This window comes from Actinomadura sp. NPDC049382 (assembly GCF_040677125.1).
GTDB lineage: Bacteria > Actinomycetota > Actinomycetes > Streptosporangiales > Streptosporangiaceae > Spirillospora > Spirillospora geliboluensis.
Genome location: NZ_JBFARO010000034.1, coordinates 1 through 57,671 on the forward strand (window position 1 = coordinate 1; position 57,671 = coordinate 57,671).

Genomic DNA, 57,671 nt, shown 5'->3' on the forward strand with positions numbered 1-57,671 from the left:
CTTCGCGAAGGCGTGCAGGGTCGGTAGTGCCGAGGGCGCGCGCCGCCTCCCCGGGGGCGGCGGGCACGTCGGGCAGCGGTAGCTACTCCCAGAGGCCGACGCCGCGCTGCCCGCCGGACGGCGTGCCCGCGGAGCCGGGGCGGGGGGAGCCCCTCCGGCCGGCGTTCTCTCCGTGGTCCGGTCCGTATCGGCTTGGGTTACTCACGCGGCCTCATCAACTGGGGGACGGCTATGCGTCGTCCGAGCGTACTGTGCACCCGCGGCTGCGGTGGCCGGTGAGGCGAGGCTGCCCTTCCTCCGGCCTGCCGGGCGCGCGGGATCGGGGCCGCTGGCGTGCGGCAATTCGCGATCATGCTTCATGTCACACCCCCACGTTTCCAGTGGACGGTTCGGGTGCGGACGGCCGGCCGGTTCATTCCGGCGGCCGTCCCAGTGGGACCAGTGGCGCCAGGAGCGCGATGCGCTCCGACTCCCCGGTGCTGAAGGCGCGGCCTCCGCCGCGGCGGCAGGCCGGATCGCCGCGGTGGATCTGGCACCACCAGCGCGGCGGGGGGTTGCTCGGCGGCTTGTTCGGGTCGCAGTTGCCGTTGGAGAACGGCGACTGGCACGGCGGAAGGTCCCCGCCGGGGTCGTCGCCGCCGTCGCCCTGGCAGCGCGGATCGTGCCGGCCGATCGGGTTGTCGCACCACGGCGGGCGGCGGTCCTTCTTCTTCTTCTCCGGCGGCTTCGCCCACTTCTGCACGATCCCGCCCCACGCGGGCGGCGGGAACGCCTCGGCCTGCATGCCGCGCACCGCGTTCGACATGTAGGACCGCCAGATGCGGGCGGGGATCGTGCCGCCCTCGACCTCGCCGATTCCCGGCAGGATCACCGACTTCTTCTTGCCGTCGGGGCCGACCGCGTCGTTGTAGATCGTCACGGCGGTGGAGATCTGCGGGACGTACCCGACGAACCACGACGAGACGTTCCGGTCGGTGGTCCCGGTCTTGCCGGCCGCCTGCCGTCCGTCCGGTAGCGCCGCCGCCGTCGCGGTACCGCTCTTGATGACCTGCTGCATCGCGTACGTGGCGTCCGCCGCGACCTTCGCGCTGAAGACCCGGTGCTTCTCGACCTTCGGCTTCAGCCGGACCCGCTTGTTGTCGCTGTAGCGGACGACGCGGATCACGTGCGGCTGGTAGTACACGCCGCCGTTGGCGAACACCGCGTACCCGGCGGCCTGCTCGATCGGCCGGATGTTGTTGACGCCGAGCGCCAGGTTCAGGCAGCACTTGTGCGGCGTCAGCAGGTCGGACGCGATGCCGGCGTCGGTCTCGGTCTTGATCGCCTCTTCGATGCCGACCTTGCCCATCAGCTGGATGAAGGCGGTGTTCACCGAGTCCTTCGTCGCGGTGATCAGGTCGATCGCCGGGCCGACGTCATGGCTGTTCGGGACGATCACGGCGTTCGGGTCGCCCTTGGAGACCACGCTGCCGTCCGGGCCGATCGGCGTCTTCGACCGCCCCTCGACCAGGCTCTTCAGGCTGTAGTTCTGCTTCAGGGCGGTCGCCAGCACGTACGGCTTCATCGCCGACCCGGCCTGCGCCGAGCCCTGCCACACGTTGTTGAACGACTGGTCCAGGTAGTCGGGGCCGCCGTAGAAGGCGACCACCTCGCCGTTGGCGGAGTTCACCGACACCAGCCCGACGCGGATCTTCTTCTTCGCGAGCTTCTTCGGGTCGACCTGCGGGACGGTCTGCTCGGCCGCCTTCTTGGCCATCGCCATCCGCTTGCGGTCGAACGTCGTGTAGACGCGCAGGCCCTCGGTCGTGAGCTCCTTGCGGTCGATGCCCTGCCGGCGCAGCTCCTCCATCGCGCGCGTCAGCATGTAGCCGCGCTGGCCGCCGTACAGCTGCTTGTCGCTGCCCGGCTTGCTGATCTTCGGCAGCCGCTGCATGTACTTCGCGGCGTCGGCCTCGCTCAGCTTGCCCATCGAGACCATGCCCTTGAGCGTGTACTGGTAGCGCGCGGTCACCCACGCCTTGTTCTTCGTGTCCCCCGCGTCCCGGTTCGGGTTCTGGATGATGCCGCCGAGGACGGCCGCCTGGTCGGGCGTCAGCTCCCAGACGTTCTTGCCGAAGTACTCGCGCGAGGCGGCCTGGATCCCGTAGGTGTCGCGGCCGAGGTAGATCGTGTTCAGGTAGAGCTTGAGGATCTCGTCCTTGGTGTACTTGTCCTCGAGCTTCACCGAGATGAACAGCTCTTTGAACTTGCGGTTGACCGTCCGGTTGTTCGGGTCGGAGTAGTAGTTCTTCGCGAGCTGCTGCGTGATCGTGGAACCGCCGCCGGAACCGCCGGTCAGGTTGTCCCAGACCGCGCGGGTCGTGCCCTTGACCGAGAAGCCGGGGTCGGTGCGGAAGCTGCGGTTCTCGGCGGCGAGGACCGCGTCCTGGACGAAGGTCGGGACCTGCTTCAGCTCGACGCTCTGCCGCTTCTTGCCGATCCGTCCGATCTCGGTGCCGTCGGTGTAGTAGAAGATGGACGCCTGGTCCTCGACGCCCGCGACCGTCGGCTCGGCGGGCGTGGGCGTGTTCGTGTAGGCGACCCAGATCAGCGTGATGAACGCGGCGAAGCCGAGCCCGCAGACGCCGGCCACGATCTTCCAGGACGGGATGAAGCGCCGCCAGCCGGTCTCCCGGGACCGCAGGTGGCCGAGGAACCCCTTCTTTCCCGGGGGCGGCGGCGTCCCATGCCGCCCGGGCCCGCCCGGACCGCCGGGTCCTCCGGGACCGCCGGGTCCTCCCGGCCCTCCGGGGCCGCCGGGACCAGCGGGGCCGACCGGCCCGCCGGACCGGTTCGCCGCGCGGACGCCCTTCCCCTGGAACTTCGCGGTGAGCTTCGCCCCGAGCTCCTGCCCGGCCTTCCCGAGCTCGCCGAGCTTGTCCTTGACGCCGGGCTTCGGCGCGGCACCGGCCGCGCCCGCCATGCCCATCCCGGCCGCGGCGCCCATCCCGGGGGGACCGCCCATTCCGGGCGGCCCGTTCATCGGCCCCGGCCCGCCGGGCCCGAAGGGCCGTCCCGGCGCACCGCCGTTGGGCCCGGACGGCCCACCCGGCTGCATCGGTCCACCCTGCGGCGACTGCATCGGCCCGGCCTGTGGAGGCTGCATCGGTCCACCCTGCGGGGGCTGCGCACCGCCCATGGGGAACCCGCCCTGCTGCCCCGCCCCGCGCTGTGCGGGAAGACCGCCGGGCCCTGAGGGGCCACCGGACGCTCCGAACCCGCCGGGCGCACCCGGCCCGGAGGCCCCGCCCTGGCCGAGGGGACCGCCCGTCCCGTACTGCGGGCCCGAACTGGGGAACCCGCCCTGCCCGGGAGATCCGCTGGGCACGCCTCCACCGGGACCGGACGGACCGCCGGACGCGGGGAACGCACCGGAGCCCGCCGGCCCGCCCGGCATGGGCTGGCCCGTCGCGGGCTGGCCGAGCGCGGCCGGCCCTGAGGGCGGGGAGGCGTGGCGGCCCGCGGCGGGAGGCGCCGGCGGGATCGCGGGAGTCGGCGCGGTCGGCGCGGCACCGCCGAGCGGCGCGGGGGCTCCTCCGCCGGGGGCGGCGTGGCCGCCCGGAAAGCCCGGACCGTCCGCGGAGCCGGGGCTCTGCGGCGCGCCGGGGGCGTCATCGGTACCCGGACGCCCGGGATCGCCGGGACGGGGGTTCTGCTGCCCGCCCGGCCACTGCGACCCGGGTTCCGGTCGGGGCTGGCTTGGATTACTCACGCGACCTCATCGACAGGGGACAACGGTTGTTGCCAGTGGCCCGGGGCGGCCTCCGGCCCTTGTTGCGACTCGTGCGCCGTCCGAAGAGTACTGTGCGGGCTGGTGAGCGGGGGGAGCGCATGCATGGTGAAGTTCCATCCCGGCTGGTCAACGCCCCTTCCGACGAAGGCGGCCGGGTTCTCCTTCCGTGCTGTCCGCCGCCCGGGACCGTGTGACGGACCAGGTGGATCCTGGCGCAACTTTGACATATTTCCGCCGCATACACCCTGAATTCGGCGTATTCGGCGTCCGACCTCGGCGGCCGCGCCGGTCCGCCTCCCGGAAGATCACCTTCGCGGTCGGACGCCCCGACGGCGGACGGGCGGCGAGCGGGCGGGACGGACGGTCATGCCGTGCAGTACGCCTCCCGCATCCCCACGGCTCGATGCGGCCCAAGCTGAGCCAGGGGCGGATCCAAGGCATCGCCAACGCGGCCCCAACGGCCACCCCGATCACACCGGCCGAAGACTTCCACTTGCCAGGACGGGACCTCGTACGTATCTTGTCGATGTATCGAGCCGATACATTCGCTCGATACATCGGATCGAGACATCGGTCTCTGCGAGAGAGGGAACCGGATGGCGGCCAGGAAGGGCGCGGGCGTGCTGGAGCTCGCCGTGCTCGGCCTGCTGCACGAGGCCCCCATGCACGGCTACGAGCTGCGCAAGCGGCTCAACGCCCTGCTGGGGATGTTCCGGGCGTTCTCCTACGGATCCCTCTATCCATGCCTGAAGCAGCTTCTCACGGACGGGATGATCGTCGAGGACCGTCCCGACGAGGCGAACGCTCCGCTGGCACTGCAGAGCCGCCGGTCGAAGATCGTTTACAAGCTCACCGCCGACGGCAAGGAGCGCCTCCAGCAGCTCCTGACCGAGGCCGGTCCGGCGTCGTGGGAGGACGAGGGGTTCGGCGTTCACTTCGCCTTCTTCTCGCACACCCGCGCCGACGTCCGGCTGCGGATCCTCGAAGGCCGGCGCAGCCGGCTGGAGGAGCGCCTGGAGAGCGTCCGCGCCGCCCTGGCGCGGACCCGCGAGCGCGTCGACTCCTACACCCTGGAGCTGCAGAACCACGGGCTGGAGTCGGTCGAGCGCGAGGTCAGGTGGCTCAACGAGCTCATCGGACGCGAGCGGGCCGAGCAGGAGCAGCAAGCACAGTCAGCCAAGCGAATTGATCAGGACATGCCTCGGGACGAGGGCCGCTGATCCGCGGCCCGCCGCCTTCGGGGGCGGGTGAAACACCACATGTTCCGCTAGAGAGAAGGAGCAACCGGATGGGTTCGGTGCGCGTAGCCATCGTGGGTGTGGGCAACTGCGCCTCTTCACTCGTCCAAGGTGTCGAGTTCTACAAGGACGCGGCCCCCGAGACGCGAGTCCCCGGCTTGATGCACGTCCAGTTCGGCGAGTACCACGTGGGCGACGTCGAGTTCGTCGCGGCGTTCGACGTGGACGCCAAGAAGGTCGGGATGGACCTGTCCGAGGCCATCCACGCCAGCGAGAACAACACGATCAAGTTCGCCGACGTCCCGCCGACCGGCGTGACCGTCCAGCGCGGCCCCACCTTCGACGGCCTCGGCGAGTACTACCTCGACATGGTCGAGGAGTCGGACGCCGAGCCGGTCGACGTGGTCCAGGCGCTGAAGGACGCCGAGGTCGACGTCCTGGTGTCGTACCTGCCGGTGGGCTCGGAGGAGGCCGACCGCTTCTACGCCCAGTGCGCGATCGACGCCAAGGTCGCGTTCGTGAACGCGCTGCCGGTGTTCATCGCGAGCGACCCCGAGTGGGCCCAGAAGTTCACCGACGCGGGCGTCCCGATCGTCGGCGACGACATCAAGTCGCAGGTCGGCGCCACCATCACGCACCGCGTCATGGCCCGCCTCTTCGAGGACCGCGGCGTTGAGCTGCTGCGCACCTACCAGCTCAACTTCGGCGGCAACATGGACTTCATGAACATGCTGGAGCGCAAGCGGCTCCAGTCCAAGAAGATCTCCAAGACGCAGTCGGTCACCTCGCAGATCCCGCACGAGATGGCGAAGGCCGACGTGCACATCGGCCCGTCCGACCACGTGCCGTGGCTCGACGACCGCAAGTGGGCCTACGTCCGGCTGGAGGGCAAGTCGTTCGGCGACACGCCCCTCAACCTGGAGTACAAGCTGGAGGTCTGGGACTCCCCGAACTCCGCCGGCGTGATCATCGACGCGGTGCGCGCCGCGAAGATCGCCAAGGACCGCGGCATCGGCGGCCCGATCCTGTCCGCCAGCTCCTACTTCATGAAGTCGCCGCCGGAGCAGTACAACGACGACCAGGCGCACGACGCGGTGGAGAAGTTCATCCGCGGCGAGGTCGAGCGCTGAGCCGAGCCGGGAGACCGGCCGCCGAGCAGGCCCGACGGCCCGCCGAGGCGCTGATCGCGACTCCCTGAGAGTCCGATCACAAAATCCCCAAGGGACGCCCTGAGAGTGGACACTCCACTGTCAGGGCGTCCTTACTTCTAGAGAGAAAACGGTGATGTACCGGCCCTTTGTCACTCTGTGGCCCTACTGTGACACCGCCGGTGACTGCGCGCCAGGTTCCGAGTGTCCGAGGTGAGAACGTGACGGCACGCCAGATGTACAAGGTGACAGTGGGGCTGACGGGGCTGATGGTGGGCCTCGCCGGATGCGCCGGGGGAGGTGACGACGCGTCCGCCGCGGGGCAGGGCCGCGAGGGCGGGACGCTGCGGATCATCGGGTCGTCCGATGTCGAGCACCTCGACCCGGCGTCCGTGGCCAGCGTCGGCGCGTACGGGCTCGCCCGCACCTTCGCCCGCACGCTGTTCGGCACGCGGGCGTCCAACGACTTCCAGGAGACGGTGCCCGTCCGGCCGGACGTGGCCGAGCGCCTCCCGACCCGCGAGAACGGCGACATCGCCAAGGACCGCCGCACCTACACGGTGCGGCTGCGCACGGGCGTGCTGTGGAACACCGAGCCGCCGCGCCCGGTGACCGCGCAGGACTTCGTCCGCGGGTTCGAGCGGCTCTGCAACCCGGCGGCGCCGTCGTCCGGCAAGGGCTACTTCACCTCGACGATCAAGGGGATGGACGAGTTCTGCCGCGGCTTCGCCGACGTCGACCCCAAGGATCCGGCGGCGATGGCGGCCTACCAGCGCGACCACGCGATAGCGGGCGTGCGCGCCAAGGACGACCGGACGCTCGTGTTCGAGCTGCGGCGCCCCGCCAGCGACTTCCTCAACCTGCTGGCGCTGCCGTACACCGCCGCAGCGCCGAAGGAGTACGACGCCTACGTCCCGGACGGCCCGCAGCTCCGGCAGCACACGATCTCCAACGGCCCGTACCAGATCACCGAGTACCGGCCGGGCCTGTCGTACCTGCTCTCCCGCAACCCGGCGTGGCGGGCGGCGGCCGACCCGCTGCGCGAGCGGCACGTCGCCAAGATCCGGATCACGCTCGGGCAGGACTCCCCGGAGGCCGTCCAGCAGCAGCTGGAGCAGGGCACCGCCGACCTCGCCTGGGACCAGCCCGTCCCGACGTCCGCGATCCCCCGGCTCCGCGACGACCCCCGCTTCGCGATCAGGGAGACGCCGAACAACAGCCCGTACCTGGTGTTCAACACGCGCAGCCCCAACAACGGCGGCGCGCTCGGCAAGCGGGAGGTCAGGCAGGCGCTGGAGTACGCGGTCGACCGCAGCGCCCTCATCAAGATCGTCGGCGGGCCGTCGGTGGCGCGGCCCCTGCACACGGTGATCCCGCCGGGGAACTCCGGCTACGCCGCGATCGAGCACTACGCGACGCCGGGCGAGTCCGGCGATGCCGCCAAGTGCCGGGAGCTGCTCGGCCGGACGGGCCACGCCGAGCTCAAGCTGAAGTTCCCGTACCGGACGAACAGCGTCCACAAGCTCATCGCCCAGTCGATCGCGCAGAACCTCGACGCCTGCGGGGTCGAGGCCGAGCTCATCGCCGACTCCGGCGGCTCCTTCTACGCCGGCACCCTCGGCACGCCCGCGCGCGGCCGGGCGGGCGACTGGGACATCGCCGCCCCCGGCTGGGTGCCGGACTGGTACGGCAACAACGGCCGCTCGATCATCCAGCCGCTGTTCGACGGCCGCACCTACGGGCAGAACTCCACCAACTACGGCGGTTACGACAACCCGCAGGTCAACGCCCTCATCGACGCGGCGCTGACCGCTCCCGACGCTAGCCGCGCGGCGGGGTACTGGCAGCAGGCCGACCAGAAGATCATGGAGGACGCGGCGATCGTCCCGCTGCTCGACCGGTCCCAGACGCTGTTCCACTCGTCCCGCGTCCACGGCGCCCTCTACCTGCCCACCACGGCCGGCTACGACTACACCCGCCTCTGGCTCAACTGATCCCGCCCGGTAGAGGCCGGGCGAGGGAGACGGCGGTCACTTGAACGATGTGCAAGTGGTATCTACGGTGGAGTCCATGCCTCGCGACACCCTCACCCGCGACCAGATCGTCCGCACGGCCGTCGCTCTGCTGGACGACGAAGGGCTCGAAGGCCTCAACATGCGCGCCCTGGGCAAGCGGCTCGACTCCGCCGCCACCGCCGTGTACTGGCACGTCAAGAGCAAGGACAACCTGGTCCTGCTGGCCACCGATCGGGTCTGGGGCGAGCTCACCCTGCCCGACCCGGACACCGTCGGCTGGCGCGCCGCCGCCACCGCAATGGCCGCCGACCTGTACCGGATGTTCACCCGGCACCCCTGGCTCGTGCAGGTCTTCGCCGCGCACCTCGTCTACGGCGAGAGCAAGGCGCGCCACGACGAGCACCAGCTCGCCGTGTACGAGGCCGGGGGATTCACCGGCGCGGACGCCGACCGGGCCGCCGCCGCGGTGTTCACCTACGTCCTCGGCAACGCGGCCGGCGTCGCCGCGACCGCCTCGCTCACCCGCGGCCTCGACCGGAACGGCGGCGGCGCCCGCGAGCACGTCGACGCGGCCATGGCGCAGGCCAGGGAGATCGCCGAACGCTTCCCACGCCTGCGCGCCCGCCTGGACACCGCGGCGGCGACGGGCTACGCCGCGTCCCCCGACCAGACCTTCGAGTTCGGCCTCCAGGCACTCCTGGACGGCCTGGAACGCAGCACCTCCCACCCCGAATGACCGACGCCGCGCCCCGATCGAGGACGGTGGCGGCGTCCAGCGCCAGTCCGCCGACTCGCTCAGGGGTGGAGCGCCCGGAGCCGAGGACGTCGCGAGGGCCGGGAGTGGGGGCGTGGCGGGTGTGGCAGCGCATACCCTGATCAGATGCGTGCGGGCGAGTTGCGGGGGATCCTGCGTGGACGGGATTTCCAGCGGCTGTACGCGACGCGGCTGGCCTCGCAGCTCACCGACGGCGTGTTCCAGGTGGCCCTCGCCGGCTACGTGTTCTTCTCCCCCGAACGGCAGACGACGGCCGGCAAGGCCGCGGCCGCGTTCGCGGTGACGCTGCTGCCGTACTCGGTGCTCGGGCCGTTCGCCGGGGTGTTCATCGACCGGTGGCGGCGCCGGCAGATCCTCGTCTGGACGCCGGTGCTGCGGGCCGTGCTGGTGCTGCTCGTCGCGGGCCTGGTCGCGGCCGGGCAGGACGGCCTCGGCTTCTTCCTCGGCGTCCTCGTCGTGCTGGGCGTCAACCGGTTCTTCCTCGCGGCGCTGTCGGCGGCGCTGCCGCACGTGGTGCGGCGCGAGCAGCTGGTGACGGCGAACGCGTTCTCGGTCACGTCCGGGACGATCATCTCGTTCGCCGGCGCGGGGATCGGCTACCTGCTGCGCCGCCTGTTCGGGGCGGGGCACGAGGGCACCGCGCTGATCCTGGTCGCCGCGGCGGCGTTGTTCCTGCTGGCCGGGCTGATCGCGACGACGCTGCCGAAGGGCCTGCTCGGGCCGCACACGGCGGCTGGCGAGCGGGCGGAGGCGGCACCGGGCGTCCGGGACGCGCTCGGCGGCGTCCTGCACGGCCTGGTGGCCGGGGGCAGGCACATCGCGCGGCGCCCGCAGGCCGCGCTCGCGCTCGGCGCGATCTCCTTCCACCGGTTCCTGTACGGCGTCATCCTGATCATGACGCTGCTGCTGTGCCGCAACCACTTCGCCGACGACCCCGACCGGGGCCTGGAGGTGTTCGCGCTCATGCTCGGGGTGTCCGGCGCCGGATACTTCGCGGCGGCGCTGATCACCCCGGCGGTGGTGCGGCGGATCAGCAAGCAGGCGTGGACGGCGTGGCTGCTCGCCGGGGCGGCGCTCAGCCTCCTCCTGCTCGGGACGCCGTTCACGGAGCGCCCGTGGGCGGCCGGTGCGTTCCTGCTGGGCGTCGTTTCGCAGGGCGTCAAGCTGTGCGTCGACACGACGCTGCAGGAGCTGATCGACGACGAGTACCGGGGCCGGGTGTTCGCCGTCTACGACATGCTGTTCAACGCGACGTTCGCCGCCGCTGCGGCGGCCGCAGCCGCCTGGCTCCCGTCCGATGGCCGTGCCGTACCGACGCTGCTCATGGTGATCGCCGCGTATGCCGCAGGGGCGGTCGCCTACCGGACGGCGGCGTCCCGCATCCGCCGGCCCGCGCACGCCCTCCGCTGACCGGAGCCGACGCCGGTCAGAGGGACTCCGCGATGGCGTGCATCGCGGCGGCGATGTGCAGCACCTCGTCCTCCGTGCAGACGTACGGCGGCATCGTGTAGACGAGCTTGCCGAACGGGCGCAGCCACACACCGTGCGCCATCGCGATCTCCTGCACGGCGGCGACGTCCACCGGCTCCCGCGCCTCCACGACGCCGATCGCGCCGAGGACGCGGACGTCCGCGACGCCCGGGAAGTCGGCGGCGTCGTGCAGCTCGCTGGTCAGGACCGCCTCGATGGTGTCGACCTCGTCCCGCCAGTCGCGGGACAGCAGCAGGTCGATGGACGCGGACGCGACGGCCGCGGCCAGCGGGTTCGCCATGTAGGTGGGGCCGTGCATCAGCACGCCCGCCTCCCCGGACGAGATGCCCTCCGCGACGCCGTCGGTGCACAGGGTGGCGGCCATCGTCATGTATCCGCCGGTCAGGGCCTTGCCGACGCACATGATGTCGGGGGCGACCTCCGCGTGGTCGCAGCCCCACAGCTCGCCGGTCCGGCCGAACCCGGTGGCGATCTCGTCCAGAATCAGCAGCAGTCCGTGCTCGTCGGCGATGTCGCGCAGCGCCCGCAGGTACTCCGGCGCGTAGAAGCGCATGCCGCCCGCGCCCTGCACGATCGGCTCGACGATGATCCCGGCCAGCTCGCCCGCGTGCTCCTCGGCGAGCCGGGACAGCTCGTCCAGGTACGCCTCGTCGGGCTCGGCGGAGTAGCCGAGCGGAGGCGGAGCCGCGAACACGTGCTTCGCCAGGACGTCGCTGAACAGGTGGTGCATCCCGGTGACCGGGTCGCAGACGGCCATGTCGCCGAACGTGTCGCCGTGGTAGCCGCCCCGGACGGTGAGCAGCCGGTGCCGCTCCGGGCGCCCCTGCGACCGCCAGTACTGCAGCGCCATCTTGATCGCGACCTCGACCGCGACCGACCCGGAGTCGGCGAAGAACACCTTCGTCAGCGGCTCCGGCGTGAGCTCGACCAGGCGCTCCGCGAGCCGCACGGCCGGCGGGTGCGTGAGCCCGCCGAACATCACGTGCGCCATCTTGCCGAGCTGCCCGGTCACGGCCGCGTTCAGCTTCGGGTGGTTGTACCCGTGCACGGCCGCCCACCACGACGACATCCCGTCGATCAGCTCCGTGCCGTCGGCGAGCGTCAGCCGCACCCCGTCCGCCGACACGACCGGCAGCGCGGGCGCCGGCGCGGGCATCGGCGCGTACGGGTGCCAGATGTGCTCCCGGTCGAACGCCAGCATCCGCTCGGTCTCCCGCGGGCTCATCCGCCCGAGCTGCAGCGGAATCACGCCTCGCCCTCCCCGTCCGCGTCGCCCTTCACGGCCGAGTCGGAGGACGGGGCCGCCCCGTCGGCATCGGACGCCACGCCATCGTCGGCGTCGGCACCGGCGTCCGGGAGGAGGCCCTCGGCAGCGGCCCAGCGGCGGAGTTCCGCCGCGGCGGCGTCCTTGCCGATCATGCCGCGGTCGAGGCGGAGTTCGAGGAGGAACTTGTACGCCCGGCCCACGAGCGGGCCCGGCCCGATGCCGAGGATCTCCTGGATCTCGTTGCCGTCGATCTCCGGCCGGATCGCGGCGAGCTCCTCCTCCTCCGCGAGCCGGTCGATCCGCTGCTCCAGGTCGTCGTAGGTGCGGCGGAGCCGGTCGGCCTTGCGCTTGTTGCGGGTGGTGCAGTCGGCGCGGGTCAGCTTGTGCAGCCGGGACAGCAGCGGCCCGGCGTCGCGGACGTAGCGGCGGACGGCGGAGTCGGTCCACTCGCCGGTGCCGTAGCCGTGGAAGCGCAGGTGCAGCTCCACCAGCCGGGACACCTCGTTGATGACGTCCTTCGGGTAGCGCAGCGCGGTCAGCCGCTTGCGGGTCATCTTCGCGCCGACGACCTCGTGGTGGTGGAACGACACCCGGCCGCCGGCCTCGAACCGGCGTGTCTTCGGCTTGCCGATGTCGTGCAGCAGCGCGGCGAGGCGCAGCACGAGGTCGGGCCCGTCCTGCTCCTGCGCGATCGCCTGCTCCAGGACGATCAGCGAGTGCTCGTAGACGTCCTTGTGCCGGTGGTGCTCGTCGATCTCCAGGCGCAGCATCGGCAGCTCCGGCAGGACGTGCGCGGCGAGGCCCGTCTCGACCAGCAGCGCCAGGCCCTGCCGCGGGTAGCGGCCGCAGATCAGCTTGGACAGCTCGTCCCGGATCCGCTCGGCGGAGACGATCTCGATGCGGCCCGCCATGTCCTTCATCGCGCGGACGACGTCGGGCGCGACGGTGAAGCCGAGCTGCGAGGCGAAGCGGGCGGCGCGCAGCATCCGCAGCGGGTCGTCGCTGAAGGAGTCCTCGGGCCTGCCGGGCGTCCGCAGGACCTTGCGCTGCAGGTCGGTGAGTCCGCCGAACGGGTCGACGAACTCGTGGCCGGGCAGCCGCGCGGCCATCGCGTTGACGGCGAAGTCGCGGCGGCGGAGGTCCTCGACGAGGGACGTCCCGTAGGAGACGTCCGGCTTGCGGGACTTCGGGTCGTAGGACTCGCTGCGGTAGGTGGTGATCTCCAGCTCGACGCCGCTCTTGCGGAGGCCGACCGTGCCGAACTCGATGCCGATCGTCCAGTGCGCGTCCGCCCAGTCGCGGATGATCTCCAGGGTGCGCTCGGGCGGCGCGTCGGTGGTGAGGTCGACGTCCTTGGTCGGACGGCGCAGCAGCGCGTCCCGGACCGGCCCGCCGACCAGCGCCAGTTCGTGACCGGCCGCCGCGAACAGGGCGCCGAGGTCGTCGGCGACGGGCGCGATGCCGCGCAGCAGCTCGGCGATCGCGATGCGCCGCGAGGACTCTGGGGTCACGTTCTGGTTGGGCACGGCCATCGAGCGTATTTCCTTGATTGACGGGCTGACAAAGGACTTTATGGCGATCGGCGGGGGTCCGCGCGAGAGCCTTTGCGGGGCCGGAGCCGGACGCGCCCCTTCACATGCCGCGATCTCCGGGTTACGTTCTGGGCACCCCGATGACGCCAGCGCGACCGCCGGTGAACCTCCCGCACGACAACGGTAGCGGGATCCCAAGGGCCCCGGTCCGCCGCACGTGCGGCAGAGGCGCATCACAAGGGTTTACGTGACGTATGACGCGAGTTAGGCCACTCGTTCCGGGTATGTGGGGATATCCCCCACAGAGTGCGAAGCACGGGGACACAGCGAAACCAGTTCCGGGGGTGAGCGGGGAGACCCCCGCGGGATGGAGCCCAACATGAAGGACGCTCTCGCCATCCACCGCGCGCTGCTCGAATGGGAGATCCTGCACGAGATCGTGCGGCTGCCCGTCGCGATGACCACCGCCGACGAACTCCCGAAGGCCCTCGGGCTCCCGGCGGAGCGGTGCCTGGTGACGCGCGTCTACGCGTGCGAGGGCGGCAGGGCGGGCGAGAGTGTCCACGCATATGAGGGCGGCCGCGCGGGCGACGGCGTCCTCGGGCGCGACGGCGTCCTCGGGCGCGACGGCGGCCGGCGAGGCCGCCGCTTCCTGGCGGGAGTGATAGTCCCGGCGGGCCGGCGGCTCCCGGCCGAGGCGGTCCGCCGCGCGGTCGGCGCCCGCACCGTCCGGCCCGCGCACCCCGACCTCGTGAACGCCGTCACCGAATACGCGGCCGGGCTCGTCTGCCCGCTGCTGCTGCCCGACTCGATGCCGCTGCTCATCGACCCGCTGCTGGCCGGCGGCCTGGACACCGACGACGTCGTCTACACCGCGACCGGGGAGGCGTCGACCGCCCTCGGCATCCGGGGCGGCTCCCTGTACGCCCTGTGCCACGCGAAGCCGATGGACCTGCTGCCCGCCGCGTCCCTCCCGTCCCCCGCGGTCCCGCCCGCCCCCGCTCCCGCGGCGCCGTCCGCCGGCGAACCCGAGACCGCCCGCTCCGGCGCCTGAGCACGACGACATCCGGTGCCGAGAGCGGAGAAACCGAACACGGCGACGGACTACCATCGAGCCGTGGTGCGGGAAATGTTCGCCCGCCGTCCTGAGGCGGCCGGTAAGGCGTGAGGACGGTCAAACGCGCGGTGGCGCTGGCCGCTCTGCTGCCCTGTATGGCCATGGCGGCGCCGACGACGCTGGCGTCCCCGGCCCTCGCCCGGCACGCCCCTGCGCAGGCGCGCGCACAGGCGCCCGCGCAGGGCAAGGCGCGCGCGCAGGTGGCCATGGCGCTGAGCAAGGTCGACCCCAAGAGCGTCAACGAGAAGTCGCGGATCGAGATCTCCGGGCTGGCGAAGAACCGCACCGACCACCAGCTGCCCGGGCTCAGCCTGCGGCTCCGGTACAGCGCGCAGCCCGTCACCAGCCGCAGCCAGCTCGACCAGTACGCCGCCGCGACACCGAACGCGCTGCCGAACGTCGGCCCGGTCCAGCAACTCCCCGGCGCCGCCGCGCCCGGCGTGAAGCAGAGCTGGACGTTCAAGACCACGGTCAAGCAGCTGGGCCTCCGCCCCCCGACGGGTACGCCCGGCGTCTACCCGGTCGGCGTCGAGGTGCTGAACTCCGCGCAGCAGGTCGTCGGCGGCATCACGACCTTCCTGACGTTCATGCCGAAGGACCGCCGGTTCAACCCGGTGTCGGTCGGCTGGGTGCTGCCGCTCGCCGACCAGATGCACCGCACCAACGACCGGACGTTCCTCGACGACGACCTCGCCGCGGACGTGGCGGCCGGCGGGCGGCTGAACAGGCTCGTCGACGCGGCGGCCGCCACCGACACGTCCGTCACCTGGGCGATCGACCCGGCGCTGCTGGACGACGTCCGGCAGATGGCAGTCGGCGACTACACGGTCCGGGCGCCCGGCGCGAAGAAGGGCGTCCAGAAGGACAAGAGCGCCGCCGCAGCGGCCTGGCTGACCGCGCTGAAGAACGCCAGCAAGAAGGACCCGTACTTCGTCCTCCCCTACGCCGACCCGGACGTCGTGGCCCTCGTCCGCCGCAAGACGCCCCGCGACATCGCCGACGCGTTCGCCGAGCGGAACACCGGCGTCGCGACGCAGGTGCTCGGACGCGCCGCGAACGCCCGTGTCGCCTGGCCGCCGGCCGGCGCCGCCGGTCCCGGCACGGTCGACCAGCTCGCCAAGAACGCCCTGAAGAACGGCGGCTCGTTCCTGATGAGCAGCTCCCAGTTCCAGGACCCGGCGGCCGGCGCGCTGCCGAACGCGACGACGACCCTCCCGACCCACTACGGCGACCGCAAGGCGCTCCTCTACGACGAGAAGATCAACCAGATCGTCAGCGAGGGGTCCCAGACGGCCTCCGGGGGGCTGCTCGGCGAGCAGCGCTTCCTGGCCGAGACCGCGATGATCGCGGCGGAGGCGCCGAACCGGCAGCGCACCCTCGTCGTCGCCCCCGACCGGTACTGGAACCCCGCCGGCGGGGTCGCGAAGAACCTGCTCAGGTACACCAAGAAGGCCGGCTGGCTGCGCGCGGTGCCGCTCAGCAAGATCGAGTCGGTCGCGCCGCAGGGCCGCGTCTTCAACGGCTACTCCGACGACTACCAGCAGTACGAGATCGGCGACGCGCACCTGCGGCAGGTGCAGGAGATCGCCGAGGAGGCCGCGACGTTCCAGGCCGTGATGACCGGCCCGGCCAAGATCTCCTACGAGCGGTCGGTGCTGCGCCTGGAGTCGGCGGCGTGGCGGGCGTCGGCCCGGCACGCGCGGGCGGCCCGCAACCAGCTGAAGGACGAGCTCGCGGCGGACATGAACCAGGTCCGCATCGTCACCGCCAAGAGCAAGCGGGTGCTGATGGGCGGCAGTTCGGGCCGCCTGCCCGTGCTCATCGAGAACAGGCTGCCCGACCAGGCCGTCAAGGTCCACCTCGTCGCCACCTCGGAGAACAGCGCCAAGCTCAGGCTCGGCCGGCTGGAGCCCGAGGACGCGATCATCGAGCTGCAGCCCGGCCAGAAGGCCCAGCGGTGGATCCCCGCGCAGGCGGCCGGCAACGGCAACTTCCACGTCCAGCTGGAGCTGCGTACCCCGGGCTCGCCCCGCCGGACGTACGGGACCGGCGAGTCCATCACCGTGAACGTCACCGGCTATGGGCGGCTCGCACTGCTCATCACCGGCGGCGGACTTGCCGTACTCTTCGGGGGCGTCGGAGTGCGGGCCATCAGAGCGAGGCGCCGCCGGAAAGCGGAGGCAGCCGGTGACGGGTCGACCGGAATGGGATCGGCGGGACCAGGGGAGCGGGGGACAGGGTTCCCAGGTCCCGGGTTCCCAGGGGCCGGGGTACCCGCCGCCGAGTTCCCCGGGATATCCGGGGCAGGGCCGGCCGCCGCAGGGTCCGCCACCCCAGAGTCCCCCGCCTCAGGGCCCGCCGCCGGGCCAGGGATATCCACAGGGTCCGCCGCAAGCGCCCCGCCAGGGTCCGCCCCAGCGGCCCCCGGGTCCGCCGCCGCACGGCCCCCAGGGGCCGGGGCCGCAGGGTCCGCCGCCGAGGCCGCCGGGCCCGCCGCCGCGGACCGCGCCGAACCCGGCGGGATACCCGAGCCCGCCGCCGACGGGCAGACCGCCCGGCGCGGGGAACGTCGCCGCCGAGACGGCGATTGACCTTCCCGTCCCCGGCGGCGCGCCCGTCGCGGAGACGGTCGTCGACACACCCGTCCCCCCGCCCGGTGAGGGCGACGGGGACGGCGGCGGGAAGGGCACGTCCGGCGGCATCCTGCGCTCCGGCGCGATCATGGCGATCGGCACGCTCGCGTCCCGCATCACCGGGTTCCTGCGCACCGCCGTCATCGTCGCCGCGCTCGGCACCGGGCTGCTGGCGAACGCCTACAACACCGCCAACACGATCCCCAACCAGATCTACGACCTGCTGCTCGGCGGCATCCTGACGAGCGTCATCGTCCCGCTGCTGGTGCGCGCCAAGCAGCGCGACCGCACCTACGGCGAGCAGTACGAGCAGCGCGTGTTCACCCTCGCGGTGATCGGCCTCGGCGTCCTCACCGTCGTCTCGGTGCTGTGCGCGCCGCTGTTCATCGACGTCCTGGCGGGCAGCTACGACGGCGACTCGCGCAAGGTCGCCGTCCTGTTCGCGCGGTTCTTCCTGCCGCAACTGTTCTTCTACGGCGTCGGCGCGTTCGCCGGAGCCATCCTGAACACGCGCGGCAGCTTCGGCGCCCCGATGTGGGCGCCGGTGCTGAACAACATCGTGGTGATCGCGGTCGGCGGCGCGTTCCTGGCGATCACCACCGGCCGCGTCGACCCGTCCAACATCACCGACTCCCAGCTCATGCTGCTGTCGATCGGCACCACCGGCGGCATCGTCCTGCAGACGATCGCGCTGTGGCCGTCGCTGCGCCGCGTCGGGTTCCGCTGGCGGCCCCGGCTGGACTTCAAGCGCGGCGAGATCGGCGAGGTCGGCCGCATGGCCGGCTGGACGCTGCTGTACGTCATCGCCACCCAGGCCGCGCTCGCCGTCGTCACCGCGCTGACGAACGCCGCCGGGAAGAACGCCGCGAACGCCGGGTTCGGCGAGGGCTACGGCTACACCCCGTACTTCAACGCCTACCAGCTCTTCCAGCTGCCGTACGCGATCGTCGGCGTCTCGGTGATCACCGCGCTGCTGCCGCGGATGAGCCGGTTCGCCGCCGAGGGCAAGACCGCCGACGTGCGCGCCGCGTTCTCCAGCGGGCTGCGGCTCTCCTCGGTGATCATCATGCCGGCGGCGGCGCTGATGCTGGTGCTCGGCCCGGAGATCACCACCGTGCTGTTCGCGCACGGCAACACCTCGCCCGACGACGCCCTCGTCATCGCGCGGGTCATGCAGATGTTCGCGATCGCGCTCGTGCCGTTCTCGATCTACCAGCTGATGCTGCGGGTCTTCTACTCGCACGGCGACACCCGGACGCCCGCGCTCATCGGCCTCGTCGTCACCACGTGCAACATCACGCTGGCGTTCACCGCCTACAACGTCCTGGGCGTCAAGTGGATCGTGGTCGGCATCGCCGGCGGGTTCGCGCTCACCAACGTGGTCGGCACCATCACCTGCTGGCTGGTGCTGCGCCGCAAGCTCGGCGGCATCGACGGCCGGCGGATCGCCACCGGCCACCTGAAGCTGCTCGTCGCGGTCTGGCCGCTGATCGGGTTCGGCTACGCCGCGCACACCGTCGCGGACGCCGCCGCCGGCGGCACGTCGTCGCTGCTCCCCGCGCTGGTCACCCTGGTCGTCGGCTCCGTCGGCGGCGGGCTGCTGTACGTGCTGTTCGCCAAGCTGATGCGGGTGGAGGAGATCCAGACGACGATCGCGACGTTCGCGCGGCGGCTGCCCGGCCGCTGACCACGGTAGAACGCCGTCCTCCGGTGCGGCAGTAGCCGGACGGGAAGACGAACACCTCCCAAAGTAAAAAAGGACGCGCGGCGATAAGGCGGCCACTCAGGCGAGTAAGCACTACCATGTGGGGGACTACGGCTTGCGGGGCGACACCCTGGGGAACGCAAAGAGGAGGGTCGGAGGCGTAAGCTGCCACGCCACGAACATGGGATCTGACCACCTGTGCAGGACGTTGCCGTGAGCACGTCAGTCATCGAGCCCGGCACGCGTCTCGCCGGCCGCTACCGCCTCGAAGAGCGCATCAGCGATTCCGGTGGATCGTCGCTCTGGAAGGCCATCGACGAGATCCTCGCGCGGGCGGTCGCCGTCCGCACCTTCGATCCCGAGTTCCCCCGGATCGCCGAGGCCGTCACGTCCGCGCGGTCGGCCAGCCGGCTGACCGACCCCCGCTGCACCCAGGTGTTCGATGCCGACGACTCGGGCGAGAGCGCCTACGTCGTCAGCGAATGGGTGGCCGGCGAGACCCTGGAGGGCATGCTCGGCAAGGCCCCGCTGGAGCCCGGCCGCGCCGCGACCCTGCTGTACGAGGCGGCCGAGGCGGTCGCCGCCGCCCACGCCGCGGGGCTGTCGCACCTGTGCCTCACCCCCCGCGACCTCGTGTGGACGACCGGCGGCACCGTCAAGATCCTCGGCATCGCGACCGACGCCGTGCTGCACGACCGCACCGCCGCCGACCCCGCCGCCGAGGACGTCCGCGGCCTCGGCCGGATGCTGTACGCGGCGCTCACCGCGCACTGGCCCGGCGACCCCGACCTCTCCGACCTGCCCGCCGCGCCCGCGACCGACGGGGTTCCGCACGCGCCCCGGCAGGTGCAGGCCGGCATCTCGCACGCCGTCGACGCCATCGTCTGCCGCTGCCTCGGCATCGGCCCCGGGATGCAGGCCGACCCGATCGCCTCGCCCGGCGACCTCGCGAAGGCGCTGCGCGGCGTCCCGCGCACCCCGCTGCCGCTGTTCGCCGGGCTCGGCAACGCCGCGCCGCCGTCCCCGCGTCCCGCCCCGGCCCGCCGCCCCTCGAACCCGCCGCCCGCCGCGACGCAGCCCCACCGGCCCCCCGAGCCGGCCTCGCACGTCCCGCCGCCGCGCACCCAGCACGCCCCGCCGCCTCCGCCGCCCGCGTCCACCTCCACCCGCACGGCGCCGGCGCACGGGCACGGCGCGTCCAAGCGCCCCGCGAACCGCGCGCTGCTCGGCGTCGCCGCGGCCGCGCTGACCGTCATCGTCGGCATCGGCGCCTGGGCGCTGACCGGCACCGGCGGCGGCGAGCCCGAGGGCGGCGGCCCCACCGACAACGGCAAGACGAGCGCCCCGCCCGCGCCGACCACGGTGAAACTGCAGGCCGTGGGCGCCGAGGCCCTCCAGGACTCCAAGCCCGGCCACCCCGACACCTCCATCGGCAAGGGCGTCGAATCCGTCATCGACGGCAAGCCGAGCGGCTCGTGGGAGACGCAGAGCTACAACGACGCCAAGTTCGGCAACTACTCCAAGGGCATGGGCGTCCTGCTCGACATGGGCAAGCCGGTCAAGGTCGCCAAGGTCAAGATCTACTCGTCCGAGAGCGGCGGGATGCTGCAGGTCAGGGTCGGAGACTCCAAGTCCCCCGGCGACCTCAAGCGCATCGGCCAGCAGCCCGCCACCGGCGGCGAGCTGACCATCACCGCGTCCCCCGAGGCCACCGGGCAGTACGTGCTCGTCTGGTTCACCACCCTGCCCACGTCCCTCAAGGGCAGGCTCGGGGAGGTCACCGTCTACGGCGCCGCCGGCTGACCGTCGTCCGCACTGTGCACAAGGGCTGTGACGTGGAGTTGCTCTTGTCTGTATCGTGCCTGTGAGCAGAATGTCCCCTCGCCCCCAGGAATCTGTGGTGCCAACCCCAGCAGCCGGTCGCGGACGTCCGGCACCGAGCGGGCGTCCCGAACGAGAAAGCGGTCGCTCATGACCTCGGTGAGCATGCATCGGGTCGGCGAGGTGCCCGACAAGGAGCTCCTCGCCCGCCACGCCCAGGGGGACCCGCACGCGTTCGCCGAACTCGTCCACCGGCACCGCGACCGCATGTGGGCCGTCGCCGTCCGCACCCTCGGCGACCCGGAGGAGGCGGCGGACGCGCTGCAGGACGCGTGCCTGTCGGCGTTCCGCGCGGCCGGGCGGTTCCGCGGGGACGCCGCCGTCACGACCTGGCTGCACCGCATCGTGGTGAACGCCTGCCTGGACCGCATCAGGCGCAAGTCCGTCCGGCCGGCGACGCCGATGGGCGACGACGCGACGTTCGACGCCGTCGCGCCGAAGATGCCCGACCCGACCGACGCGCACGGGGTGTCCCTCGACGTCCGCACCGCCCTGGAGCAGCTGCCGTACGAGCAGCGCGCCGCCCTCGTCCTCGTCGACATGATGGGCTACTCCGTCGACGACGCGGCCCAGGTCATGGAGGTTCCGCCCGGAACGATCAAGAGCCGGTGCGCGCGCGGGCGCGCCCGCCTCGCGCCCCTTCTCACCCACCACCGGAACCGACGGGACGGCAAAAACGTCGGAGGTGTGGAAGGAGGTGGCATGCCCAAGTGAACCCCGCACACTATGACTACGAGGTCCTCGCCGACCTGGCCGAGGGATTGCTCGAAGACGACGAAGCCGCCTCCGTCAACGCGCACCTCGACACCTGCGCCGAATGCCGTGAGCTGTCCGCCGACCTTGCGGACGTCTCCCGGATCCTGGCGGAGGCACCCGTACCGTCCATGCCCGCCGAACTGGCCGAGCGCATCGACACCGCCATCGCCGCGGAGTCCATGCACAGCGCCACCGTGGTGAGCATGGAGCAGCGGCGCGGAAGGCGGCATTGGCGGATACTGTCCGCGGCCGCGGCGGCGGTGATCGTCGTCGGCGGCGGCGCGATGGTCGGCACGATGGCATTGGACGACGTGAGCGGCGACCACGGTCAGGCGTCGACGCCCGCGCAGGATAATCCCGACCAATCAGGTGCGGCACACGGGGTCGCCCCGAACGCCGCCCCGGCCGGGGCCTTCACGGTCGCCCGCAGCGGCACCGACTACCGCGCCGGCACCCTCGGCGCCCAGGTCGACCGGCTGCTCGCCGACGGGCAGCGGCTCAAGAGCGCGTCGGACGCACCGTCCGCGCAGCTCAAGGGATGCGTCACCGGCGTCACCCGCGGTCTGACGCCCGTCCTCGTCGACAACGCCCAGTACGAGGGCGCCCCGGCGATCGTCATCGCCGTCCACGGCGTCGGCACCGGCAAATGGAACATCTGGGTGGTCGGCCCGACCTGCTCCGCCCAGAACCAGCACGTCCTGAAGAAGCTGGAGAACGCCTGACGGGCGCCACACCCGCCGTTCTCGGACCCACCCCCGAGAACGGCCGGTCCCCCCACGTCCCTACAACCCACTGACCACGCCACCCGCAACGGTCACGCACACTCACGACGTTCCGGATACCCGCGACGTCTCTGACACCTTTGACACCTGCGTGATCCCCAGTTCGCGCGAGGCTGCGGGTACTCAACGCTGGAGCCGGGGTACTGGCGGCATCGCTGGCACCTTTGCCAGTACGCGCGACACTCTTCTCAGTGCCCGCGACGCTCTCGGCTCAGCGCACCCTTGCCGTTCGCCACGCTCCGGGTGGAGCGCACTCTCGCTGCTCGCCATGATTCCGGTGCCAGGCGCATCGCGGCGCTCGTGTCGTGGGGCGGGGCGAGGTCAGAGGGAGTCGAGGAAGGCGAGGGCGATCGTCCAGGCGCGTTCCGCCGAGTCGGCGTCGTAGTCGGGGAGGTCGGGGTCGGTGAACAGGTGGCCGGCGCCCCGGTAGCGGAAGACCTCGACGTCCGCGCCCGCCTTGCGCATCCGCAGGTACCAGGCGTTCAGCCAGTCGACGGGCTCCCAGGTGTCCGGGTCGGCGACGTGCAGCTGCGCCGGGACCTCGGTCGACGCGTCCTCCGCGATGTCGGACGTGCCGTGCATCAGCAGCAGCCCGCCGGCCCTCTCGTCGGCGAACGCGAGGTTCTGGGCGATGGACCCGCCGAGCGAGAAGCCCGCGTAGACCAGGCCGCCGTCGCCGATCAGCGGGGCCGCCGCGTGCACGGCGCGGCGCAGCAGCTCGTCCCGGCCGATCTCCTCCTTGATCGCGAACCCCTCCTCGGCCGTGTCGACGACGCGGCCGTCGTACAGGTCGGGGACGTGGACCTCGTGCCCGGCCGCGCGGAGCCGGTCCGCCGCCTGGTGCACCGCCGGGCGCAGCCCGTACATCGAGTGGAGGAGCAGGATGCGTGCCATGCACCACACCCTAGAGGGCACACCACCTGGTAGGACGGCCGGTCATGGTGTCCCGGGAATCCCCGGGGCCTAGGATCGGTTGACGCGACTGGCAGGCCGGTACGTGCGGCACCGACGGCCAACGAGGAGAGGCGCAGAACAGTGAGCGACGTCCGTAACGTCATCATCATCGGGTCCGGGCCCGCGGGTTACACGGCCGCCGTCTACGCGGCTCGCGGCGACCTGAAGCCGCTGGTGTTCGAGGGGTCGGTGACGGCCGGCGGCGCGCTGATGAACACCACCGACGTGGAGAACTTCCCCGGCTTCCCCGACGGGATCATGGGGCCGGACCTCATGGACAACCTGCGCAAGCAGGCCGAGCGGTTCGGCGCCGAGCTGATCACCGACGATGTCACCGAGGTCGACCTGACCGCCGACCCCAAGGTCGTCAAGGTCGGCGACGAGACCTACCTGGCCAGGACCGTCATCGTGGCGACCGGGTCGGGGTACCGGGAGCTCGGCCTGCCCGACGAGAAGCGGCTGTCGGGGCGCGGCGTGTCGTGGTGTGCGACCTGTGACGGTTTCTTCTTCCGCGAGCAGGACATCGCGGTCGTCGGCGGCGGCGACACCGCGATGGAGGAGGCGATCTTCCTGACGAAGTTCGCCCGGACGGTCACCGTCATCCACCGCCGGGACGAGCTGCGCGCCTCCAAGATCATGCAGGACCGGGCGTTCGCCAACGACAAGATCCGCTTCCTGTGGGACAGCGAGGTCGTGTCGATCCAGGGCGACGACCGGGTCACCGGCGTCACGGTGCGCAACACCAAGAACGGGACCGAGTCGCCGCTGGAGATCACCGGGCTGTTCATCGCGATCGGGCACGACCCGCGCAGCGAGCTGTTCGACGGCCAGCTGGAGACCGACACCGACGGGTACCTGCTGGTCGACTCGCCGACCACGCGGACGAAGATCCCGGGCGTGTTCGCCTGCGGCGACGTCGTCGACCACATCTACCGGCAGGCGATCACGGCGGCCGGCAGCGGCTGCTCGGCGGCGATCGACGCCGAGCGCTGGCTCCAGGACCAGGACGCCGCCGAGACCGTCGCGCAAGCCTGACCCGTTTCGCGAACCCGACCGGCCCGGCCGCCAAGGCCGAGGCCGGTCGGATTCCCGAGCCGGTCGCGTCCCACCGCCGCCGACCGGTCCGAGCGACCGGCGCGGCGGCATCGGGCTCTTGTACACGCTGACCCGCTCCCCGGGCGGGTCTTGATTCCGCAGGCACGGGCGGCATCGGGTCGGGGACCCGTCCGTCGCGCGAAACAGAAGGAGAACCATGAAAGCCGTGACCGACGCCGACTTCGGGACCGAGGTCCTGAAGAACGACAAGCCCGTGCTCGTCGACTTCTGGGCCGAGTGGTGCGGCCCGTGCCGGATGGTGTCGCCGATCCTGGAGGAGATCTCCAAGGAGCACGGCGACAAGATCGAGATCGTGAAGATGAACATCGACGAGAACCCGACGGTGCCGCAGCAGTACGGCATCATGCAGATCCCGACGATGAACGTCTACAAGGACGGCGAGGTCGTCAAGCAGATCATGGGCGCCAAGCCGAAGGCCGCCCTGCTCCGCGACCTCGCCGAGTTCATCTGAGCTTCCCGAGCCGCCTCCCCGTCTCCCGCGGCGAGCGCGAAAGCGTGTGGCCCGCACTCCGCGATGGAATGCGGGCCACACGTGCAAACCGGCTCAGATCGCCTCAGACGGGTCGTAGCGCCCCCTCCGGTGTCATGGAGCCCAGCAGCCGTTCCAGGGCCACCTCGACGTCCTCACGCCACGACAGGGCCGACTTCAGCTCCAGCCGCAGCCGCGGATACCGGTGGTGCGGCCGGACCGTCTTGAACCCGACCGACAGCAGGTAGTCGGCGGGCACCATGCACCCGCCCTCCTCGCCCTTCAGGTCGCCGAACGCCTCGATCGCCTTCACCGCGCGCCGGGTCAGGTCCTTCGCGACGCCCTGGACGAGCATCCGGCCGAGCCCGCCGCCCGCGAACTCCGGCAGGATGTGCGCGGTCATCAGCAGCACGGCGTCCGCGCTGACCGGGCTCGTCGGGAACGCCACCGAGCGCGGCACGTACAGCGGCGGCGCGTACATCACGAACCCCGCCGGGACGTTGTCCACGTACGCGATCTTGCCGCAGCTGCCCCACTCCAGCAGCGTCGAGGAGATCCACGCCTCCTTCTCCAAGCCCGAGTCGCCGCTCTCCAGCGCACGGTCCCGGCTGACCGGATCAAGCTCCCAGAACACGCAACCGCGACAGCGATGCGGCAGATCGTCGAGATTGTCCAGCGTGATGTTGACGAGACGACGCGACACCGGGTCGGCACCCCCTGCCTCGAACCTCGCCCGCCGGGCCTGGAACCCGTGACGGCGGAACTACCCGGCAACCAACCGGGACCCGCGGGCATCGTATCGGACAGGAGTTTCCCCAACCCGGCGGCACGCCACACCCGAAGCGGTCCGGCGCGGCCGCCATGGCGTAGTTTGCAGGGAAGTCATCACACCCGGAGGTGCCTCGTGGAACAGCATTCGCGTACGGACGTCTACGCCGATCGCTACGCCGCCCGCGCCGCCGGCATGGTGCCATCCGAGATCCGGGCCCTGTTCGCGATGGTCGCGCGGCCGGAGATCGTCTCCCTCGCGGGCGGGGCGCCCTACGTGTCCGCGCTCCCCCTCGACGCCGTCGGGGAGATGATCGGCGAGCTCGTCGCCGGCAAGGGCGCCGAGGTGCTGCAGTACGGGTCCGCGCAGGGCGACGAGAAGCTCCGCGAGCACATCTGCGAGGTCATGTCCCTGGAGGGCGTCCACGCGTCCCCGGACGACGTGGTCGTCACCGTCGGCGCGCAGCAGGCGCTCGACCTCATCACCAAGATCTTCGTGGACCCGGGCGACGTCGTCCTCGCCGAGGCCCCGTCCTATGTCGGCGCGCTCGGCACGTTCGCGTCCTACCAGGCCGACGTCGTGCACGTCCCGCTGGACGAGGCCGGACTCATCCCGTCCGCGCTCCGCGAGACGCTCGCCTCCCTCCGCGCCCAGGGGCGCAGCGTCAAGTTCCTCTACACCGTCCCGACGTTCCAGAACCCGGCCGGCGTCACCCTCACCACCGCCCGCCGCGCGCAGATCCTGGAGATCTGCGCCGAGTACGACATCCTGGTCGTCGAGGACAACCCGTACGGGCTCCTCGGCTTCGACGGCGACCCCATGCGCGCGCTGCGCGCGGACGACTCCGAGCGCGTCATCTACCTCGGCTCGTTCTCCAAGACGATCGCGTCCGGCCTCCGCGTCGGCTGGGTGCTCGCGCCGCACGCGGTGCGGGCCAAGCTCGTCCTGGCCGCCGAGTCCGCGATCCTGTGCCCGTCGAACTTCTCCCAGCTCGCCGTCCGCGAGTACCTCGCCACGCAGCCGTGGCGGGAGCAGATCAAGGACTTCCGCGAGCTGTACCGGGCGCGCCGTGACGCGATGCTGGAATCCCTTGACCACTGGATGCCCGAGGGTTGCACCTGGACGCGTCCCGCCGGCGGCTTCTTCGTCTGGCTCACCCTCCCCGAGGGGCTCGACTCCAAGGCGATGGCCCCGCGCGCGATCGCCGAGCGGGTCGCCTACGTTCCCGGCACCGGCTTCTACGCGGACGGCGACGGGCACCGGCACCTGCGGCTGTCGTACTGCTTCCCGGAACCGCACCGGATCCGGGAGGGCGTCCGGCGGCTCGCGACGGTGATCGAGAACGAGATCAGCCTCCGCGACACGTTCGGCGGCGCCGTCGGCAGCGCGACCACCGGCGTCCAGACGCCGGGTCCGGACGTCGTCTGACGGTTTCACGTGAAACGCGCGCCGGGGGCGCCCGGCGCGCACCACACCATCCAAGAGGGGCACCAGCGGTGGAACTCGGGCATGTCGTCGTCCTCGCCGGAGGCCTGTCGTACGAGCGGGAGGTGTCGCTCCGGTCCGGCCGCCGCGTCACCGACGCGCTGCGCGCCCGCGACATCCCGGTCGAACTACGCGACGCCGACGCGACACTCCTGGACGCGCTGACCGACGACCCGCCGGACATCGTCTTCCCCGTCCTGCACGGCGCCTCGGGGGAGGACGGCTCGATCCGCGACGTCCTCGAACTGGTCGGCGTGCCCTACCTCGGCGCCCGTCCGGACGCCTGCCGTGTCGCCTGGGACAAGCCGACCGCCAAGTCCGTCGTCCGCCGCGCCGGCCTCCGGACCCCCGACTCCGTCGCCCTCCCGAAGGAGGTCTTCCACGACCTCGGCGCGGCGTCCGTCCTCGCCCGCATCGTGGACGCGCTCGGCCTGCCTCTGTTCGTCAAGCCGACCCGCGGCGGCTCCGCGCTGGGCGCATCCGTCGTCCACGAACCGTCCGAGCTGTCCGCCGCCATGGTCAGCTGCTTCGCCTACGGCGACGCCGCACTCGTCGAGCGCTACGTCTCCGGCACCGAGGTGGCCGTCAGCGTCATCGAGCAGGACGGCGTCCCCACCGCGCTCCCTGCCGTCGAGATCGTCACGCCCGGCCGCCTCTACGACTACACGGCCCGCTACGACGCCGGCGACACCGAGTTCATCACCCCCGCGCGCCTGTCCCCGGACGCCGCCGCCCGCGCCACGGCCGCCGCCGTCACCACCCACCGCACCCTCGGCCTGCGCGACATCTCCCGCACCGACCTCATCGTCTCCCCGGACGGCGAAGTCCACTTCCTGGAGGTCAATGTCGCCCCCGGCATGACGGAGACGAGCCTCCTCCCCCGCGCTGTCAGCGTCGCCGGCCTGGACCTCGGTGAGGTCTGCGAGTCCCTCCTCCAGTCCCGCCTGGCCTGACCACCCGACAAGACCGCTCCACCGCGCTACCCCGTTTCACGTGAAACAGGGCCGACCCACCCCGGCCCTCGACACGAAGCCACCCACCCAAATAGGCGACGGCAACCTCCGGAGCAGAGACCTCCCGGAGGAGCACGAAGGCACCGCCGATGAGCATGCGGCGGTCAACGCAAGAAGCACAGGGCTCTCAACTACGCGCGGCCAGGACTTCCAGCCCCTCTCCCGATAGATGCGGGAGTGCCGCAGTCTCGCGTCCCGCGAGCAGAAGAACGACGGCCTTGAGCGGACCGGACACCGTCGGACCGTCTCCCCGCACCCACCGCACGTCCGTGGCCTCCACGCGCAGCCCGCGAAGACGCTTCTTGGCGCCGAAACCGAAAGGCGGAGGGATCTGCCAGATGCGATCGGCCGCCACCAACGCCGGCTCCACCGGCATCGCGAACTCGCGCCCGAGAGGAGCGAAGATGTCCTGCGCGTGGACGAGGATGTCCAGCAAGGGTTCCTTGGTCGTAGTCCCGGGAGCCCGCCGCCGCAGAAGAGCCCCCTTCCGCACGATCGCGATCAGCTCCTCGGTAGGCAGCGCCGCACGCTCGATCGCCGTCTCCCGGATCATCCCGTGAAAGTCCCCGCGCGCCCGGACGAGCTCCCGCAGCGCCGTGTCCAACGTGATCTCCGCCCCCAACCCCACATGGGCAACGACGTCCCGCACCCGCCACCCCTCGCACAGCGACGGCTGCTCCCACTCGTCCGGCCGAAGGTCCGTCAGGGCGTCCGCAACCGCCGAACGCTGCTCCTCGATATGCCGCCACATCTCTTCGCGATCCAACCGAGCCTCCCAGGGCCGAACTCCGCGAGACATGCTCTCCGCCGGAACATACGGCCCACCACACCAGAGGTCCAGCGCCCAACCACACCAAGAATCCCCAAAGAGCACCCCCACAACACCCCGCCCCAGCCCCCAGAGACCTCACACCCCGAGGGAACGACTCGCTCCCACCAAGGCACCCCGCCAGTCAGCCAGCGCCCCACACGCCTGAAGACACCCCAGAACCAAGGCGGACGAAGCGAGGGACTGCCCACGAGGCAGGACCGAAGCATCGACAACAGCAGCCCGACAATCTCGCCCTGACGCACGGACGGCCCGCGCCAGAACTCCACGAGCAACTCCAGCGCACTCGAGGCCGCCGAGCGACAGAAGGCGCGTCTGGGCCAAGGCGGTCTGACAGCCCCGCTCCCAAACAGCGACACCGGCGAGCGCTGTGCGGGAGGGCATGAGAGCGACACAGCCAGCGAAGCGACACCAGCAACGCGCAACCGCGAGGGTGGGGCAACTGCCACGTCCGCCCATTGCCGACGGCCTTGCTACGCGAGGCGCGAACGGTAACGGCCTCGCCTGCAGTGGACGAGGCAAGCGCGGCCACTGCGAGCGGTGCGGGGGATTGCGCTCCCAGCGACGCGCCGTTTCCCGTGAAACATCAACCCCGGGTACAGCCAACCTCGCCGATGGCGACGCTCCAGGCGCGGACACAAGCGCCCTGCGTCAGGACGGGCCTCAACGCGGAAGCCACCAGCCGATCACGCGCCATCGCCAGCAACTGAATCAGCGGGCCAGCAGAGCTTGGCATGTCCTTCCACCGACGCGACCGAGACCAACTCGTCCGCCCCGCTCCTGCAGCGCCGCCGACTGCCAGCACGCCCGCCACCCCACTCACCCCGCCACTGTGACGGCCGTGCGATCAACCGATCAAGCATCATCGGCAGCGGGGCAGGGCAGAGGGCATGAGAGCGACGCCGCCGCCAGCAAGGCGGCACCAACAACACGCATTGGACAGGGCGAGACAGCGCCACGCCGCCCATTGCCGACGGCCTTGCTGGCGAGGGGGGACCGTGACGGCTTCGCCTGCAGTGGAACGAGGCAGGCACGACCACAGCGAGCCAAGGAGGGACTGGGCATCGGCGACGCGCCGTTTCCCGTGAAACATCAAGCCCAGTACAACCAACCTCGCCGATGGTGACACTCCAGGCGCGGGCACACGCGCCCCTGCACCAGGACGGACCGCAGCGCGGAGGCCATCAGCCGATCATGCTCCATCGGCAGCAATCGAATCAGCGGGCCGGCACGCTCGACGTGTCCTTCCACTCGGCGCGACCGAGGCCGACTCGGCCTGCCCCGCCCCTGCGACGCCGCCGACTGCCAGCACGCCCGCCACTTCACTCACCCCACCACGGTGCACCGCCGGGTCGATCAACCGATCTCGCCGCCTCAGCAGCGGCCGACGTGCCTTCGCCTGTTCCTTCCACCTGGCACAGCTGTAGCCAGCACCAGACGCCCCGCCCTCGCAACGCCTCTGGGGACCCGCACACATGGCACAGCACTCCACCCTCCACGACACTTGGCTTGGCCGATCAGCCCGGCGCCCGTCGGCAGCAGCACTGGCAGCGAGCCTGTGCGGCTCGGCTCGTCCTTCCGCTCGGCACGCCGGGGCCACACCGGCCTGCCTGCCCCGGGCAACGCCGCCGACTGCGGGCGCGCGTGTGGCGCTCGGCGCGGCCCGGGCAACGCCGGTGAGAGCAGAGCGCTGAGCGGTTGAGACGACGTGGCCAGCAAGTCGGCATCAGCAACGCGCAACTGACAGGGTCGAACAGCGCCTCGTCTACCCGTGCCGACGGCCTCGCTGCACGAAGTGCGAACGGGTGACGGCCTCCATCAGTGGGCGAGGCAAGCTCGGCCAATGTGAGCCAGGGCGGGGGATTGGGCTCCTCCGGCGGCGTGATGTTTCCCGTGAAACGTCAAGCCCATGTACAGCCAACTTCCCACCGTGGTGCCACCAGTTGTGGGCGCGCGCACGCGCGAGGCCGTGTGGAGCCGTCCCGGCCGCAGAGGCCGTCAGCCGATCACGCCTGATCCGCAGCAGCGCCGGCGGCAGGCTGGCGTAGCGCCGCCCGTTCCTTCCACTTGGTACAGCCGAAGCCGACGCCGAGCTGCCCGTCCTGCGACGCCGCCGACTGCGGGCGCGTGTGCCGCTGCGCTCGACCTCCGCGACGCATGGCCGGGACGGTCAACCGGGCACGCCTCTTCGGCAGCAACACAAGCAGTGGGCAAGCGTGGCTTGGCCGGCCATGCGCCGCTTGCGGGGTACTGGTTTTGGCTTGGTTGCGGCGATGTTGGACGTAGGTGCACGTGGAAGTACTTCGGTTTGTCGACTGCTTGTGTCCCTGGAGTCTCCGGACTCCAGGGCGCTCCCGTCCCGGGGGTTGGAGACTCCAGGGGGCCTCGTCCGGCGGTGGTGGGGAGGGGGTGGCTGATGTTTCACGGGAAACGTTGGGGGAGCGGACAAAAGGAAGCGCCCCGGAGGCGGGTGGCCTTCCGGGGCGCAGTGGAGTTGGTCAGGTGCCGGTTAGGCCGTCGTCTTCGGGGGCCATCGACTTGATGATGCGGTCGAGGTCTTCGAGGGTGGCGAACTCGACGACGATCTTGCCCTTGTTGCGGCCCATGTCGACGCGGACCTTCGTCTCGTATCGGTCGGAGAGGCGGTCGGCCAGCTCCCGCAGGCCGGGAGCGACCGGCTTCTTGCGGCGGCCCTGGCGCGGCGCCTTGGGCTCGTCGTCGACCTCGCGAAGCGCGATCATCTCCTCCAGGGCGCGGACGGAGAGGCCCTCCTGGACGATCCGCTGCGCCAGGTGCTCCTGGGCCTCGATGCTGTCGAGGGAGAGGAGAGCGCGGGCGTGGCCGGCGGACAGGACGCCCGCGGCCACCCGGCGCTGGACGGCGGGCGGCAGGTTCAGCAGGCGCAGCGTGTTGGTGATGTGCGGGCGCGACCGGCCGATGCGGGTGGCGAGCTGCTCGTGGGTGGCGCCGAAATCCTGCAGCAGCTGCTGGTAGGCGGCGGCCTCCTCCAGCGGGTTGAGCTGCTGGCGGTGGAGGTTCTCCATGAGCGCGTCACGGAGCAGATCGTTGTCGCCGGTGTCGCGGACGATCGCCGGGATGACGTCCAGCCCGGCCATCTTGGACGCCCGCCACCGGCGCTCGCCCATGATCAGTTCGTAGTCGTGCTCGTCCGACGCGGACTTGCGGACGACGATCGGCTGCAGCAGCCCGACGATGCCGATCGACTCGGCGAGCTCCTGCAGCGCCTGCTCGTCGAAGTGCTCGCGCGGCTGCCGCGGGTTGACCGTGATGGATCCGACCGGCAGCTCCGCGAAATGCGCACCGGCGACCGGTTCGAGCCTGGGGGCCGCGGCGCCGTTCGCGGCGGCGGGGCCGCCGGGGAAGCCGGGCTCGCCCGCGCTCCCCGGCTCGTCCGGCGTCGGCGGGGGCGGGGCGGTGGGAATGAGGGCGCCGAGCCCCTTGCCCAGGCCGCGTCGCTGCTGGCTCACTGGACAGCTCCTCCGTGGGCCATCTCCGAGGCGGCCTCGCTGTAGGCGAGCGCGCCACTTGAACCGGGGTCGTAGGTCATGACGGACTGCCCGTAGCTCGGGGCTTCCGATACTCGGACGCTGCGGGGGATCACCGTGTTGAGGACGACGTCCCCGAAGTGGTTCCGGACGTCCTCGGCCACCTGCGCGGCGAGCCGCGTCCGGGCGTCGTACATCGTGAGCAGGATCGTGGACACCTTCAGTTTCTGGTTGAGGTGCGCCTTGACGAGGTCGACGGTGCGGATCAGCTGCCCGAGCCCCTCCAGCGCGTAGTACTCGCACTGGATCGGGATGAGCAGTTCGTCGCCGCCGACGAGCGCGTTCACGGTGAGCAGGCCGAGCGACGGCGGGCAGTCGATCAGCACATAATCGAACTTCTCGGTGTCGTAGGCGTCGAGCGCCCGCCGCAGCCGCGATTCGCGGGCCACTTTGGAGACGAGTTCGATCTCGGCGCCCGCGAGGTTGAGGGTGGCGGGCGCGCAGTACAGGTTCGGGATCTCCGGCGCCGGGACGATGATGTCCGCCAGCGCCATGTCCTCGATCAGCACGTCGTAGATCGACGGGACCTCCGCGTGGTGGTCGACGCCGAGGGCGGTGGACGCGTTGCCCTGCGGGTCGAGGTCCACCACGAGCACCTGCGCGCCGTGCATGGCGAGGGACGCGGCGAGGTTCACCGAGCTGGTGGTCTTGCCCACGCCGCCCTTCTGGTTGGCGATGGTGATCACACGGCACTTGGCGGGCCGCGGCCACTCCCGTTCCCTGCGGCCCGACATCGCTTTCAGCGCGGTGACCGCTGTTTCATGTGAAACCTTGGCGTCCTTGAGCGCCTCGCGCACGAGTTCTGACTCCCCCTGGTTCGGTCCGCTGCGCGGTTCCGGCGGACGTGCGCCGGTGTGCGTCGGTACGTATCCGACGTTCTCCGCGGTACCGGACGTCGTGCTACCCCACATCGCGTGCCCCGAGGGCGTGGTCCCCGGGGCGGTCCCCTGCCCGGACCCCGACGCCGTCCGCGGGGCCGGGACTCCCTGCGTCCCGCCGGCCGGCGGCTGGGCCCCCTCGCCCAGGCCGGACGGCTGCTCGTCGGGGGATTCGTCGGCGCGGTCAGGCCGGCCCAGTCCTGGTCCCGTGCTCATGAAGACCTCTTCCTCGACCCTCTGGCACGCCGCGGCGCGCGCTGTCGTCGCCCGACAACCTCTCCTCGGCCGGCGACCACACGGACGAGTGTTGTCGGCGGGTCGACCATACCGCGCCCGACTTGGAGCAGTTCGGTCGAGCGCGCCCCGAGCCGCTTCAGCACGGGCTCCGCCTCGTCCAATTCGGCCTGGGCCCGTTCCCCCTTGAGCGCGAGGAGCTCCCCGCCCTCGCGGAGGAGGGGAAGCGCCCATTTCGCGAGGCGTTCGAGTGGCGCGACGGCTCGCGCGGTGGCCACGTCCACCGCGAACTCCTTCACCACCTCCTCGGCGCGGGCCCGGCGCACCTCGACGTTCGGCAGGTCGAGCAGCCGGACGCACTCCTCCAGGAAGGTGGTGCGGCGCAGCAGCGGCTCCAGCAGCGTGATCCGCAGATCGGGCCGGACGATCGCGAGGACGATGCCGGGCAGCCCCGCGCCGGAGCCGATGTCCACAACATGCGCGTCCGCTGGAACGGCCTCGGACACCACCGCGCAATTGATCAGATGGCGTTCCCAGAGCCGGTCGACCTCGCGCGGCCCGATGAGCCCGCGTTCGACCCCCGCATCAGCGAGAAACGCCGCATAACGCTCCGCGACCGGCAGCGCGTCCCCGAAAACCTCACGTCCAATGCCCATCAGACGAATCGTTCCACAAAACCCGGCGGCGGCGTACACGCGAAACGTGCTGGTGCGGCGTCCGGGCGGAGGGTTGCACGACCCTTGCGTTATGGCGAGAACCACATGACCCCTCCGCATATTCGGGACCTGCCGGGTAGAGGTGCCGTGTCGCCCGACCGTCCCCCCGGAAGGAGCTCCGACATGGGAATCGGAGTCAGTCTCGCTTTCATCGCCGTGGGCGCCATCCTCGCGTTCGCGCTGCGCGTCGACCTCACCGGCGTCGATATCCACCTGGTCGGCTGGATCCTGATCGTGGTGGGGCTCGTCAGCATGGGCTTCACCCTCAAGTACACGCGGCCGCGCCGGAGCGCCGGACGCGTCGTCGGCGCCGACCCCGCCTACGGCGACGAGCCCGGGACCATCGTCCGCGAAGAGCACATCATCGAGGACCCCGCGCCCCTGGGACGTCCGGCCGAGCGAGTCGAACGCGTGATCGAACACCCGGCGGACGAGGGCGTGACCCACGGGCACGTAGCCCAGGACCCGGAGTTCGCCCAGGACCCCGCGCACGCGCAGGACCCCGCTGAAGAGAACCGCCCGGCGGTCGTGGACGCCGGCGACCGCATCCCGCCCCAACGCCGCAGGTGGCGCCGCACCGCCCGCCGATGACCGCGCCCGCCGGCCGCGCTTGGTGAGCCACGCGTAATCGAGCGCGCTCGACAGCTCCGCCCGACGTCCAACATTCCACCGGGCGGTGCTGGGCGGTTGCGGTGGGTGGCGGGCGTGCCTTCAAAGGGTGGGTAACGGGTCAGAGCCTGCCCGGTGTGCTTGGGCGGCGGTGCACACCGGGCTACTGAGGGCCCCGCGTCGGCCAGGGCGCGGGGCCCTCCCGTGTCGTGGCGTCGCTTCGCTACGGACTCATGCGTCTGCTCACGGCGAAGCGGCCCCCTTCGAACTGGGTCGAGCCTGCTCCCTCCATGGTGGAGCTGCTGAGGGTCGTCCTCATGGTGAACCGGAGGCTGTGGATAACTTCAGGGGCGGTGCACAGCGCAGCGGGCAGGTTGGGCGCACTACTTGTGATGGTTGGGCCCCAGGGGTGCTCCTGGCGCTCACCCCAGGGGGTGTGGATAACTCTTGCTTGGACCGTGCGAGTGCGGCGGGGCTGGGAATGCGAACGGCCCCGATGCCGGGCTTGGGTTCTAGTGATCGTTGCAACACCTCGGCCCTTGAGGGGACGCGGTGGGGTTCGAGATCAGAGACCGCTCGGTCAATCGGGGACGCAATGCCCTGAGAAGCGAGCGGGCGGAATACTTCCGCCTTGTGGATCAAGGGTTCAGCAGTCAAGAGGCGTGCCGGATCGTCGGCATCAACTACCGGACGGGCAAGCGCTGGCGTAACGGGCGCAACCCCACCACGGGAGAGAAGGGAGCACCGCCCATCCGGGCGGTGCTCCCTTCTTCCTGCTCTGGCAGATATCTGGACCAGGACGAGCGGCTTCACATCGCCGATCGGCTTCGCGAGGGTGCTTCGCTGCGCGTTATCGCGGCCGAGCTCGGCCGCAGCCCGTCCACCGTCAGCCGGGAGATCCGCCGCAACGCCCACGAGCCCACCGGCGCCTACCGGCCGCACACCGCGCAGGCCCGGGCCGACGCCCGCCGTCCGCGGCCCAAGCCCAGAAGATTTGCCGACAACGACGAGTTGCGCAGTGTCGTCCAGGGCTGGCTGGAGATGAACTGGAGCCCGGAGCAGATCAGCAGCATGCTGCGGATACGGTTCCCCGACCGGCCGGAGATGCACGTGTGCCACGAGACGATCTACCACGCCCTCTACGTCCAGGGCCGCGGCGAGCTGCGCCGCGAGCTGGTCAGGGCGCTGCGCACCGGGCGCACCTACCGCAGGTCACGGCGCCAGGCCCGCCAGCGCCAGGCCCGCTACGCCGCGCCGATGGTCATGATCAGTGAACGGCCGGCCGAGGCCGCCGACCGCGCTGTCCCGGGCCACTGGGAGGGAGATCTGATCATCGGCCGCAAGCAGCTGTCGCAGATCGGCACCCTCGTCGAGCGCGCCAGCCGCTACGTCCTGCTGGTCCACCTGCCCGACGACCGGACCGCCGAGACCATGCGCGACGCCCTGGCCGCCACGATCCAGACCCTCCCGGCCGAGCTGAAACGGTCCCTGACCTGGGACCAAGGTTCGGAGATGGGCCTGCACCACCAGTTCGCCATGGCCGCCGACATGCCGGTCTACTTCTGCGACCCGCACTCGCCCTGGCAGCGAGGTTCCAACGAGAACACCAACGGTCTGCTGCGCCAGTACTTCCCGCGGGGCACCGACCTGTCTCTCCACACCCGCGCCGATCTGGACGCCGTCGCCGCCGAACTCAACTCCAGACCACGCAAAACGCTCGGCTGGGAAACCCCAGCCGAGCGTCTCGCTAAGCTCCTGGCCGAAGCCAGTTGATCAACCGGTGTTGCGACGATCGTTCGAATCCGCCGGGGAGGCAGCGGGGCCGTTCAGGAGGTCGAGCTAAGCGGGGTAGACCACCACGTAGCGGTCGGGCTCCTCGCCCTCGGACTCGCTGCGGAGGCCGGCGGCGGCGACCGCGTCGTGGACGATCTTGCGCTCGAACGGGGTCATCGGGGCGAGCGGCTTCGGCTCGCCGGCCTGCTTGACCTCGTCCGCCACGTCCGTGCCGAGCTTGGTGAGCTCCGCGCGGCGGCGCTCGCGGTAGCCGCCGATGTCGAGCATGAGGCGGGTGCGGTTGCCCGTCTGGCGGTGGACGGCCAGCCGGGTCAGCTCCTGCAGCGCCTCCAGGACCTCGCCGCGCTTGCCGACCAGCTCGTCCAGCGAGGCACCGACGACGGCGACGATCGCGCGCTCGCCCTCGACGTCCATGTCGATGTCGCCGTCGTAGTCACCGATGTCCAGCAGGCCCTCGATGTAGTCGGCGGCGATCTCGCCTTCCTGTTCGAGCGCCTGCACGTCGACCTCGGTGGTGTCGGTCTGGCTCAACGGGGACTCCTTCTCCGGCACGTGCTCGGGGTTCAAACTAGCGCTTCTGGGTGCCGCTGCGCTTGCTGCGCGGCTTGCGGGTCGGCTGGTTGCGCACGACCTTCGGCTTGTCCTCGGGCTCCGGTTCCGCCTCCGGCTCCTTCTTCAGCCTGGCCTTGGCCTTCGTGCCGGACGGCGACTGCCCATTCTTGGCCGCGGCCGCCCGCGAACCGGCCGTCTTGGAGCCGGCCTTCGTGCCCGCCTTTGCACCGGCCTTGGTGCCGGACTTGGCGGCGCCAGTGGTCGTGGTATCGCCGTCGGTGCTGGGCGGCGGGTACTTCTTGTAGATGTAGTGCTGCTGCGCCAGGGTCCAACTGTTGGACGTGACCCAGTACATGAGGACGCCCAGGGGGAAACCGAGGCCGAAGAGGCCGAACAGCGGCGCGAGGAAGACCATCATCTTCTGCGCCTGCATCATCGGGTTGGCCTCGTCGGTGACGGGCTGCCGCTTCATGCTGGCGCGGACGGTGAAGAACGTCGTGCAGGAGCTGATCACCACGGCGATGCCGGTGACGATGATCGCGGTCCAGCTCTTGGGGTCGGTGCCCCACGCGTTCAGGAAGGTGTCCGGGATGTGGGCACCGAAGATGTTGGCGTGCTGCGCGCTCGCCACCAGGTCGGCCGAGACCGCGAAGACGCTCTCGCCGGGCTTGGCGTCGGAGATCTGCTTCAGGGTCTGGAACAGACCGATGAAGACCGGCATCTGGACCAGGAGGGGCAGGCAGCCCGACAGCGGGTTGGCGCCGTTCTCCTGGTAGAGCTTCATGACCTCCTGGTTGAGGCGCTGCTTGTCGTTCTTGTACTTCTTGCGAAGCGCCTGGACCTTCGGGTTCAGCTCCTGCATCTTCCGTGAAGCGTGGATCTGCTTCACGAAGAGGGGGACGAGTACCAACCGCAGCAGGACGGTGAGCAGGATGATGGAACCGCCCCACGCCCATCCACTGTCCTTGGGGACGACCGTACTTAGCCCCGTGTGCATCCACACGATGAGCTGAGAGACGATCTCGTACAACCAATCAAGCACCGGGCAGCTCCTTGGGCTCTGCTAGGGCGTGGCCGCTCTCCTCGCGGCCGGAGTTCGAGGAGGCCGCCGTGGAGCGCTGCTGAGGGGTCGTCCCCCCAGATTCCCCGGAGAAGACGGACGGTCCCTGAGTGAACGCGTCCCGTGACTCCCCGGATTCCCCGTCCCCGGACTCACCGGAGGGGGATTCGGACGTCTTCTTAGGCGGCACCGGGTCGTAACCCCCGGGATTGAAGGGATGGCACCGCGCGATGCGGCGGGCCGTCAGCCACGTGCCGCGCGCCGCCCCGTGAACCTGGAGCGCCTCCAGGCCGTACGCACTGCACGAGGGGTGGAAGCGGCACTGCTGCCCGAGCAGGGGACTCAAGAAGCGGCGGTAGGCGCGGACGAGAAGGATCAGCACAAACGCGATGGGGCCCGGACGGGCCTCCTCCTCCTGCTGCGCGGGGGACGCGGTCCCCTGCCGACTCCTCATCTTCGCCCCTTGGACGCGGGCCGCAGCAGCCGGTCGAGTGCCGACTCCAGATCCGCGGCCAGTTCGTCTGGACGCGCCGTTCCCGCGCGGGGGTTGGCGCGCACTACGAGCAGGCTACCCGCTGGAAGCCGGTCGAGGTGCGGACGCATCAGGTGGCGCAGGCGGCGCCGCGCCGCGTTGCGGACGACGGCGTTGCCGACGGTGCGCGCCACGATGAATCCGACCAGCGGCGGTGTCGCCGGCGCCGGTGTCTCGTCCGGGCGAAGCAGGTGAACTACGACAGTTGGCCGTCCGGCGCGGCGACCGCGCCGGACGGCCAACGTGAAGTCGTCCCGCCGCCGCATCCGGTTACCGGACGGCAGCACAGTGCAGGTGGGTCAGACCGCGATGCGGGCGCGGCCCTTGCCCCGCCGGCTGGACAGGATCGCGCGGCCGGCGCGCGTGCGCATCCGCAGCCGGAAGCCGTGCTTCTTGTGGCGACGACGGTTGTTCGGCTGGAAAGTACGCTTGCTCACTTGAGGCTCCAGTGCTGCGGTTCGTTCGGCTACGGGTCTTTGAGTCTCGCTGGTTCGCGTCGAGGGCCGCGTCCGGTCCCCCGCAGCGGGGGCCCACCCGGACTCGCCTGAAGGGGCTGCTGCCGGCGGGCACGCGGCATCTCCGTCGATGCGACTCGACCTCAGCACGTTACGGGCTCTCCGGGTGCGCGGTCAAACGGAGCGCTCCTCCGAACCCCTCCCGCCTGCAGATGGCGTGATTCAGTACACCGCGCTGTGGACAGGGAAGCGAAGACGGGGGCCGCTGTGGACGGGGTCGGTTCGTGTTGCGGGTAGGGACGGCACCGGTTAAGGTCGTCTGGGCGAGCCGACGCTCCTTCGACTTCGACGAATTCGACGATCTGATGTCGGTGCTCTGCCCCTCAAGCCCCCGTTCGAGAACCGCCCCGGTACCGGCCGCGCAATGGCCGGAGCCTTCCCGACCCCGTCTCCGAAGACCCCGTCCCGTGGGTTTTACACAGGCGCCGCATGCCTATGCACAGCATGTGGACAACTCTGTGGACAACTCGTGAGAGAGTAAGTCTTCCGCGTCGCGGCGTGCCCTGAGAGGCGAGCCGTAACCCGTGGGAGAGCCGGGCAGTCAGGTACTCCGTACGGCGGAGTCGGTGGAGGGGGGACCTTGCGCATGGACGGTCAGGATCTCGGATCGGTCTGGGCCCGCACCCTCACCGCGCTGTCCGAGAGCGATCTGTCTCCGAGCTATCGCGCATGGCTGCCGATGGTCCGCCCGCTGGCGCTCGTCGAGGGGACGGCGCTCCTCGCCGCACCGAACGAGTTCGCCAAGGACGCGCTTGAGACGCGCCTCAGGAACCTCATCACGCAGGCGCTTTCCCGTGAGCTGGGCAGGGAGATCCGGGTCGCGGTGACCGTCCAGCCGGAGCCGCCCGCAGGGTCTTCCACAGGGCCGGCGGCCGGTCCGGGCGGCCGGTCCGGGGAGCCTCTTTCGGCGCCCGTCCCTGGGCCCGGCCAGGGGCTCGGTATGCACGAGCCACCTTCTTCTTATGGCGAGCCGTACGGTGAACGACAGCACGATGACCGTGAACGGGATCGTCCTTACAGCGACGACCAGTCCTACGGTGACTCGCCCTTCGGGGAGCGGTCCGACCGTCCTTATCCGGAGCAGCCCTACAACGATCAGGGCTACCGGCCTCAGTCGGGAGTTACCCACAGCCTCGGTCCGCCCGGAAGTTATCCACAGGCTGCGGATGACGATCGCGGTACTTTTCCACCTGCCTCGCGTCCACCGTCCTATGGGGCCGGCCCAGGGGGGCCTGGTCCTGGGGGGCGGGAGCCTTACGAAGGGCGCGGTTTCCCCGGGTACGGCGGGCAGGAGGGCTTCGGCGGCGAGTCTCCAGGACGTCCGCCGCACTCCCATCTGAACGACCGCACACTCGGCCCGCTGCGGGGCCGGTCGGAACAGCGCCTCCCGGAGCAGCTCCGTCCGGAGCAGCGTCGCCCAGAGCAGCAGGGGCACGAGCCCAAGCACGGCACGAGCGAGGCACCGCTGGGCCATGCGGACGATTTCAACGGCGGAGAGTCGTCGTTCGCCGCTGGTGAACAGCAGTACCGCGGCGAGGCCCCCTACCGGGGTGAGAGCAGCTTCCGTGATGAAGAGAGCTCCGACCCCAGGGGCCCCACCCCGCCGCAAGGCGCGGGTGGCGGCGGCGGTGCGGCTGGTCCGGGGACGTCCGAGCACGCCCGGCTGAACCCGAAGTACACGTTCGAGACGTTCGTCATCGGCTCGTCCAACCGGTTCGCGCACGCGGCGGCGGTGGCGGTCGCCGAGCAGCCGGCCAAGGCGTACAACCCGCTGTTCGTGTACGGCGACTCCGGCCTCGGCAAGACTCACCTGCTCCACGCGATCGGCCACTACGCGCAGAGCCTCTTCAATGGGGCACGCGTGCGGTACGTGAGCTCCGAGGAGTTCACGAACGACTTCATCAACTCGATCCGCGACGGCAAGGCCGACGGTTTCCGCCGCCGCTACCGGGATGTGGACATCCTCCTCGTCGACGACATCCAGTTCCTTGAGGGCAAGGAGCAGACGCAGGAGGAGTTCTTCCACACCTTCAACACGCTCCACAACGCCAGCAAGCAGATCGTGATCTCCAGCGACCGCCCGCCCAAGGAGCTGGTGACGCTGGAGGACCGGCTCCGCAACCGGTTCGAGTGGGGCCTGACGACCGACGTCCAGCCGCCCGAGCTGGAGACGCGGATCGCGATCCTGCAGAAGAAGGCCCGCCAGGAGGGTCTCGCCGCGCCGCCGGACGTGCTGGAGTTCATCGCCTCGCAGATCGCGACGAACATCCGCGAGCTGGAGGGCGCGCTGATCCGGGTGACCGCGTTCGCGAGCCTGAACCGGCAGTCGGTGGACATGAAGCTCGCCGAGATCGTGCTCAAGGACCTCATCCCGAACGACTCGGGCCCGGAGATCACCGCGGCGATGATCATGGCGCAGACGGTCGAGTACTTCGGTACGACGATCGAGGACCTGTGCGGGCCGTCCCGCTCCCGGATGCTCGTCACCGCCCGGCAGATCGCCATGTACCTGTGCCGGGAGCTGACCGATCTGTCCCTTCCCAAGATCGGGCAGCAGTTCGGGGGCCGCGACCACACCACGGTCATGCACGCCGAACGCAAGATCCGCTCGCTGATGGCCGAGCGCCGTGCCATATACAACCAGGTCACGGAGCTGACCGGGCGCATCAAGCACCAGGCCCGCAAGCGCTGACGCGCCCCTTCGTACACACTGTGGACAGACCCTCGCCGACCTTGTGGACGAGTCGCCTCCCGGCTGTCCACACCCCGGTGAAGGCAAAGAACCGACAAAATGCGCGCTTCCCCAGAGAACCGAAGCGGCTACTCACAGGTTGTGGAAAACCCTGGGGATTTTCGTGGATAACCCGGTGGACGACCACTGGAAAAGCTGAGGATGAGGAGTGGACGGATGTGGATTCGCCGCGCACCCGCTTCACCGCCCTGGGGAAAACCGGTGGACGACCTGGGGACGGCCTGGGGACGAGGCTGTGGGCGGATCCGCCGATCACGCGGTCGTCATGCACAGGGCGCCGAAACGGCACTCATACCCGTGGAGAACTCGTGGAAAACCGGGGGATGACTTGAGGATGACGTGTGGGGATGATTTCGCCGTCCCCAGGCCGTCCCGCGCCGTCCACCGGCCATGCACAGCCCCAGTGGACAGAGAAACGCGGTCTGACCTGCAGAAACTCGTGTTGTCCACACTATCCACCGCCCCTATTACTGGTACTGCACCACTTCTCTATCCAAGAAAAGATCCATCTCAAGTCAGGGCCTGGGGACAACCTGCCCCGAGCGCTCCGGCCCGGCCGAGATCACCGCACCCTTGTCCGACACCTGCAGGAGGCTGGTCCCGTTGAAGTTCCGCATCGACAGAGATGCCCTCGCCGACGCCGTCGCCTGGACAGCGCGCACCCTGCCCGTCCGGCCCCCGGTGCCCGTCCTGGCGGGCATGCACCTCGTCGCCGGGGGTGAGGGCAACGACGACCGGCTGACGCTGTCGGCGTTCGACTACGAGGTCTCCGCCCAGGTGTCCACGGAGATCGATGTGGAGGAGGCGGGGACGGCCCTCGTGTCGGGGCGCCTCCTCGCGGAGATCTCGCGCAGCCTTCCTCCCCACCCTGTGGAGGTGACGACGGACGGCGCGAAGGTGATGCTCCGCTGCGGCAGCGCGAAGTTCACACTCCTCACCATGCCTGTGGAGGACTACCCCACGCTGCCGGAGATGCCGCCCGCCGCGGGCTCGGTGGGCAGCGACGAGTTCGCCGCCGCCGTCTCCCAGGTCGCGATCGCCGCCGGCAAGGACGACACGATCCCGATGCTGACCGGCGTCCGGGTGGAGATCGAGGGCGAGACGGTCACGCTGGCGTCCACCGACCGGTACCGGCTGGCCGTCCGCGAGCTGCACTGGAAGCCGGAGCGCCCCGACTTCTCCGCCGTCGCGCTCGTCCCGGCGCGGACGCTCGCCGACACCGCCAAGTCGCTGACCGCCGGCGCCGAGGTGTCGATCGCGCTCGGCGGGACGGGCGGCACCGGCGAGGGCATGATCGGTTTCGCGGGCGGCGGCCGCCGCACCACGTCCCGCCTGCTGGACGGCGACTTCGTCAAGTACCGGTCGCTGCTGCCGAGCGAGTACGCGGGCCTCGCCGAGATCCAGACCGCGCCGTTCATCGAGGCGGTGAAGCGCGTCTCCCTGGTCGCCGAGCGCAACACGCCCGTCCGGCTCTCCTTCAGCCAGGGCGAGGTCGTCCTGGAGGCGGGGACGGGGGACGAGGCCCAGGCCGTGGAGGCCCTTGAGGCGTCCCTGGAGGGCGAGGACATCGACATCGCCTTCAACCCCGCGTTCCTGCTGGACGGGCTCTCAGCGATCGGCTCGGACGTGGCGCGGCTGTCGTTCACGACGCCGACCAAGCCGGCCGTCCTCACTGGGAAGCCCCCGCAGGACGGGGAGAACCCGAACTACCGTTACCTGATCATGCCGGTCCGACTGTCCGGATAAGGACTGTGCCCTGGGGCATGCCCCGGGGCACGCCGGGGACGACGACCCGCGGGGGAGCCGCCCGGGCGGTCGCGCACGCGCGCATTGGCGCACGCGTGCGCGCGGTAAGGCACAGCAGTTACGCACAGGGTTACGCACAGGGGAGTGAGCTTCATGGAGCTTGGGATCATCGGCCTGGGCAAGATGGGCGGCAACATGGCCGAGCGGCTGCGCCGCGGCGGCCACACGGTCATCGGTTATGACCGTGACCCGCAGGTGAGCGATGTCGGTTCCCTGCAGGAACTCATCGAACGGCTCTCCCCGCCGCGCGCCGTGTGGGTGATGGTGCCCGCCGGGAAGCCCACTGAGGAGACCATCCACAGCCTGGGGGAAGTCCTGCAGCCCGGTGACCTCGTCGTGGACGGCGGTAATTCACACTATGTGGACGACCAGAAGCACGGTGAGGCACTCGCCGCCAAGGGCATCGGGTTCGTTGACTGTGGAGTGAGCGGCGGCGTGTGGGGTCTGGAGAACGGCTACGCGCTCATGGTCGGTGGCGACGAGGACAACGTGAAGCGGCTGATGCCCATCTTCGAGACGCTGAAGCCGGAGGGGGAGTACGGCTTCGTCCACTCCGGTGAGATCGGTGCCGGGCACTACGTGAAGATGGTCCACAACGGCATCGAGTACGCGATGATGCAGGCGTTCGGTGAGGGCTACGAGCTGATCGAGGCGAGCCCCATCGTCACCCGGGTGCCGGAGACGTTCCTCAGCTGGCAGGAGGGCACGGTCATCCGCTCCTGGCTGCTGGACCTGCTGAACCGTGCGCTTGCCGACGACCCGGAGTTGGACGACCTGCGCGGCTACGCCAACGACTCGGGCGAGGGCCGCTGGACGGTGCAGGCCGCGGTCGAGCACGCCGTGCCGCTGCCCGCCATCAGCGCCTCGCTGTTCGCCCGGTTCGCCTCCCGCCAGGACGACTCCCCCGCGATGCGCGTCGTCGCCGCCCTCCGCAACCAGTTCGGCGGCCACGCCGTGGAGACCGCGAAGGGCGCCGACTCCCCCGGCGCCGACGTCGCCCCGCCGAAGGTGTGACCGCCCCGCCCGCGAAGTTATCCACAGGATGTGGTTTCCGGGACGGCGCCCCCGCGCCGACCGGAGGATGGCGGGTGATGTCACGGAGCCCCGCCGCCGGCGGGGCCTGTGCGGGTACTCGCGGGCGGGGGTGCGGGGGGCATGGGCAGGGCGCTGAAGGCTCTACTCTCGTGTCTCGTGCACGTCGCCCACCTTTCGCTGCAGGACTTCCGCTCGTACCCGACCGCCGAGGTCGCGCTCGAGCGGGGAGTCACGGCGTTCGTGGGCCCGAACGGGCAGGGCAAGACGAACCTGGTCGAGGCCATCGGCTACGTCGCCTCGCACGCCAGCCACCGGGCCGCGACGGACGCGCCGCTCGTCCGGCACGGGGCGCCGCGCGCGATCGTCCGGGCCGGGGTGGTGAAGGACGACCGCAAGGCGCTGATCGAGCTTGAGATCAACCCGGGCAAGGCGAACCGGGCGCGGCTGAACCGGTCCCCCGTCCCCAGGCCGCGCGAGATCCTGGGGATGCTGCGGACGGTGCTGTTCGCCCCCGAAGACCTCTCGCTCGTCAAGGGCGATCCGGGGGAGCGGCGCCGGTTCATGGACGAGCTGCTCACCGCGCGGGCCCCGCGCTTCGCCGGGGTGAGGTCCGACTACGACCGCGTCCTCAAGCAGCGCAACGCCCTGTTGAAATCGGCGGCCGCGCACAGGCGCTCCCCCGGCCCCGAGGTGCTCGCGACCCTCGACGTCTGGGATTCGCACCTCGTCCGCACCGGTTCCGAACTGCTGGCCGCCCGGCTGCACCTTGTGGACGCCCTGCGCCCGCTCGTGGCACGCGCCTACGCGGCCCTCGCACCGCACAGCGGCGCGGCCGATCTCATCTACAGGAGTTCGCTGGGCGACGTGGAGTTGTCCACAGACCGTGGACAACTCGCCGAGCAGCTCATGAAGGCGGTGGCCGAGTCGCGCAAGCAGGAGCTGGAGCGGGGCGTGAGCCTCGTCGGCCCGCACCGGGACGAACTCGTCCTGCGCCTGGGCGAGCTGCCGGCGCGCGGCTACGCCAGCCATGGGGAGTCGTGGTCGTTCGCCCTGGGCCTGCGGCTGGCCGCCTTCGACCTGCTGCGCGCGGACGGCGACGCCCCCGTCCTCATCCTGGACGACGTGTTCGCCGAACTGGACTCGGGCCGCCGCAGCCGCCTCGCCGACATGGTCGCGCCGGCCGAGCAGGTCCTCATCACGGCCGCCGTCCCCGCGGACGTCCCGGCCGAACTGACGGGGGGCTCGTATACCGTCTCCGACGGCCAGGTCGTCCGGGACTGACGATGCCGTCCCCGAACAGGCTGGTGGCGGTGCGTCCCGACGGGGGCGGGGGCGTCTCCGGAGCGGAACGGGAAGGGGCGAGCGCGTGAGTGATGATCCACAGGATGTGGACAAGTCCCCCGAGGACGGGGCCGCGGACGAGGTCGCCCCGGCCAAGTCGGGGATCGAGCTGGCGCGGGAGGCCCTCGCCCAGGCGAAGGCGGACGCGCTGAAGCGCGGCACGCTCCCCGGCCACCAGAACGGCAAGCGCAAGGGCGGCGGACGCGTCATCCGGGTCAGGGACCCTGGACGCGGAGGCGACCCCAAGCCGTTCGGCGCGGCCATCCGCGATCTGATGGCGTCCCGGGGCTGGGAGCAGCGCGCGGCCGTCGGCGGCGTGTTCGGCAACTGGGCGGGCATCGTCGGCGCCGAACTCGCCGAGCACACCCGCCCCGAGCACTTCGAGGACGGCGTGCTGACCGTCGCCGCCGACTCCACCACGTGGGCGACCCAGTTGCGCCTGCTGTCCTCGACGCTCGTCCGGCGGCTGAACGAGGAACTCGGGCACGGCACCGTCCGCCGGGTGAAGGTCGTCGGCCCGTCCTCGGGCCCGCGCCGCACGGGCGCCTGGCGGGTCCGCTGACATGCCCCGCCCCCGCCCGAAGCGCTCGGCCGGAAATGCCCCGCGTGGGGGCGCTCGGCTGGGGGTGCGGTGGGGGGAGTGGTCGCGGGTGGGCGGCGGCTCGGGGGTGCGGTGTGCCCGCGGTCATGTTCCGGTGACTTGCGGTTACGGTGGCGGGTCTTCGCGGAGGCCCGAAGGCGTCGGGGAGGTGGCCGCGGAGTGTCGGTGGCGGGTGGGAACATCTGTTCGGGATGCGGGGCGTCCAGTTCAGCGGCCAGCGCCACGTAGACCAGAGAACCCCCCGGGACCTATGGGGGGATGTAGCTCCAGGCCCGATCGGCCGCCACACGCGCACACAGCGCTCGTGAGTGCCACTTTTTACCGCGCCAGCCGGTAGAATGTATTCGGTTCAGGATGCTGCGCCGCCATGGGCCGCCCGGGGCTCTGACCAACACGAACAGAGCACGACCGGGTGCCCTCATGTGTGTTACGGGGCACATCGCGCCTCCCTCGGGCGCGGAGCGGCAGACATCCCCGGCAGGAGGATCTCCTTTGGCGTACGACGCTAGTTCGATCACTGTCCTTGAAGGGCTTGAGGCGGTTCGCAAGCGCCCGGGCATGTACATCGGCTCGACCGGTGAGCGCGGCCTGCACCACCTCGTCTACGAGATCGTGGACAACGGGGTCGACGAGGCCCTCGCCGGCTATGCCGACGACATCGTGGTGACGCTGAGGGCCGACGGCGGCGTGAGCGTGGACGACAACGGCCGTGGCATCCCCGTCGGCGAGCACCCGGTGGAGAAACGTCCCGCGATCGAGCTGGTGTTCACCACGCTGCACGCGGGCGGCAAGTTCGACGGCAAGTCCTACGCCGTCTCCGGCGGTCTGCACGGCGTCGGCTCGTCCGTGGTCAACGCGCTGTCCACCCGGCTGGAGGCCGAGGTCCGGCGCAACGGCCACGTGTGGCGGCAGGCGTACAGCTGGCGCGGGCCGGAGGCCGAGCTCCAGAAGGGCGAGGAGACCGACAAGACCGGCACCCTCATCACCTTCTGGCCGGACCCGGAGATCTTCGAGACCACCGAGTGGAACTTCGAGACCCTCTCCCGCCGCATGCAGGAGATGGCGTTCCTCAACCGCGGCCTGGCCATCACGCTGCGGGACGAGCGTCCCGACCACTCCAACGGCGAGCCGCACGTCGTCCGGTACCACTACGAGGGCGGCGTCGAGGACTTCGTCCGCTACATCAACGCGCGCAAGGACTCCGCCCACGAGTCGGTCGTCTACTTCAGCGACGAGACCGAGGGCATGTCGGTCGAGATCGCCATGCAGTGGAACTCGTCCTACGCCGAGTCGGTGCACACCTTCGCGAACACCATCAACACGGCGGAGGGCGGCACCCACGAGGAGGGCTTCCGGGCGGCGCTCACGACGATCGTCAACCGGTACGCCCGCGACAAGGGCCTGCTGCGCGACAAGGACGACAACCTGACGGGTGAGGACGTCCGCGAGGGCCTCACCGCGATCATCTCGATCAAGCTGGCCGACCCGCAGTTCGAGGGCCAGACCAAGACGAAGCTCGGCAACACCGAGGCCAAGTCCTTCGTCCAGCGGGCGTGCAACGAGCACCTGCGCGACTGGTTCGAGGAGAACCCGGGCGAGGCCAAGGAGATCATCAACAAGGCGTCGCAGGCGGCGCGCGCGCGGGTCGCGGCGCGGCAGGCGCGCGACCTGACCCGCCGCAAGAGCCTGCTGGAGACGACGTCGCTGCCCGGCAAGCTGTCGGACTGCCAGTCGACGGACCCGGCCAAGTCCGAGCTGTACATCGTCGAGGGCGACTCGGCGGGCGGTTCCGCCAAGGGCGGCCGCAACCCGCACTTCCAGGCCATCCTGCCGATCCGCGGCAAGATCCTGAACGTGGAGAAGGCCAGGATCGACAAGATCCTGAAGAACAACGAGGTCCAGGCGATCATCACGGCGCTCGGCACCGGCGTCCACGACGAGTTCGACATCACCAGGCTCCGCTATCACAAGATCATCCTGATGTCGGACGCCGACGTCGACGGCCACCACATCAACACCCTGTTGATGACGCTGCTGTTCCGGTTCATGAAGCCGCTGATCGAGGCCGGCCACGTGTACCTGTCGCAGCCGCCGCTCTACAAAATCAAGTGGGACGCGCGGGGCAGCGACGCCGACTACGCCTTCTCCGACGCCGAACGCGACGCGGTCATCGAGGCGGGGATCGCCGCCGGCAAGCGCGACCCGCGCCCCCGCGACCAGGTGCAGCGCTTCAAGGGCCTCGGCGAGATGAACGCCAACGAGCTGTGGGACACCACCATGGACCCCGACAACCGGGTCCTGCTGCAGGTCCAGCTGGACGACGCCGCCCAGGCGGACGAGCTGTTCAGCGTGCTCATGGGCGAGGAGGTCGAGCCCCGCCGGGAGTTCATCCAGCGCAACGCCAAGGACGTGCGCTTCCTCGACATCTGAGGTACCCGCCCCGCCCGGGCCCCGCGCCTGACGCGCCCGACCGCGAGTTCCACGGCTCCCGCGACTCCCACCGGCCCGGGCCCCGCAGGCGGACGTACTTCCTTCCCATCGAGCAGAAGAGGTCTTCACAGTGACGGACGTGACCACAGAGGGCGGCCACCCCGGCGAACGGATCGAGCCGGTCGACATCCAGGTCGAGATGCAGAAGAGCTACCTCGACTACGCGATGTCGGTCATCGTGGCGCGCGCGCTGCCCGAGGTACGGGACGGCCTCAAGCCCGTCCACCGCCGCGTCCTGTACGCGATGTACGACGGCGGCTACCGGCCCGACCGCGGCTACTTCAAGTGCGCCCGCGTCGTCGGCGACGTCATGGGGAACTACCACCCGCACGGCGACTCCGCCATCTACGACGCGCTGGTCCGGCTGGCGCAGCCCTGGTCGATGCGGTACCCGCTGGTCGACGGCAACGGCAACTTCGGTTCGCGCGGCAACGACCCCGCCGCGGCCATGCGGTACACCGAGTGCCGCATGGCGCCCCTGGCGATGGAGCTGCTGCGCGACATCGACAAGGAGACCGTCGACTTCTCCCCCAACTACGACGGCCGCTCCCAGGAGCCGGACGTCCTGCCGTCCCGGTACCCGAACCTGCTGGTCAACGGGTCCGCCGGCATCGCGGTGGGGATGGCGACCAACATCCCGCCGCACAACCTGCGCGAGGTCGCCGACGGCGTCCGCTGGTACCTGGAGAACTACGGCGCGTCCGACGACGAGCTGCTCGAGGCGCTGATCGAGCGGATCAAGGGCCCCGACTTCCCCACCGCCGGCCTCATCGTCGGCCGCAAGGGCATCGAGGAGGCGTACCGCACCGGCCGCGGCTCCATCACGATGCGGGCCGTCGTCGAGGTCGAGGAGATCCAGGGCCGCACCTGCCTCGTCGTCACCGAACTCCCGTACCAGGTCAACCCGGACAACCTCGCCCTGAAGATTGCCGACCTGGTGAAGGACGGCAAGCTGGACGGCATCGCCGACGTCCGCGACGAGACGTCCGGCCGCACCGGGCAGCGGCTCGTCATCGTCCTCAAGCGGGACGCCGTCGCCAAGGTCGTCCTGAACAACCTCTACAAGCACACGCAGCTGCAGGAGACGTTCGGCGCGAACATGCTCGCGCTGGTCGACGGCGTGCCGCGCACCCTGCGCGTCGACCAGTTCGTCCGGCACTGGGTCGCGCACCAGATCGACGTCATCGTCCGCCGCACCCGGTTCCTGCTCCGCAAGGCCGAGGAGCGCGCCCACATCCTGCGCGCCCTGCTGAAGGCCCTCGACCGGATCGACGAGGTCATCGCCCTCATCCGCCGCTCGCCGTCGGCGTCGGAGGCGCAGCAGGGCCTGATGAACCTGCTGGAGATCGACGAGATCCAGGCGCAGGCCATCCTCGACATGCAGCTGCGCAAGCTCGCCGCCCTGGAGCGGCAGCAGATCACCGACGAGTACGACAAGCTCATGGCGGAGATCGCCGACTACAACGACATCCTGGCCTCGCCCGAGCGGCAGCGGCAGATCGTCGGCGACGAGCTCGCCCCGATCGTGGAGAAGTTCGGCGACGACCGGCGCACCGAGATCGTCCCGTTCGACGGGGACGTGTCCTACGAGGACCTCATCGCCGAAGAGGACGTCGTCGTCACGATCACCCGCGGCGGCTACGCCAAGCGCACCCGCACCGACCAGTACCGGGCGCAGCGGCGCGGCGGCAAGGGCGTCCGCGGCGCGCAGCTGAAGCAGGACGACATCGTCGACCAGTTCTTCGTCACCTCGACGCACAACTGGATACTGTTCTTCACCAACAAGGGCCGCGTGTACCGCGCCAAGGCCTACGAGCTGCCCGACTCGGGCCGCGACTCGCGCGGCCAGCACGTGGCGAACCTGCTGGCCTTCCAGCCGGACGAGCACATCGCCCAGGTCATGGACCTGCGCGACTACGACGTCGCCCCGTACCTGGTGATCGGCACGAAGAAGGGCCGCGTCAAGAAGACCGCCCTGCGCGACTTCGACTCGCCCCGCACCGGCGGCATCATCGCCATCAACCTCGTCGACGACGACGAGGTGATCGCCGCGCGGCTGGTGTCCTCCGACGACAACCTGCTGATGGTCTCCACCGGCGCGCAGGCGATCCGGTTCCGCGCCGACGACGAGTCGCTCCGGCCGATGGGACGCGCCACGTCCGGCGTCATCGGCATGCGTTTCGAGGAGGACCAGGAGGTCCTCAACATGCTCGTCGTCAAGAACGGCTCCGACGACGTCCTGGTGGCCACCGAGGGCGGCTACGCCAAGCGGACTCCGGTCGACCAATACCCCCTTCAGGGACGTGGGGGTAAGGGCGTCCTCACCGCTAAGATCGTGGAGGCGCGGGGCATGTTGGTAGGGGCACTGATGGTCGGCCCCGACGACGAGGTGTTCGCGATGACGTCGAACGGCGGCGTGATCCGCACCACCGCCGCCGAGATCAAGCAGTCCGGCAGGCAGACCATGGGCGTCCGCCTGATGAACCTCGCGGACGGCGACAGCGTCGTGGCGATCGCGAGGAACGTCGAGTCCATCGAGGACGCCGAGGACGCCGAGGACGCCGACGACGCCGAAGGGGGCGACGGTGAGTGACGTATCCTGCATCGTCACCGAGCCGCTAGGCCAGGAGGACACGTGAGCACCGAGCCCGGCAAGAACAAGGGCGGGTCAGGCCCGGAAGCGGACGGCGCCGGTAAGAAACCGGCCGCCGAATCCGGGTCGGGCAAGTCCGGGAAGAAGCCGGCCAAGAGCGTCTCCGCCGCCAAGTCCGGGCGGGACGAGACGACCGTCGACATCGACCGCGAGGCGTCCGCGGGCGGCTCGGGCGGCTCGGGCGCGGACACGACCAGGATCGACCTCGCGAAGATCGAGGAGAAGGACGCCGAGACCCCCGAGATCGCCCCGGTCAAGGACGCCGCGGACGACACGTCCGACCCGGCGCCGAAGTCCTCCTCCGGCTCGGCGGGCTGGGCCAAGCCCGCCGAGCCGTCCGGATCGGTCTCGGCAGGACGTACGGAGCCCGCCGGCAAGCCGTTCAACTCCTCCTCCGGCCCGGCCTCCTCCGGGCCCTCCGCTCCCGCCGCGGGCGGCTCCGCCCGCGGCGGCTTCGCCGGCACCGTCCTCAAGGACCGTCCCGCCGCCTCGACGTCCGTCGCGCCGGCGAACTCGGCCAAGCCCGCCAACGGCAAGCCGGCCCGCAAGGCCCAGCTCCAGCTCGCCCGGCTCGAACCGTGGTCGGTGATGAAGTTCAGCTTCGTCATGTCGCTGGTCTGCTTCGTCGTCCTCCTCGTCGCCGTGATCGTCCTCTACACGATCCTGTCCGGCCTCGGCGTGTTCGACGCCATCAGCGACACGATCAACAGCCTCACCAAGGAGCAGGGCGAGACCACCGGCAGCGTCGACGCCGGCAGCTGGTTCTCCTTCTTCCGCGTCTTCGGCTACACCGTCCTCGTGGGCGCCCTGAACGTCATGCTCATCACGGCGCTCTCCACGGTCGGCTCCGTCATCTACAACCTCGCCGCCGACCTGGTGGGCGGCGTCGAGGTCACCCTCAAGGAGGCCGAGTAGCCCCACCCCGCCGCCGCCCGGCAATCGATTTCCGGTTGTCCGCCCAGATGGGGTAACCTCTCGTTGCGCCGCCAGGGGCGGCGGCACACTCCGGGCCTATAGCTCAGTCGGTTAGAGCGCATCCCTGATAAGGATGAGGCCGGTGGTTCAAGTCCACCTAGGCCCACTTCGGAGTTGGGAGTGACGTGGTCGGAGCCTGGGGGCTCCTTCCCCGTCACTCCTTCGTCGTTTTTGCCTGGGGGGCGACCCCCAGACCCCCGGTGTGGGGGCTTCGCCCCCACGCCCCCTGCCGGTTGCGGCTAGCGGGGTCCTGTGCCTTGCGTCACATTGCGGTGCTCTGAATTGCGTGGCGCCTTGCCGCCTGTGGGGCCTGTGAGCGATGGGGCTTATCCAGAGATGCGGGTGGGGTTCTCCACAGGTTGTGGATAAGTGGGGTCAGGTGGCGGGTTTCGTTGTGTGGAACTCGTGGACTACTTCGATCCGGCCGACGATGTGCTCGTTGAACTCCTCCAGTTCCTCGGCCGGGACCCAGAGTTCCAGGATGGTGCGGCCGCCGGCCTGGCGTACGGGGTAGCGCTCGGCGAAGGCCGCGTCCACCTGGAACCTCGTCACGAAGCCCGAGCCGTGCGCGGCGACGTTCCAGTCGCGGGCGATCTTGATCGCGTACTCCTCGTTGAGGACCGGATAGAAGATCGGCTGGTCGGGGAGGCGCGGGGGCCAGGCACGCCAGTCCGCGGCGCGCAGCAGCTCCAGCTCGGCGGGACCGACCGGACGCCAGAGGGTCATGGTGGACATCCGCACATTCTGCCGATGCGTTATGCCGGTTCACTGCTCAGGACGAGGTCGAACTCGGCGTGGCGGAAGGGCGCCCGGACGCCGGCGCGCTCAGCGGCCTCCTCGTCGTCCGAGCGGGCGAAGTCGACGATGAGGCTCTGCTTGACGGCGAAGACGGCGTCGGAGTCCAGATAGGGGCTTCCCGCGACGAAGATGTGCGTCGTCAGTGGCACGTACCCGTCCGCCTGGACGATGAAATGGATGTGGGCGGGACGGTAGGGATGCCGGCGGGTCGCATTGAGGAGCCGACCGACCGGGCCGTCCGTGGGGATCGGGTAATGGCTGGGCAGGACGGTGCGGAAACGGAAGCGTCCCTCGGCGTCGGTCCGGAAAAGCCCGCGGCCGTTGCCGGGCGGTTGCGAACCGGGCTGCTGGACGTCGTAGAAGCCCTTCTCATCGCACTGCCAGACATCGACCTGCGCGTGCGGCAGCGGCGCTCCATCGGCGTTGAGGACGCGTCCGGACACCACGCAGGGTTCGGCTTCGCCCACCAGATCGATGCTGTCGCCCAGCGCGCGCTGCGGCGATTCGACCATGTGGAAGGGCCCCAGGACGGTGCTCTCCGTCCCGCCTTCCTGCTCGTTGAGGGTCTCCACGAGCATTGAGACGCCCAGCACGTCCGACAGCAGGACGAATTCCTGCCGTGTGTCAGTGCAGGACTGCCCCACGGCGGTGAGGAACTCGATCGCCTGCTCCCACTCCCGGACGGACGGCCTGGTCTCGCGGACGAATGCGTGCACGTGGCGGGTGAGCGCGTCGAGCAGTTCCCGGAGGCGCGGGTCCGGGGTCTCGCGGAAACTGTTCTGGACGGCCTCCGTCGCGGTGTGCTCGTTGAAGTCCACGATGCCTCCCGGCCTCCATTGTCCACAGTCTGTGGAAAACTCTCGCGGCTGATTCGCCCTCGGGCCGGCGGCGGAATCTTCCCGCGGATGCGGCCCCGGCCTCGGCCCACGATGACGCAGCAACATCATCATCCTCTGCGACGGCCTCGCACGTACGGCCGACTCGTCGCCGACCTGGAATCGGCGGTAGTCAAGTTTGACTATGCGCGCCGACCGGACTTACGCTCCGGGCATGAGCGAGAAGGCGATCCCGATCTTTCCGTGCCGCTCGATCGAGGCTTCCTGGGAGTTCTACCGAGCCCTCGGCTTCGAGCAGACGTCCTGGCAGACGCGTCCCAACCCCTATCTCGGGGTCCGGCGGGGCGACCTCGAACTGCATTTCTTCGGGTGGCGGAAACACGACCCGGCGGCGTCCATGAACATGTGCTACGTCACCACCACGGCCGTGGACGACCTGTATGACGCGTTCCGAGGCGGGCTCAAGAAGTCGCTCGGCCGGGTTCCCACGCGGGGGCTTCCCAGGATCAGCGCGGTGCGGGACATGACTTACGGGGTCCGGCAGTTCCTTCTCAGTGACCCGGACGGGCTCCAGCTCCGCATCGGCCAGCCGATCTCGGACGACCTGGAGCACGCGCCCATACCGACCGAGCCGGTGGCCAAGGCACTCCACATGGCCGCCCTGCTCGGCGGCGACTCGAAGGGCGACCATCGTGCCGCGGCCCGGATCCTTGACCACCTGCTGAACTCGGACGAGCCCCTGACCCCGTCCGAACGACTCAGAGCCTTGGTGCTGCGAGCTGACGCCGCCGTCCACATGGAGGACTGGGCCCGCGCGCGCACGCTCCTCACCGATGCCCGCAGCGTTTCGGTCGAGGACCCGTCCGCCCAGGTAGACGATCTACGGCGCCTCGCCGACCTAGAGGACGCTCTCCCTGCCTGAGGGCTCTCGGCTGGGGACACAGCTGGGGATTTCCGGTGGGCAGTGTTGTCCACCGACGCGACGTGCTTGTGGAGGACCTTCACCCACAGGCTGTGAACGGGGTGTGGGCAAAGGTGCCCGAGGATGGCCCTTCTCCCTGGTCAGCGGGTTTTCCACGACGTGGACAACTGGTCGCACCGGTTGGGGGCGACCTGGGGAAGAATGGTGGACGCAGAGTCGGCCGGTCGCACCCAGGTTGTGCACGGAAGTTATCCACAGGTTGTGGATTCTGTGATCGGCGGCCCGACCTTGTGGACGATGGAGGGAACGGCGTCAGACGCGCCGTGCAGACCGTGGAAAGCCCGGCTGTTCTGGGGATCCGCCTGTGGACGCGGCCTCCGGACAGCCTGCTGCAAGGGGGGAGAAGATGTGCGCAGAGTTTTCCCACAGCCTGTGGATGACCGCCTCCAAACCCTGTCCGCCGCCCGCACGCAGGCCCCAGAACGAGTTCGTCCCGTGCTGGACGTCCCCGACCGCGGGACGAGATCGGCCGCAGGGCGTGTTGCCATCTACATGGCGCACGCACGCCGTAGATTCCGTACCGGCACCCGACGCTGGCCGGCCCCCGCGTCACGCCCGGCGCGGCAGGGCTTCAAGTCACTTCACCGGCCTGGTCTCAGCACCGTAAAGAGCCGCCCGACCTGCGAACATCAGTTCGAACGCGTGCTACTCTCCCGGCATGGGGCACTTGCTGAACGAGCCGGTCCGGACGGAGCACGACCCGGCGGGACGGCTCACCGCGTACGAGTGGCGAGGAGCGCGCTACGCGGTGGACAAGGTGCTGAAGACCTACGGCACGCCCCACGAGGGCAGGGTCTACCGGGTAAGGGTCACCGGCGCCGAGGGCGTGGCCGTCGCGGAGCTCGGCCGTGACCAGAACAACTGGCGCCTCCGGCACATCTTCTCAGCCTGACCACCCGTCCACCACCCGGGACCCAAGCGCCTCCAGCACCCGAACGCCCCAGCCACCTACCCCACCCACGCCGGCCCTCAGCCGCCCCAAGTCCGCCCCTACACCCCCAACAGCCTTTAGAACCGCCACGGCCACTGGCGCAGCTGTTATCACTGACGCGCCGAGCGGCGCGGCCGCCGTCCCCCACCTCGAAGCCAACGCGGGCCCTGCCACCACCGCCAGCCTTGGCGCCACCAACGGCCCTGCGGCTCCCACAGGGCATAGAGCTGCCCCTGCAACTGCCCCCAACCTTGGCACTGGTCCTGCCGCCGCCCCTGCTGTCTCTAGCGCAGCCACCACCGGCACTACCGATGCTGCGACCGACCCGGCCACCACCACCGATGGCACCGGTCCAGACAACGCTGCTGTCACGGGCACTTCGACCGGCCCGGCCGCCGTCATCACCGGCCCTGCGGCCTCCGCAGGCCATGCGGCTGCCTCCGCAACTGACCCCGACCTCGGCACTGGTCTTGCCGCCGCCACTGCTGCACCTGGCGCAGCCAGCATCAGCGTTACTGGTACTGCGAGCAGTCTGGTCATCGACTCCGCCGCCGGTCCGACTACCGCCGCTGCCAGTGGCGCCACGAGTCGCACGACCGCCATTACCGTCGGAGCCACTGGCGCGATTGGTCCGGTTGCCGACTTCACTACGGCCACCGGCGCCGCCACTGGCGCACCCATCGTCACTGGCGATGTGACCGGCTCGGCCATCGACGCCCCTGTACTCGACGCCACTGCCATCGCCACCGACGGTGCCGCAGGGTCCGGTGCGGCCGCTGGGCTCGGGGCTAGCCCTGGGATTAGGCATGGGAGTGGGGCTGGACGTGGCGCCCTGCGGGCGGTCGAAGGCGCCCACGGCGGTGGCTCTGGTTCCGGTGAGGGCCGTGAGGGTGGCAGCGGGCGCAATGGGCGAGGTCCAGGTACCGGAACGGCTCGTCGGCTACCGAGGGCAAGCGGCCGGGCCGCCGGTGCCGGCGCTGGGAGGGGCGTTGACCAGACCCTGTGGACCCGCATCGGTGGCATCCAGGGGGCGCCGCTCGACCTACTGACCGCCAGGATCGGCCGGCGGCACTATGCGCCGCACACCCACGACGAGTACGCCATTGGCGTGACGGTCGACGGCTTGGAGACGATGCGCTACCGGGGCGAGAAGATCTACTCGGCGGCCGGGAGCATCGTCGTGGTCGAGCCGGGGGAAGCGCACACCGGCGGTCCGGCACGTCCGGAAGGGTTCGCCTACCTGTGTTTGTACCCAGGCGCCGAGCTGC

General features: G+C 70.5%; 43 protein-coding genes, 1 tRNA gene and 1 pseudogene (1 of these 45 running past the window's edge). 29 read left to right on the forward strand and 16 right to left on the reverse strand.

The genetic code is table 11. The features are described from left to right. Positions 1-412: 412 nt before the first annotated feature. Positions 413-3,004: a transglycosylase domain-containing protein gene (locus AB0K34_RS21445; RefSeq protein WP_364550441.1), complete on the reverse strand. Its 2,592-nt coding sequence runs from the start codon at positions 3,002-3,004 to the stop codon at positions 413-415. Between the two features lie 1,364 nt (positions 3,005-4,368). Here AB0K34_RS21445 and AB0K34_RS21450 point away from each other — a divergent pair. From AB0K34_RS21450 to AB0K34_RS21470, 5 genes are all read left to right on the forward strand, one after another. Then, entirely contained in the window at positions 4,369-4,992 is a 624-nt protein-coding gene (locus AB0K34_RS21450; RefSeq protein WP_138636278.1) for a PadR family transcriptional regulator, read from the forward strand. A gap of 68 nt (positions 4,993-5,060) precedes the next feature. Further along, on the forward strand, positions 5,061-6,140 hold the full coding sequence (locus tag AB0K34_RS21455; protein WP_138636279.1) for an inositol-3-phosphate synthase: 1,080 nt from the start codon (positions 5,061-5,063) through the stop codon (positions 6,138-6,140). A gap of 239 nt (positions 6,141-6,379) precedes the next feature. After that, complete coding sequence (locus AB0K34_RS21460) at positions 6,380-8,152, forward strand: ABC transporter substrate-binding protein (protein ID WP_364550443.1); 1,773 nt, start codon at positions 6,380-6,382, stop codon at positions 8,150-8,152. A 76-nt stretch (positions 8,153-8,228) separates the two neighbouring features. Further along, on the forward strand, positions 8,229-8,909 hold the full coding sequence (locus AB0K34_RS21465) for a TetR/AcrR family transcriptional regulator C-terminal domain-containing protein (RefSeq protein WP_364550445.1): 681 nt from the start codon (positions 8,229-8,231) through the stop codon (positions 8,907-8,909). Positions 8,910-9,053: 144 nt separating this feature from the next. Further along, positions 9,054-10,358 (forward strand): MFS transporter, encoded by a 1,305-nt coding sequence (locus tag AB0K34_RS21470; protein ID WP_301176745.1) that lies wholly within the window; start codon positions 9,054-9,056, stop codon positions 10,356-10,358. Positions 10,359-10,374: 16 nt separating this feature from the next. Here the strand turns inward: AB0K34_RS21470 and bioA are convergent, their stop codons facing one another. Beyond that, positions 10,375-11,688: an adenosylmethionine--8-amino-7-oxononanoate transaminase gene (bioA, locus tag AB0K34_RS21475; RefSeq protein ID WP_301176746.1), complete on the reverse strand. Its 1,314-nt coding sequence runs from the start codon at positions 11,686-11,688 to the stop codon at positions 10,375-10,377. Next, positions 11,685-13,238 carry a CCA tRNA nucleotidyltransferase gene (locus AB0K34_RS21480; protein WP_301176747.1) on the reverse strand — a complete coding sequence of 518 codons (1,554 nt, stop codon included), beginning with the start codon at positions 13,236-13,238 and terminating at the stop codon, positions 11,685-11,687. Before AB0K34_RS21480 ends, bioA begins: the two co-directional genes overlap by 4 nt. Positions 13,239-13,617: 379 nt before the next feature. Between AB0K34_RS21480 and AB0K34_RS21485 the strand changes: the two genes are divergently transcribed. The 6 genes from AB0K34_RS21485 (at position 13,618) to AB0K34_RS21510 (ending at position 22,052) form a co-directional block, all read left to right on the forward strand. Further along, positions 13,618-14,292: a YbaK/EbsC family protein gene (locus AB0K34_RS21485; RefSeq protein WP_138636283.1), complete on the forward strand. Its 675-nt coding sequence runs from the start codon at positions 13,618-13,620 to the stop codon at positions 14,290-14,292. A 110-nt stretch (positions 14,293-14,402) separates the two neighbouring features. Next, complete coding sequence (locus AB0K34_RS21490; protein ID WP_364550448.1) at positions 14,403-16,946, forward strand: DUF6049 family protein; 2,544 nt, start codon at positions 14,403-14,405, stop codon at positions 16,944-16,946. Between the two features lie 112 nt (positions 16,947-17,058). Then, the gene (murJ, locus tag AB0K34_RS21495; RefSeq protein WP_274704601.1) at positions 17,059-18,675 is read left to right on the forward strand and encodes a murein biosynthesis integral membrane protein MurJ; all 1,617 of its coding nucleotides are present in this window, start codon (positions 17,059-17,061) and stop codon (positions 18,673-18,675) included. A 231-nt stretch (positions 18,676-18,906) separates the two neighbouring features. Further along, positions 18,907-20,496, forward strand: coding sequence for a protein kinase family protein (locus AB0K34_RS21500; RefSeq protein ID WP_364550450.1), 1,590 nt, complete (start codon positions 18,907-18,909; stop codon positions 20,494-20,496). A gap of 168 nt (positions 20,497-20,664) precedes the next feature. Beyond that, the gene (gene sigM / locus AB0K34_RS21505) at positions 20,665-21,288 is read left to right on the forward strand and encodes an RNA polymerase sigma factor SigM (protein WP_171069408.1); all 624 of its coding nucleotides are present in this window, start codon (positions 20,665-20,667) and stop codon (positions 21,286-21,288) included. Then, positions 21,285-22,052: a zf-HC2 domain-containing protein gene (locus AB0K34_RS21510; protein WP_301176749.1), complete on the forward strand. Its 768-nt coding sequence runs from the start codon at positions 21,285-21,287 to the stop codon at positions 22,050-22,052. Before sigM ends, AB0K34_RS21510 begins: the two co-directional genes overlap by 4 nt. A 381-nt stretch (positions 22,053-22,433) precedes the next feature. On the opposite strand, the gene AB0K34_RS21515 is transcribed toward AB0K34_RS21510, so the two are convergent. Further along, positions 22,434-23,006 carry a dienelactone hydrolase family protein gene (locus AB0K34_RS21515; protein ID WP_364550453.1) on the reverse strand — a complete coding sequence of 191 codons (573 nt, stop codon included), beginning with the start codon at positions 23,004-23,006 and terminating at the stop codon, positions 22,434-22,436. A 141-nt stretch (positions 23,007-23,147) separates the two neighbouring features. Here AB0K34_RS21515 and trxB point away from each other — a divergent pair, with 141 nt between their 5' ends. Continuing rightward, complete coding sequence (gene trxB, locus AB0K34_RS21520) at positions 23,148-24,101, forward strand: thioredoxin-disulfide reductase (protein WP_138641207.1); 954 nt, start codon at positions 23,148-23,150, stop codon at positions 24,099-24,101. Positions 24,102-24,318: 217 nt separating this feature from the next. Further along, positions 24,319-24,633 (forward strand): thioredoxin, encoded by a 315-nt coding sequence (trxA, locus tag AB0K34_RS21525; protein ID WP_138641208.1) that lies wholly within the window; start codon positions 24,319-24,321, stop codon positions 24,631-24,633. 103 nt (positions 24,634-24,736) lie between these two features. On the opposite strand, the gene AB0K34_RS21530 is transcribed toward trxA, so the two are convergent. Then, complete coding sequence (locus AB0K34_RS21530) at positions 24,737-25,354, reverse strand: GNAT family N-acetyltransferase (protein ID WP_131943541.1); 618 nt, start codon at positions 25,352-25,354, stop codon at positions 24,737-24,739. A gap of 201 nt (positions 25,355-25,555) precedes the next feature. Here AB0K34_RS21530 and AB0K34_RS21535 point away from each other — a divergent pair, with 201 nt between their 5' ends. Both AB0K34_RS21535 and AB0K34_RS21540 read left to right on the forward strand, forming a co-directional pair. Continuing rightward, entirely contained in the window at positions 25,556-26,848 is a 1,293-nt protein-coding gene (locus AB0K34_RS21535; protein ID WP_364550456.1) for a PLP-dependent aminotransferase family protein, read from the forward strand. A 68-nt stretch (positions 26,849-26,916) separates the two neighbouring features. Beyond that, complete coding sequence (locus AB0K34_RS21540) at positions 26,917-27,858, forward strand: D-alanine--D-alanine ligase (RefSeq protein WP_364550457.1); 942 nt, start codon at positions 26,917-26,919, stop codon at positions 27,856-27,858. Between the two features lie 187 nt (positions 27,859-28,045). On the opposite strand, the gene AB0K34_RS21545 is transcribed toward AB0K34_RS21540, so the two are convergent. The 4 genes from AB0K34_RS21545 to rsmG form a co-directional block, all read right to left on the reverse strand. After that, positions 28,046-28,684, reverse strand: a complete 639-nt coding sequence (locus AB0K34_RS21545) for a maleylpyruvate isomerase family mycothiol-dependent enzyme (RefSeq protein WP_364550459.1) — start codon at positions 28,682-28,684, stop codon at positions 28,046-28,048. Between the two features lie 2,561 nt (positions 28,685-31,245). Next, positions 31,246-32,235 carry a ParB/RepB/Spo0J family partition protein gene (locus AB0K34_RS21550; protein ID WP_364550461.1) on the reverse strand — a complete coding sequence of 330 codons (990 nt, stop codon included), beginning with the start codon at positions 32,233-32,235 and terminating at the stop codon, positions 31,246-31,248. Continuing rightward, positions 32,232-33,110 carry a ParA family protein gene (locus tag AB0K34_RS21555; RefSeq protein WP_274704641.1) on the reverse strand — a complete coding sequence of 293 codons (879 nt, stop codon included), beginning with the start codon at positions 33,108-33,110 and terminating at the stop codon, positions 32,232-32,234. Before AB0K34_RS21555 ends, AB0K34_RS21550 begins: the two co-directional genes overlap by 4 nt. 293 nt (positions 33,111-33,403) lie before the next feature. Beyond that, entirely contained in the window at positions 33,404-34,081 is a 678-nt protein-coding gene (rsmG, locus tag AB0K34_RS21560; RefSeq protein WP_138638932.1) for a 16S rRNA (guanine(527)-N(7))-methyltransferase RsmG, read from the reverse strand. A gap of 183 nt (positions 34,082-34,264) precedes the next feature. Here rsmG and AB0K34_RS21565 point away from each other — a divergent pair, with 183 nt between their 5' ends. Together AB0K34_RS21565 and AB0K34_RS21570 are read left to right on the forward strand one after the other, a co-directional pair. After that, on the forward strand, positions 34,265-34,732 hold the full coding sequence (locus tag AB0K34_RS21565; RefSeq protein ID WP_138638925.1) for a DUF6458 family protein: 468 nt from the start codon (positions 34,265-34,267) through the stop codon (positions 34,730-34,732). 768 nt (positions 34,733-35,500) lie between these two features. Further along, a complete protein-coding gene (locus AB0K34_RS21570; RefSeq protein WP_240808161.1) occupies positions 35,501-36,523 on the forward strand; it encodes an IS30 family transposase in 1,023 nt (340 codons plus the stop codon). Positions 36,524-36,589: 66 nt separating this feature from the next. Here the strand turns inward: AB0K34_RS21570 and AB0K34_RS21575 are convergent, their stop codons facing one another. From AB0K34_RS21575 to rpmH, 5 genes and pseudogenes are all read right to left on the reverse strand, one after another. Beyond that, positions 36,590-37,075 carry a R3H domain-containing nucleic acid-binding protein gene (locus tag AB0K34_RS21575; protein ID WP_089327667.1) on the reverse strand — a complete coding sequence of 162 codons (486 nt, stop codon included), beginning with the start codon at positions 37,073-37,075 and terminating at the stop codon, positions 36,590-36,592. A 37-nt stretch (positions 37,076-37,112) separates the two neighbouring features. Beyond that, positions 37,113-38,138 (reverse strand): membrane protein insertase YidC, encoded by a 1,026-nt coding sequence (yidC, locus tag AB0K34_RS21580; RefSeq protein ID WP_138638927.1) that lies wholly within the window; start codon positions 38,136-38,138, stop codon positions 37,113-37,115. A 193-nt stretch (positions 38,139-38,331) separates the two neighbouring features. After that, positions 38,332-38,610 (reverse strand): annotated as a pseudogene (yidD, locus tag AB0K34_RS21585) (membrane protein insertion efficiency factor YidD); the annotation flags it as partial. After that, positions 38,607-38,975, reverse strand: a complete 369-nt coding sequence (gene rnpA, locus AB0K34_RS21590; RefSeq protein ID WP_138638929.1) for a ribonuclease P protein component — start codon at positions 38,973-38,975, stop codon at positions 38,607-38,609. The gene rnpA and the pseudogene yidD, both read right to left, overlap by 4 nt. Positions 38,976-38,987: 12 nt before the next feature. Further along, positions 38,988-39,125 (reverse strand): 50S ribosomal protein L34, encoded by a 138-nt coding sequence (rpmH, locus tag AB0K34_RS21595; protein WP_021592695.1) that lies wholly within the window; start codon positions 39,123-39,125, stop codon positions 38,988-38,990. A gap of 664 nt (positions 39,126-39,789) precedes the next feature. Here rpmH and dnaA point away from each other — a divergent pair. The 9 genes from dnaA (at position 39,790) to AB0K34_RS21640 (ending at position 52,962) form a co-directional block, all read left to right on the forward strand. Beyond that, positions 39,790-41,895, forward strand: a complete 2,106-nt coding sequence (dnaA, locus tag AB0K34_RS21600) for a chromosomal replication initiator protein DnaA (RefSeq protein ID WP_301173997.1) — start codon at positions 39,790-39,792, stop codon at positions 41,893-41,895. A gap of 663 nt (positions 41,896-42,558) precedes the next feature. Beyond that, complete coding sequence (gene dnaN / locus AB0K34_RS21605) at positions 42,559-43,701, forward strand: DNA polymerase III subunit beta (protein ID WP_089327663.1); 1,143 nt, start codon at positions 42,559-42,561, stop codon at positions 43,699-43,701. Positions 43,702-43,845: 144 nt separating this feature from the next. Beyond that, on the forward strand, positions 43,846-44,775 hold the full coding sequence (gene gnd, locus AB0K34_RS21610) for a phosphogluconate dehydrogenase (NAD(+)-dependent, decarboxylating) (RefSeq protein WP_301173998.1): 930 nt from the start codon (positions 43,846-43,848) through the stop codon (positions 44,773-44,775). Between the two features lie 177 nt (positions 44,776-44,952). Next, the gene (gene recF, locus AB0K34_RS21615; RefSeq protein WP_301173999.1) at positions 44,953-46,077 is read left to right on the forward strand and encodes a DNA replication/repair protein RecF; all 1,125 of its coding nucleotides are present in this window, start codon (positions 44,953-44,955) and stop codon (positions 46,075-46,077) included. An 85-nt stretch (positions 46,078-46,162) separates the two neighbouring features. After that, positions 46,163-46,699, forward strand: a complete 537-nt coding sequence (locus tag AB0K34_RS21620) for a DciA family protein (protein WP_301174000.1) — start codon at positions 46,163-46,165, stop codon at positions 46,697-46,699. 531 nt (positions 46,700-47,230) lie between these two features. Beyond that, positions 47,231-49,168, forward strand: coding sequence for a DNA topoisomerase (ATP-hydrolyzing) subunit B (gyrB, locus tag AB0K34_RS21625; protein WP_138642329.1), 1,938 nt, complete (start codon positions 47,231-47,233; stop codon positions 49,166-49,168). Positions 49,169-49,298: 130 nt separating this feature from the next. After that, on the forward strand, positions 49,299-51,821 hold the full coding sequence (gene gyrA / locus AB0K34_RS21630; RefSeq protein ID WP_138642106.1) for a DNA gyrase subunit A: 2,523 nt from the start codon (positions 49,299-49,301) through the stop codon (positions 51,819-51,821). A gap of 42 nt (positions 51,822-51,863) precedes the next feature. Further along, on the forward strand, positions 51,864-52,796 hold the full coding sequence (locus AB0K34_RS21635; RefSeq protein WP_240808618.1) for a DUF3566 domain-containing protein: 933 nt from the start codon (positions 51,864-51,866) through the stop codon (positions 52,794-52,796). Positions 52,797-52,888: 92 nt separating this feature from the next. After that, a tRNA-Ile gene (locus tag AB0K34_RS21640) sits at positions 52,889-52,962 on the forward strand. Between the two features lie 269 nt (positions 52,963-53,231). Here the strand turns inward: AB0K34_RS21640 and AB0K34_RS21645 are convergent. Further along, positions 53,232-53,591 carry a hypothetical protein gene (locus AB0K34_RS21645; RefSeq protein WP_138642187.1) on the reverse strand — a complete coding sequence of 120 codons (360 nt, stop codon included), beginning with the start codon at positions 53,589-53,591 and terminating at the stop codon, positions 53,232-53,234. A 20-nt stretch (positions 53,592-53,611) separates the two neighbouring features. Next, complete coding sequence (locus AB0K34_RS21650; RefSeq protein WP_364550467.1) at positions 53,612-54,472, reverse strand: intradiol ring-cleavage dioxygenase; 861 nt, start codon at positions 54,470-54,472, stop codon at positions 53,612-53,614. Between the two features lie 232 nt (positions 54,473-54,704). On the opposite strand from AB0K34_RS21650, the gene AB0K34_RS21655 reads away from it, so the two are divergent. The 3 genes from AB0K34_RS21655 to AB0K34_RS21665 form a co-directional block, all read left to right on the forward strand. Beyond that, positions 54,705-55,412, forward strand: a complete 708-nt coding sequence (locus AB0K34_RS21655) for a VOC family protein (RefSeq protein ID WP_138642189.1) — start codon at positions 54,705-54,707, stop codon at positions 55,410-55,412. Positions 55,413-56,130: 718 nt separating this feature from the next. Continuing rightward, positions 56,131-56,364, forward strand: coding sequence for a hypothetical protein (locus AB0K34_RS21660; RefSeq protein ID WP_364550469.1), 234 nt, complete (start codon positions 56,131-56,133; stop codon positions 56,362-56,364). A 1,039-nt stretch (positions 56,365-57,403) separates the two neighbouring features. Beyond that, positions 57,404-57,671 carry the beginning of an AraC family transcriptional regulator gene (locus AB0K34_RS21665; RefSeq protein ID WP_364550506.1) on the forward strand. The gene runs 581 nt beyond the window's last position, so only the first 268 of its 849 coding nucleotides appear in the window; its start codon is at positions 57,404-57,406; its stop codon lies off the right edge, out of view.

Excerpts from the sequence above, each read along its gene's own strand:
- AB0K34_RS21660 (WP_364550469.1), top strand. The coding sequence starts at position 56,131 with ATGGGGCACTTGCTGAACGAGCCGGTCCGGACGGAGCACGACCCGGCG.
- AB0K34_RS21655 (WP_138642189.1), top strand. The coding sequence starts at position 54,705 with ATGAGCGAGAAGGCGATCCCGATCTTTCCGTGCCGCTCGATCGAGGCT.
- dnaA (WP_301173997.1), top strand. The coding sequence starts at position 39,790 with ATGGACGGTCAGGATCTCGGATCGGTCTGGGCCCGCACCCTCACCGCG.
- sigM (WP_171069408.1), top strand. The coding sequence starts at position 20,665 with ATGACCTCGGTGAGCATGCATCGGGTCGGCGAGGTGCCCGACAAGGAG.
- trxA (WP_138641208.1), top strand. The coding sequence starts at position 24,319 with ATGAAAGCCGTGACCGACGCCGACTTCGGGACCGAGGTCCTGAAGAAC.
- AB0K34_RS21485 (WP_138636283.1), top strand. The coding sequence starts at position 13,618 with ATGAAGGACGCTCTCGCCATCCACCGCGCGCTGCTCGAATGGGAGATC.
- AB0K34_RS21480 (WP_301176747.1), bottom strand. The coding sequence starts at position 13,238 with ATGGCCGTGCCCAACCAGAACGTGACCCCAGAGTCCTCGCGGCGCATC.
- AB0K34_RS21470 (WP_301176745.1), top strand. The coding sequence starts at position 9,054 with ATGCGTGCGGGCGAGTTGCGGGGGATCCTGCGTGGACGGGATTTCCAG.
- rsmG (WP_138638932.1), bottom strand. The coding sequence starts at position 34,081 with ATGGGCATTGGACGTGAGGTTTTCGGGGACGCGCTGCCGGTCGCGGAG.
- AB0K34_RS21455 (WP_138636279.1), top strand. The coding sequence starts at position 5,061 with ATGGGTTCGGTGCGCGTAGCCATCGTGGGTGTGGGCAACTGCGCCTCT.
- AB0K34_RS21465 (WP_364550445.1), top strand. The coding sequence starts at position 8,229 with ATGCCTCGCGACACCCTCACCCGCGACCAGATCGTCCGCACGGCCGTC.
- AB0K34_RS21450 (WP_138636278.1), top strand. The coding sequence starts at position 4,369 with ATGGCGGCCAGGAAGGGCGCGGGCGTGCTGGAGCTCGCCGTGCTCGGC.
- AB0K34_RS21445 (WP_364550441.1), bottom strand. The coding sequence starts at position 3,004 with ATGGGCGGTCCCCCCGGGATGGGCGCCGCGGCCGGGATGGGCATGGCG.
- AB0K34_RS21515 (WP_364550453.1), bottom strand. The coding sequence starts at position 23,006 with ATGGCACGCATCCTGCTCCTCCACTCGATGTACGGGCTGCGCCCGGCG.
- AB0K34_RS21645 (WP_138642187.1), bottom strand. The coding sequence starts at position 53,591 with ATGTCCACCATGACCCTCTGGCGTCCGGTCGGTCCCGCCGAGCTGGAG.
- AB0K34_RS21565 (WP_138638925.1), top strand. The coding sequence starts at position 34,265 with ATGGGAATCGGAGTCAGTCTCGCTTTCATCGCCGTGGGCGCCATCCTC.